Here is a 57671-nt window from a genome sequence, read left to right as displayed (position 1 = left end):
GCCACTCGTCCCACATTGGCGTAAGTGAGCCCATGACCGGCATGAAGCTCCAGCCCGCTCGCAGTGGCGGCCTGCGCACCTTCAAAAAGCCTCCGGAACTCTGCCTCGCCGTCGTCATGGGCATAAGCGCCGGTGTGCAATTCCACCACCTGTCCACCAATTGCGGCCGCAGCCTCGATCTGGACAGGGTCAGGGTCCACGAAGAGCGAAACACGGATACCGGCGTCTCTCAGCCGCGCCACCTTGCCGCGTAAGTCATTCATCTGACCTGCCACGTCGAGGCCGCCTTCGGTCGTCACTTCCTCGCGTCGCTCGGGCACAAGACAACAGGCATGAGGGCGCAAGGCGCAGGCCATACCAACCATTTCTTCCGTCGCGCCCATTTCGAAATTGAGCGGCACGGTCAGTTCACGACGCAGCCTCTGCATGTCTTCATCACGTATGTGGCGCCGGTCCTCGCGGAGATGCGCCGTAATGCCGTCAGCGCCATGCATGGCTGCCAGCAGGGCTGCCCCGACCGGATCAGGATGCGTGCCACCCCGGGCATTACGGACGGTCGCCACGTGATCGATATTCACGCCAAGTCGGATCATGGTCTTTTTTCCTTGCCTGAGGCACATCTCGCGCCAAGATCACGCGCAAGACGCAAGGCTGAAAGCAGGCTCGTCGGATCGGCCCTGTTTTTGCCTGCAATCGCAAAGGCTGTCCCGTGGTCGGGCGATGTCCTGACAATGGGCAGACCCAGTGTCACATTCACACCGCTGGCCATGTCGAGCGTCTTGAGCGGTATCAGCGCCTGATCGTGATACATGCACAGCGCCGCGTCATAGAGTGGCCGTGCAAGATCCATGAAAAGCGTATCGGGCGGATACGGACCGCTGGCATCAATGCCAGCTTCGCGCAGAATCCTGATGGCCGGCTCGATCATGACCTGTTCTTCCAGGCCCATCACCCCGCCCTCACCCGCATGAGGGTTCAGGCCAGCCACGGCAATACGTGGCGCCTCAAACCCGAAGTCACGGCGCAAAGCCTGAGCAAGTGCCTTGCCAACCTGCACGATTTTATCCGTCGTCAGACTGTCCAGCGCCTCGCGCAGGCTGACATGCACCGTGACCGGCACCACACGCAGCTGTGGCGAGGCCAGCATCATGATTTCCTTACCCGGCACGCCGCAAAGCGAGGCCAGGAATTCGGTATGACCCGGAAAGCCGAAACCGGCAGCTTTCAGCACCACCTTGCTGATCGGATTGGTCACGACGGCGCTAACGCGCCCCTCAAGCGCCAGCCGGGTAGCGCGCTCGATCGAGGCGATCACCTGACCTGCCATTGCGGAATCTGGCCGACCCGGAACGACAGGGCCGGGAAGATACACGGGCAGAACAGGCAGGGCATGGGGGAATACCGCCTCTGCCTGCTCAGGTTCGTCCACGATCTGCGTGGGAATCCCCTCGATCAGAGCCGGATCACCAATCCACAGGAACCCCTCGCCTTGTGTCCTAAGCTGCTCCCAGGCCTTGACGGTCAATTCAGGGCCGATCCCGGCAGGATCGCCCATCGTGAGTGCAGGCAGCATCATGCCCCCCTCAAGGGTCACTTGGTGGAAAAGGCATCCAGAATACGAACCCAGGAGCGAATTCCCTTATGGAAGGATTCGACACCATATTGCTCGTTGGGCGAGTGGATACGATCGTCATCCTGGGCAAACCCGACAAGGAGCGAGTCCATGTCGAGCGCTTCCTTGACCTCGGCAACAACAGGGATCGATCCACCGCAGCCGATCGATACGGCAGGAACACCCCATTCCTCGCCCAGCGCGGCCAGGGCAGTTTTCAGAAATGGCCCCTCTTCCGGCACGGCAAAGCCGCTCGATGCACCATGCTCGGCAAAGCTGACCTTGGCATCTACCGGCAGGACGGATCGGACATGGGCGCGGAACGCCTCACGGACGCGCTCCGGGTTCTGCCCCGGTACCAGACGGAACGAAACCTTCGCCATGGCACGAGCCGGGAGCACGGTCTTGAAACCATCACCCTCATACCCGCCCGAAATGCCGTTGATCTCATAGCTTGGCCGGGCCCAGATCTGCTCGATGGCCGTAAAGCCATCCTCACCGGCAGCGCTCGACAGCCCCACCGGGCCAAGTGTCGCCGCGTCATCCGGGAAAATGGCTCGCCACTGCGCGCGAACCGTGTCGGACGGCGCAACCACCCCATCATAGAACCCGGGAAGCGTCACACGGCCCTTGTCGTCACGCACACTGCCAAGTGCCTTGCAGAGCAGTTCGATGGGATTGCGCGCTGCATTGCCGAACATGCCTGAATGAAGGTCATGCGTGGCGCAGTCGATCACCACTTCCTCACCAACCAGCCCACGCAGCCCCGTCGTGATCGCCGGTGTGCGCCGATCGGGCATGCCGGTGTCGCAAATCAGCGCCACATCGGCCTTGAGCTCTGCGGCATTGGCCTTGAGGAACGGCATCAGATTGGCTCCGCCGCTTTCTTCCTCACCCTCGATCAGGATCGAGATCTTCAACGGCAGATCGCCCTTGATCGCTCTCCAGGCACGGCAGGCTTCGATGAAGGTGAGCAGCTGTCCCTTATCGTCGGATGCACCACGCGCCACGATGATCTTGCGGCCATCGGCCTCTGTCACAATGGCGGGGTCAAAGGGATCACTCTTCCACAGATTGAGCGGGTCCGTGGGCTGAACGTCATAATGGCCATAAAACAGCACATGCGGGCCGGATGACGCTGTCTGCTCATGACCCACAACCATCGGGTGCCCGGCTGTTTCACGCACGCTGGCATCGAACCCGAGGGCTGAGAGCTCCTCACGCAGCCATTCGGCGGCGGCCCTGCAATCGGCAGCATGTTTCGGCTGGGCCGAAACACTCGGTATGCGCAGGAAGGCAAAAAGACGATCCAGACTTTTTTCCAGATCCCGGTCGACCTGCTGCAATACCGCTGCCGTGCTGTCAGTCACGCATCTCTTCCTTTACCAAGCTCTGTCGCAACAAGGAGGCAAGCGTCTCGCGATAGACGGTCGTCATCACTCGTGCCTGCTGCCTCGCCTCATCAGACAGACGCTGCCATGTCTTCCGATCCTGATAAAGGGTGACAATCGCCTCTGCAAATGCATCAGGGTCGAGCGCGGCAATTTGCGCCCCGGCAAGCGGCTGATTTCCCCCGGTGACGGCGGGTAGCCCACAAGCCCCTGCGCTCATACGCTCGTATGCAACCTGCCCCTCGCAGATGTCGGGGGCAACTATGAGGCGACATTGAGCCGCAAGATCCTGAAAATCAGACTGGCCAGCCAGAAGCGGTGCAACATTCTGATGGTGCGTGATCATGGCAAGCTCGTAGGACTGCGTTGTTTCGCAGGCCAGAATGAGCCGGACCGGCTCCGACAAACGTCCGTTGAGACGCGTCATCACACTGCGCACGAACCATTTGAGAAAAGCCGCACTGTAGCCTGCAACCAGCGCGGGCTGCGCAGCAAAAAGAAGATCATGCCTGCGGTCGAAATCCGGGCTTTCCTGTGACGGCAGGTCATCACCCAGGATTGTCACACCGGTAACACCCACCTCACCCAGTATCCCGGCCTGGATCGCATCGGCCACGACGATATCCTGGCAGAACCAGGCATTGCCTGCTTCGATAGCAAACAGATCAATGCACCCATCGCTATCATTCGCCTCGGGCACAGCCTGCACCTTGCGGGCATCGCACCGGGCTTCAACCGCTTCAAGCCAACGAAGGTCGAGAATAAGCCCCTCTTCTGGCAGCAATGCCGCCTTCTCGTTGCAGAGATCGAATATCATGTTGAGCGTATGCCCCCCCATGATCCAGATCCTGTCAAAACCGCGAGGACGCTGCTCGAACAACTGTCCGAGTTCGTCCACCCCGCCACGCAGATATTCAACCTCGTCCGGCAGCATGGCTCTGCCCCTGTCAGTACGCAGGCTGTGCTCGTCCAGTGCGAAAACTGTCACCTGCTGGCGATACGCCACCAGGTTTCTGCACAGGGAATGCAGGCGTGCCCGCTGCGCGAACTGCTCCGCGGGAATTGCACGCTTGATGACAAGAATACGCTGCCCCCAGCGAGCTGGCTTGTGCAACACGCCGGGATCCGCGGGCCGATGGGGCAGATTTCCGCGCAGCACTTCGGCGAAGTGACGGCGCAGCACAAGGGTTTCCTGCGCGGCCAACGTGGTACCTGCCGGCTCACGCGGGGCAACACTGATCAGAAAATCCGGGTCGTATCTGATCTGGCCTGTACGCAGGGTCTGGCGCAGGGAAAGAGACAGTGCCGCCCATATGTGTGTCGCGATACGAAGCTTGACGAGGGCGTCATCAGGTACGGGAACAGCCCGCAGAGCGTCCGACCGGCACAGAAGAGCTCCGCCCCCTGCACCATCGCACGGACGAACGAAGTCAACGCCTGGCGAGAATGCCTCTGCCCCCTCGCCATATGCAATGCAGTGGCCATCCCTGGTGACTGAGAGCCCGGCCTCGACCACACGCAGATCAAGCCCCAGAACCTGGGGAGCAACCGCAATAACGTCTGTCTGTTCAAGCCGCATCATTGCAGCCTCAAGTGCACCCGCGAACAGCGTGGTTCCAGAATCAATCAGAAGCACCTTCGGGGCAGCTATCGCCAAGCCGGCCCTGAGCCAGCCACCCTGCAGGTTGAGCTTCCCCGACGCGATTACTTCGACACCGTAAGCATAGCGGTTGATATTGGCTGTTTCGTCACGCGCATGACCACTGAGCAGAATGACCTGCATCGAACCACAATTGGCCGAATGAAGTGACGCGAGCGTTTGCACCAGATCAAGAAACGTATCAGGCGCGTTGATAATGACGCTCAGGCGCGGCGGACCCACATAGCGAAAATCAAGCGGTGTACGGGAAACAAGCGGCATAAGCGTCTCACCGCGCATTGCCTGCAACGCAGCCAACGCACGCAACGAAGGCAGTTCGAATGGCTCACTCTCACCGGTCTCGCCTGCCTGCTTTACGATCTGCACGAAAGCATTGTCGCAAATATCCCGCCAGCCCGGCATGTCGCCGTCACGGCAAAGGGGAGGAAGGGAGATCGTCTCGCACGGGCTGCGTCCCTCAAAAACGCCATGATGCACGAAATGCTCGTAGCCGTTGCGCAAGGCGCGGGCCCGCACCTGCTCATTCACATCGTCATAACGCGTGAGATAAAAGGCCTCATCGAAATAGGGATTCGGGCAGAAAGCCGTAGGATCCTCGTTCGACAGATAGTGATGCAGCGCAGAAGCATATTCCTTCTGTGCAATCAGTGTGCTCACTGCGGGATATTGTTCCAGGTACCATACCGGATCGAAATACCAGGAGGTACGCAGGGCTGTGACATCAGGACCCAGCAAGACCCGGGAGAACTCTCCTTCCCCGAGGTCATGGGGCAGACGTCTCTGAAAAATCTCGGTGCGCAAAACGTCAGGCACGAAGAACGCCGAGCTGACGCGACGCTCCTGCTGCCCGATTGACAGGTAATGGTCGTACCCGTTGGCATAGCCCATCTGCCGCACGAGAGCGGGGGTCAGATCGGGGTTCAGTCCAAAATAGTTACTCTCGGAAAACAGCCAGTGGCAGGAGCGGCCACGATGACCAGTCTCGCAATAATGCTGAAATCCGGAATCGAACACACCCATCCTGATCCCGTTTTCCACATCGAGATGGGCCCTACGATACCATATCTCATCGAAATAACGGTTGGGTGAGTGCGCATAACGTGCCCCGTCACGCAGCCAGAACTCATAGAGTCCCCGATCATCCGGCAAACTGCCGGTCATGCCGATGACAGCCTCTCGATAGCGTTCACGATACCACCCCGGATCGAACACCGCCCAGAGCGGGACACTGGCACGAGGTTCGTCACCTGGTCCGATCGCAGCGAGAATATTGGTGATCTGTGTCATCGTTCCGGTCCGGTCTTTTCAGGGCGTATAAAGTTTAGGATTGGGCACGACGACTCAGCATAAGCGCATGAAAATCCACGGGCTGAATATTGACCACCGGGAAACCGGCCTCCCGAATCAGACTCAACAGAACATGTCGCGCAGCAGGAAAGAGCCGACGCGGCGCCTCGACCAGAAGCAGTTCTTCAAGCTGGTCAGGGCGCGCATTCTGGACAGTAAACAGACCGGAATAGGCCAGTTCGATCTTGTACAGCGTCTCGGGTTCAGGCGCGTCGGGGGTTGGTGCCGTACGATACCCCACCCCCTGGAGTACCAGGGTCACCTCGAAATTTGGTTGATCCTCGGCCAGCTGACGCGCGTTCACATCAATGCGCAATCCGATATGCGGCCTGGCCGGAAGGCTGAAAAAAACCTCTGGGGTACCAATCGAGGCAATCGTGGAGGATTTCAGATACTGTGTTCCGGAGACAAGCAATGTCTCCAGGACGGCCTGATCTGCACGTCCGGACGGCTCCCTGCTTTCGCTTTTTGACATGGTATCCCGTTCCTTTGATATCTTTCGATGTCTATGCTTGCCAACAACAAGCATAGTCCGCCAGTGCTTCTGTCATGACTTGGCGATCAAGACCAGATGAGGCACGTCAAACCAGGGTTCTGGTCATGTTTTAAAACAGACCATGCATCCAACGCTGCAAATCTCCTGTGCCGCCCCTTGCCAGACATGGCCTGCCCTTCTCAGAAAGACTGGCCACGCAGGAACCCCAGTGCCGGCAGGGGCGACCAGCTGCGAGGCAACTCGGCTCGGCCGATCGACCGCACATCGTAGCGTAAAGGAGCCTTTTGCTCCGAGGCCAGGAAATGCCGGTATTCATGGACCTGTCGGCTGCGCCACTCGCAATCAGCCTGAGCGGCTTCGCGTGTGGCATGCACGTTGGCGATACGGCTGCGTCGCCCCTGCCAGGCCATGACAGCCCATAGCCGGTCCGTATTGGGAAGAGGCGGGCGGAAGGTGATAAGCTGGGACATGATTGGGTAAAGCCTCGCTCAGGACCATGCACGGCCTGCCACGCCACCATGCCATCTGGCCCCGGGTCAAGAAAAAGCAACAAACCTTGCCGCTGGCAGGAACCCGGGCTAAGGCGATACGATGAATGCGCGGCACGATATTCTTGCGTCGCCACCCGGAAATAAGGGGTCTTTGTGATGGTTCGCCTGCTCGTTATCGTCGTTTTTCTTGTTGTTCTCATCACTTTTGCTTTGAGCAACCCCGATGCACAGCCTCTGTGGATTGTTTCCTATGGCTGGCAGTTCTCGGTCGGGATGCTGGTTCTGGGCGTAGGCGCTGCCAGCTTCCTCATTGGCGGTTTCGTGATGTTCATCGGCGAGATCAAGCAGCGCTCAAGAGCCCGCAAGGCCGAGCAGCAGGTGCGTGCCCTTGAAACGCAGGTGCTTGACCTTCACCAGCGTATTGACCGCCTGACAATCGCAACCGACCCGAGCCGCGCGCCCTACGAGACCCAGACCAGCACCGTTCCGCCTGCCCCCTGATTTGACCAGGCCTCCCCATCCGGACGGCCTGCCCCATTCCAAGCCCCTGTATCGAGACATTTTCATGAAACGTACCCGCCTGATCGCCGCCCTCGACACCCAGAGCCTCGACCAGGCACGTCACTGGGCGAGCGCGCTCGATGGTCATGTCGATGCGATCAAGCTTGGTATGGAATTCACCTATGCCCAGGGTTTTTCCGCCCTGCGTGAGGTCGCAGGTCGCAATCCGCTTTTCCTCGATCTCAAACTGCATGACATCCCAAATACAGTTGCCAAAGGCCTGAGCAGCCTCGCCCCGATCGGGGCGTCGCTTCTGACGATCCATGCCAGCGGTGGTGCTGCCATGATCACGGCGGCAAGACAGGCAATCGACGCGAGCTACCCGCCGTTGCATCGGCCAGTGTTGCTCGCCGTGACTGTTCTGACCAGCATCGATGAGGCAGCCCTGCGTGAGATCGGTGTGCCCGCCACGCCTCGCGAGCAGGTGGTGCGTCTTGGGCGTCTGGCCATGACGGCAGGGGCGGACGGCCTCGTCTGCTCGGCCGAGGAAATCGCCCCTCTGCGTGATGCGCTGGGTGACGCACCCGTTCTGGTCGTGCCCGGCATCCGCCCTGCAGGGGCAGACGCCAATGACCAGAAACGCATCATGACACCTCGTCAGGCGGCGCAGGCAGGCGCAGACTGGATTGTGGTAGGTCGCCCCATCACCCAGGCCGCCGACCCGGCCGCTGCTGCCGCTGCCATTCAGGCCGAGCTGGCTTCAGCATGAGAACTGCGGCCACGCAGGGAAACCTCCGAGCCGAAGCAGATCAGGTTGGCGTGAAGATTTGCGGGATCACTGATGCTTCTGCGCTCCAGGCAGCAAGTGCGGCAGGGGCCAACTGGATAGGCCTCGTTTTCTTCGATCGCTCACCCCGCCATGTCACACCTGATCAGGCAGCGGCCCTTCTTGAGCAGGATAGGGCCATTCGCCCCGCGGTCGTCGGTCTTTTCGTCAGAGCCACCGATGACGCTATCGCGGAAACCCTGGCCAGTTGCAACCTCGATATCCTGCAGGTTTATGACACGCCAGATCGTGCACGCAGCCTTAGGCAGAAATTTGGTCGACCCGTCTGGCTCTCATGCCCGGTCACCACGCGCAATGATCTCCCTACAAGCCGCGATCTGGACGGATTTGTAATCGAACCTCGCGCGCCTGCCTCTGCTGCCAACCCCGGTGGCAATGGTCTGCGGCTGGACTGGAGCGTCCTTCGTGACTGGCAAGCTCCCGCGCCCTGGATGCTGGCCGGGGGCCTTACCCCTGACAATGTCCGACAAGCCATTGATGAGAGTGGCGCAGCTTTCGTCGATGTGTCCTCTGGCGTTGAATCCGCGCCCGGCCGGAAATCAACCACTCTGATACGAAACTTCGTCGAAAATGCCCGTGCGCCGCATTGCGGCCCTTGCGCGCGCGATAGAAACTGATATGGTCCGCCCGCGCTGGAGAGATGGCCGAGCGGCTTAAGGCGCACGCTTGGAAAGCGTGTGTACGTTAATAGCGTACCGTGGGTTCGAATCCCACTCTCTCCGCCACCCCCCAAAACATGACCGCAAGGGTGACCTTGACACATCAGGTCTTCAGCCCGCCCCGACGCAAGGCGACTGACACTGATATGTCCCCAGGCCGCCATTAGAGTGCACGATCACATCCCGAGAGAGCCATTGCTCCCGAAGCGGGAGGCACGTCATGGCTTTGGAACCGTTGGACACCGCATCCGCACCCTGAGGATGCTCGATGGTTTCATGATACGGCTTTACGAACAACACCAGCGGGATACGCCAGCCAGCCTCGCCCGCAGGAAAGCGGCCGGCGAGGATACATCTACACCAGCCCCTTCAACAGGTGATCTCTTGGGCACGCTTCAGAAGCGCGGCACCCACAGGGAAGTTCGAGATAACACCCTCTTGTGGGTCCCCCTCGGAGAGGTTTTCCCGCTCACAACACTCCCCCGCAAGGGGGAAGATTTTAGCTGATGGTGAAATCGCTGGTCTTGAGATCAGTAACCCCGAGGAAGGTTACCTTGGCATTGCCGTCGATCATGACGGACGTATTTCCACCCGATACCGTAGCCGTATTCAAAATGCTCTGAGCGGCGGCATCGGCAGAAGAAGGCTTGTAATTGTAGAGGAAGAACTTGTTAGCAGCGGCCCGGAAGTCTGTAATGGTGAAGGTGCCAGCAGTGTGGTTGTTCAGCATACCAAAAAGATTTCCGGCGCCGGAGCCGCCCGTGACCGTGGCGGAAGTCGCAGTGTCTGAGGAGCCGGTGAAAGCCGTACCAAGATAGAACTGGTCGGAGGCCGTGCCGCCAATCACCGTCTGCTGTCCCGCACCAGTCCAGGCTGCAAGGCCACCTGCAACGTTACGCCCATCAATGTTCTGGGCGCCGGTCGTATAGGGCTGGTTTGCCGTGAAAAGCAGGCGTGACGCGGAACTCAGTGTTGCGGTCAGTCCGTCAGCCCCATAGATCGTCCCGCTCCCGGCTGAAATGGCAGTTTTTCCGGTACCGGAGATAAAGGAGAGTGCCCCTCCCACACTGATCGTCTGGTCACTCCCATGCACGACCTGCAGATTGCCCACGGCCGAGATTGTGTCGCCCTGGGTGCCAGTCACGGTTGCGGAGCCCGAGCTGACATTCACGACGGAAGAAGTACCCCCGTAAACCGAGCTGTTATCAGCCACCGTGATCCGGTTGTTGCTCGAGAAATCCATAACCGCGGCATTCGTCTTGAGGAGTGCCGTCGAATTCCCCCCCTGCAGCGAGACAGTATCGATCGCCCCGGCTGCGCCGTAGATCGTATCCTGACCCACCGAATTTACGAAGTTGTTCGATCCACCGAGATAGATCAGGTTGTTCCCGGTTCCCCCCGTAATGGTGTTCGTGCCTTGCGCGCCATATATCGTATCATTGCCTGCGCCAGTCGCAATATTCCACTTTCCCGTGGATCCAGAAGCGTTAAAGACGTTGTTACCCTGCGTGCCCGCAAAACTGCCCGAGCTGTTACCGACCTTTACGGTGGAACCATATTGGTTGCCGGAAACTATATTTATATAGTTTGCAGTATCCTGTGTCGTATCAAGTATCGTACTGCCATTCAGTGTGCTGCTGTCAGTCGATCCAACAACAATATGGGTGTAATTTCCCGATACGCCGTATGTCCCGGCACTGTCGATAATGGCCTGCGAAGCCTTCTGTGAAGAAACATAGCCATTCGAGCCAGTGGAGAGAATACTGTTATCAAGCGATCCTGCCGCGAGCATGGTCTGGATGCTCGATGCATAGGTTTTCGCCATCATGCCCGCCGTGTCGCTGGAGCTATAGGGCACATAGACAGTGTTGTTGACACCCTTGACGACAAGATTGGGCATGGAGACCTCGCTGGTTATCTGCGTTGACGCGTTATCTTCTGGTACGATCGAAACGACCTTTGCCGTGGTTGAACGATCTGCATAAGTGACGTTCTTGCTGGTATCGTAGGTGATGAGCGGATCTTCGACGTTGTAATTACCGGTCACATCCGTCGCCTGGCCGGTACCAATCGTCTCGACTCCGATATAACTACCGCTCAGGTACCAGTTACTCAGGTTCTCAAGATCGCTGGCCATATTGGGGTAGAGGCGAACGATCGACTTGATGGCAGCCATCAATCCCTGGTTTACGTCGATGGTCGTCTGGTACATGACGCCGTTATTTGAGGCGAAAGTAGGATTGATGTAATCAGCCTGCGAACCAGTGAAGTTATAAATAGAACCACCGATCGTCGATGTGATCGAAGCGTAGCTTTGTGGCTTCCCCTTGTAATCAATCGTTTCAAATTGAAGAAATATACCAAAACTCATGGATGGCCCATGATAATTGATCGTGAAGTTCATCCCGGCCTGATAGACACCAGTTGTGCCAGAATAATTGCTTATTCCCTGCTTGAGAGACGCTGTTATCTGATGGTTGAACGAGTACTGGCCATCAACTGCCTTGACTGCGGAGAGCTGAACATCAAGCAGATGACCGCCCTGAGCTGCCATCTGATAGATATAATGACCGTCATCCGGATCCTTGAAGACGTTGTAGCTCGTCTTGCCTGCTGTAGATGTCGCAGAGCCCTGCGTCCAATGCCCGACAGAATAGCCGAAATTACTGTCCCAAACGCGGGTGTCATCACCAGTGAGCGGATCAAAGGCCGTCGCCTGATTCCATTGGATGATAGCCCAGTCAGGGGATTGCTCGCCACTGAGCTCAGACATGGAACTGTTATAGATAATCTGCCCATTAACGACCTGCTGCGTATTCATCGGCAGATTGGGGCCGCTTACACTAGGGTTACTGTATACATAGGTTGTCGTATCAGTATCATTCGTACCCATCGTTAATTTGACCCTCTTGTTTCGTTAAATAAACTCTACGCCCCGTGCGCTTTACAGTCTGCACCCAGGAGATTTAAATTCCATTAATTCACAGACAAATTTCTCACCAGAATGTGATATTAAAATACATCGCGGCAAGGGAACGAAACTACGAATTATTCCGCGTTTACTGTCTGCGCTTTTATAATTATCTATAAAGACTTAGTGCGCCAATCTAGAAAAAATGAAGAATCCCATATTCCTCCACTATCTGACTGTTACAGATGTCAAACTTCGTTAAGAGCTGCATCTCGAGCCGTTATCAACTATCAATATACCCATGAAATGGGTTCCTCCCTTGCCGCAGGGGCAGGAAAAGATGCTGTCCTTTCCAATATTTTTACTGAGCATCCTCGCAGCCAGATACGAGACTCAGGCCAGATCGCACTCCCTGCGCATAGCGGAAAGAGAACTGGAGCGACACAACCGCGCTTCGGGTCGATGCACGGCGCCCACAAGGTATGGGCACAGAACATATGACAGAAGGATAGCGGGCGTTCAGGCCCGGAAGGGGGCATCCATGCGTCTTGTACCTTGCTCCTCAAAGGGGAGGCCGGAGCCAGGGAAGCGGGATAAAAAAAACCCCGGACAAGCCGGGGTCTTTTAAACATGTTCTCGATGAGAATCTGCTTAGCGTGGTGCGAGCACCATGATCATCTGACGGTTCTCAAGCTTGGGCATCTGCTCAACCTTGGCCTTGTCTTCCATCTCGGTGCGGATGCGCTCAAGCATCTTGATGCCGAGTTCCTGATGGGCCATTTCGCGCCCCTTGAAGCGCAGCGAAACCTTGACCTTGTCGCCTTCAGCCAGGAAGGAATTCATGGCGCGCAGCTTCACCTGGTAGTCATTTTCATTGGTGCTGGGGCGCACCTTGACTTCCTTGATCTCGATGACCTTCTGCTTTTTGCGCGCTTCGTTCTTCTTCTTCTGCTGTTCGTATTTGAACTTGCCGTAGTCGAGAATCTTGACGACCGGCGGCTCAGCCGTCGGGCTGATTTCCAGAAGGTCGAGTCCGACCGAATAGGCGCGTGCAAGAGCATCGCGCGTTGTCATGACGCCAGCCATTTCGCCGTCGGCGTCAATCAAGCGCACCTGAGGAACGCGGATTTCCTCGTTAACTCGGGGCCCTTCACGGGTGGGTGCGGCCTGCATCGGTGGTCTAGCTATGGTCGTCTCCTGTCGACGTTTTCAGATCTTGTGCTTGTCGGCACTTCAATACGCGCAACCCGGCCAAAAATTTCATCACCTTAGCGTGACGAAATTAACGGCTTGTTTGCGGGAAGGCCGGTGCCCCGACATAGTCACGAAGCACCGGGATTGCAAGGTTTTCGCGTCTGTCTGCTGCGTTTCAGCCCTGCAAGCGTTGCATATCGGGTGCCTTGGCTTCTTCGCCCAGAAGTGTGACCACTTCCTCAAGGCCCAGAATTTCCTGTGCTGCGCCGCCCAGACGACGCATGGCCACCTTGCCTTCTTCCGCCTCACGGCGCCCCACGACGAGGATGACAGGAACACGGGCAAGCGAATGCTCGCGGATCTTCGCGTTGATCTTCTCGTTGCGCCCGTCCACCTCAACCTGAAGCCCGGCGCGGCGCAGCTTTGCAGCCACGTCCTGCGCATAAGGCTCGGCATCCGTCACGATGCTTGCCACCACAACCTGCGTCGGGGCCAGCCAGAGCGGGAACTTGCCGGCAAACTGCTCGATCAGGATACCGATGAAGCGCTCGAAGCTACCGAGAATGGCACGATGCAGCATCACCGGGCGATGGCGCGCGCTGTCCTCACCGATATAGGAAGCATCCAGACGCTCGGGCAGGATGAAATCGACCTGCAACGTGCCGCACTGCCAGTCGCGACCGATCGCATCCGTCAGCACGAATTCGAGTTTCGGGCCATAGAAGGCGCCTTCGCCCGGATTGGTCTCGAATGTCACACCCGCTAATGCACAGGCTTCCTTGAGCGCCTTTTCCGACTTGTCCCAGGTTGCGTCGTCACCCGCACGCGCATCAGGACGGTCGGAGAACTTCACGCGGAAATTCTCGAAGCCCAGATCGCGATAGACCTCATCGAGCATGGCAACGAACGTCGCCGTCTCGGCTGCAATCTGTTCCTCGGTGCAGAAGATATGCGCATCGTCCTGCGTGAAGCCACGGACACGCATGATGCCATGCAGCGCTCCCGAGGGCTCGTAACGATGACACGCGCCGAACTCCGCCATACGCAGCGGCAGCTCGCGATAGGAGCGCAGCCCATGGCGGAAGATCTGCACATGGCAGGGGCAGTTCATGGGCTTGAGGGCGAGGGTCTTTTCCTCATCCTCAACCGTCGCGATGAACATGTGCTCGCGATATTTGTCCCAATGGCCCGAGGCTTCCCACAGGGCACGGTCCACCAGCTGCGGCGTACGCACTTCCTCATAGCCATAGCGCGTCTGGATACGACGCATATAGTCCTGAAGCACGGTGTACAGACGCCAGCCCTTGGCGTGCCAGAAAATCTGCCCCACCGCTTCTTCCTGGATATGGAACAGATCCATCTCGCGGCCGATACGGCGATGGTCACGCTTCTCGGCTTCCTCTAGCTGATGCAGATAGGCGTCGAGTTCCTTCTGGTCGCGCCAGGCCGTGCCGTAGATACGCGTCAGCATGGGGTTACGATGGTCGCCGCGCCAATACGCGCCTGCCACCTTCATGAGCTTGAACGCCGTGCCGATATCGCCAGTGCCACGCATATGCGGCCCACGGCACAGATCGAGCCATGCCCCTTGGCGATAGATCGAGATGGTCTCGCTCTCGGGCAGATCGCGGATCAGCTCCGCCTTGAAGCGCTCACCCTTCTCCTCGAAGAAGGCAATGGCGGCGTCACGATCCCATTCCTCACGCTCGAACGGCGCATTGGCCGCGATAATCTCGCGCATCTTGGCCTCGATCGCCTCGAAATCCTCGGGTGTGAAAGGCTGATTGCGGAAGAAATCGTAATAGAACCCGTCCTTGATGGAAGGGCCAATCGTCACCTGCGTGCCGGGCCAAAGCGCCTGCACGGCTTCGGCCAGCACATGGGCGGTATCATGGCGGATCATCTCCAGAACGATATCGTCCTTGCGCGTAATGAAGCGCAGCTCTGAATCCTCGGCAATGGCCGTCGAGAGATCGACCAGCTTGCCATTCAGGCTCATCGCAACGGCAGCACGCGCCAGACCGGGACCGATCGAAGCCGCGACTGCCGTGCCAGTCGTGGCACCGTCGAACGTGCGAACGGAACCATCGGGCAGGGTAATGGCAGGCATGGAGATGCGCTCCTGGCGTAAGAGATAAGTTGAGCTGTTCTAATGGCCCCAGTTAAGGCAGGCCGCAACCCTGGAAACGTCAAGCCTGCGCAGATCATCAACGGCCAGAATACGCACCTGACCTGGAGCACACCCAACCGGCGCCGTCAGACGCGGGTTACTTTCACCGGAAAACAGAACAAGAGACCGGCAACCCATCGCAGCCGCCAGATGCATCGGGCCTGTATCATTACCAACCGCCAGAGCGGCGCGCGCGAAGATCCCCCCTAGCGAAAGCAGATCCGTCTGTCCTGTCAGGTCGAGCATGGCGGGCACCTGAGCCTTGATCGTTTCGGCTAGACCGGATTCGCTGGCTGCGCCGATCATGACGACATGCAGGCCCGATGCGAGCAGTTCATGCGCCAGAGCCGCATAATGGCTGGCTGGCCAGCGTTTGGCGGGCCGGTGAGGGGCCGCCCCCGGCACGATGACCGCATAGGGGGCAGGCAGATCGGGGCCACCACGCCCCAGCCACTCCAGATCCGTGCCGGACAATTCAGACACACCCAGCCGTGCCAGCTGATCACGCTGTCGCGCTACGCTGTGCATGGCATCACGATAGGGGTTGTCGTGAAAAAATGCCCCGTCCGGCGCAATCCCGCACCAGCGTTTCTGCCCGGCCAGACGCTGATACCGGGTACTGCGCCCTGATGTCTGCAGATCAATCACCAGATCATACCCGCGCAGGGTGCGACGCAGGGCCATCATGCCACGCAGGTCCGACCAGCGCGGTCGCACATCGACGGTCACATGATCAAACCACGGGCTGGCCTTGGCCAGCGGTGCAAACAGCGTGGTGGTCAGCAGGGTGATCTCTGCCTCGGGCCAGTGCGCCCTGATGGCGGCAAAAGGGGCGAAGGCCTGCACGAAATCACCCAGCGCGCCGAGCTTGATCACGAGTATACGAAACATCCGGCCATCCTAGCCGAGGGCGCGCTGCGATGATACGCCATCTGTCTGCTCTCCCGGCGTCAGGCCATGCCCGGACCCGTGTCGCCCCGCAAGCAGGACCAGAATCCGGTGCAGGAACCCCCCATGTCCGACAATCCTTCCCACATCCTTTCCTTCGGCAGCGTCAATATCGACATCACCGCCCGCGCCGAGCGCATCCCCCATCCGGGCGAAACGGTCCATGCCGCAAGCTACGCCATTGGGCTTGGTGGCAAGGGGGCCAATCAGGCTGCTGCCGCAGCGCGTCTCGGACAGGGATGTGGGCTGAACGTTTTCATGGCAGGCCGCACCGGCACCGATAATTTCGGTGCCATGGCGCGCAAGCTTCTCACCCCTTTTGGCGTCGATCTCAAAGCCCTGCGAGAGGACCCCGCCCACCCGACAGGCGTTGCGCTGATCACGGTCGATGAAAAGGCCGAGAACATCATTACCGTCGCAGGCGGTGCCAATATGGCGCTCGACAGCAGTGATGTCGCCGCCCATCGATTCCTGATCGAACAGGCATCGGTGCTGCTTCTTCAGCTCGAAATTCCTCTCGCCCTCACAATCGAAATCGCCGAGACCGCCAAAAACGCAGGAACGCTCGTGATTGTCGACCCGGCCCCCGCCCCGGCCGGTGGCCTGCCTGAGGCCCTGTGGCGCGCTCTCGATATCGTCACCCCCAACGAAACCGAAACGCGCCTTCTGACTGGCATCTACCCTGAAACGCAGGAAGACGCTGCGCGGGCTGCGCGCAAATTGCAGGCCCTTGGTGCCACCCATGCACTGGTCAAGATGGGGGCAAGGGGGGTGTATTATCTCAGCGGTGATCGGGAAGGCTTTGTCCCCCCTTATCCGGTCAAGGCTATCGACACTGTCGCAGCAGGCGATTGCTTCAACGCCGGTCTCGCCGCAGCCCTCACGCTGGGCAAGCCGTTCGACGAGGCGGTGCATTTTGCCGCAGCCTGCGGTGCGCTCGCGACCACGCGGCTTGGCGCTGCCGAATCAGCACCCCACTGGCACGATGTCACAGCGATGGTCGAAAGCAGACCGGCGTCCTGACCGGGGCGAAACCGACCATCGAGGCTGACGCCAGGTCAGTCCTGATCGGGGTCGGCGTCGAGAACGGCCTCGTCCTGTCTTGCCAGATAGGCTTCGTGGCCGTCCGGGGCGAGGGTAATCACACGGTCCCAGTCCTGACGCGCCTGCCCGTATTGCCGCAGGCGCACATTCAGGATCCCACGCTCCAGCAGGGCCTCGACATCATCGGGCGACAGGGCCAGCGCCCTATTGGCATCTGCCATCGCTTTCGCGCTCTGCCCAAGATAACGATAGGCGGTAGCGCGTACCACGAAAGCACCGACCAGATAGGGGTCTGGCACAGCGTCAGGTTTTACTACCACCGGTGCCGTTGGTGGCACAGCCGGACCGTCACCCGGCAGGGCGCCGAGAGCGGTGATCGTTTCTCCAAATTGCCCCTGCATTGACAGGCTGCGGGCCAGAAGCACCCTGCGCCCAAGCGGCCCGGAATCATGCGACAATGCCTGCCGCGCTGCGCGTTCCGCTGCTTTTCCATCCCCCGCCAGCAACCAGGCTGCGGCCGCCTGCTCGGCAAAAACGGCACGCTCACCAGGGTCCCCATCATGTCCATCCTGCGCGGTAGCGGCATGGGAAGGCAAGGCAGGCCCTGCCGGCACCGACGTGCCATGCCCTTGCTGGCCTTTTCCACCCTGCATGGCACTCTGCGCCTCCGGCGCTGCCAGACCATCATACTCGATTGCGGCATCCCGATAGGCGCCAAGTGCCAGATCAGCCTGCGCCAGACACTCATGGGCGCCGCGCCCCCCGCCGTGATGCAGCCAGTCCTGCGCCGTTTCCAGCACCAGATCGGGGGTATCGGGTAACGGTGCCAGGCAATGCGCAAGGGTTTGCGGCGGGGAATAGGCCAGTGCCCCCCCTGCCCAAAGGCTACTCCCTATCGCCAAGGCACCAAAAGCATGTTTCATACCTTGTGAATTGGCGCGGCATCGCGCCAGCGGTCAAGCACGAATGGGAGCTTTCATGCCACCTCACCTCGTTATTCTGGGTCAGGGCTATTCTGCCAGTGCCGTTGTCGCGCCCGCCAAGGCACAGGGCTGGCACGTGACCGGTACGAAACGTGCGCCCGAGCCGGACTCGACTCTGCTCGCTTTCGATGCCGCCGGGGAGGCCCTGCATGGGGCCACCCATGTGCTGATCAGTGCGCCGCCTTCCGAGGCGGGTGACCCGGCATTGCTCCGCTATGGGGACGTGCTGCGCGAGGCACCCCATCTGCGCTGGATCGGCTATTACTCCACCACCGGGGTTTATGGCGACCGTCAGGGTGGCAGTGTTGATGAAACCACGCCCGTCGCTCCCAGTCAGTCACGCAGCCGTGCCCGCGTGCAGGCCGAGCAGGACTGGCAGGCGCTTGCACGCGACCGCCAGATCGCCTGCGATATCATGCGGCTTGGCGGCATATATGGCCCCGGGCGCTCGGCGTTCGACACGCTGCGCTCAGGCAAGGCCAGGCTGGTCGATGCACCCGGTCACCTGTTCAGCCGCATCCATCGCGACGATATCGCCGGTGCCACGCTTGCAGCGATAGCCACGGCCTCTCCTGCCTCATCCCGCATCATGAATTTTGTCGATGACTGTCCCAGCCCTCAGGCCGATGTGTTCGAGGAAGCCGCACGACTCAGCCATCATCCCCTCCCCCCCAGAGTAAGCCTTGAGGCCGCCTGGGCAGAGCTGAGCCCGATGGCCCGCAGCTTCTGGTCAGAGAGGCGCGTGGTGCAAAGCAGGCTGACACAGCGTCATCTTAGGCGGTCCTGGCTTTACCCCAGCTATCGGGAGGGACTGGCTGCCATTTACGCCTCTGAAACACCCTGAATGGCAAAAGGCTCTGCACATGGTATGTCCCTTACACCCTGTAACACACACCACCCCCGGAGATGAGATGCTGAAGGCGTCGATGAGACATCCGCTTTGAAAATTCTATTTCCGGCAAAAAAGTCATTCCGGACTGGCAACCCTGTTCACGGATACGCTAAGCCGGAAGCGCCCATGACCGTGCTCCGTTTTCTCCACCCGCTTCTGCCTGCGCTTCGCGCCATCATGCTGCCTTGCCTGCTGACGGGCTGCATCACCATCGGGCCGACACGCCTGTCACATGATCAGCTCGATTATTCGCGTGCTCTGGGTGAGGCCGAGAAGCATGCGATGCTGCTGAACATCATACGCATACGCTATGCCGACCCGCCGACCTTTCTCGATACCACGCAGGTCATCGCGGGCTATCAGTTCAATCGTTCGGTCAATGGCGGGTTCAACGCCTTCCCCTCTGGCGTGGGAAGCTATCTGTTCGGCAGCGGCACTGCCACGCTGCAGGAAAGCCCGACCTTTACCTACCAGCCCGAAACCGGGCAGCAATATGCAGAAAACGTCATCCGGCCCATCTCGCCTGTGGTCATCATGCCGCTCAGTCTTGGCGGCCTGCCCATCGACACGCTTCTGCGCCTGACAGCGCAGTCGATCGATGGATTGTCCAATGTCCGCGCCCTTGGCGCAGGGCCGACGGGCGGTGGTTCCGTGCGTTTCTACCTGCTGCTGCATGATCTGCGCCAGTTGCAGATCCAGGGTGCCATGACCATACGCATCTCGACCGATGCCCCCAAACCTTCAGGCGACCAGCCCCCCTCGGGCTCCGCCAACAAACCGGCGGGGACACAGCCCGAACACGCCTATCTGGTTCTGACCGCCACCTCAGACCCAGCCCTGACCACCATCCAGGCCGAGGTGCGCCGTCTGCTGCATCTCGACCCCCATGCTGAAGAGGCCGAAATCGTTTACGGCCCCTATCCCAAGGTGCCGGGACAGATCGCCATCCTCACGCGCTCCATGTTCGCCATGCTGTCGCAGATCGCCTATGAGATGGATGTGCCCGAGGAGGATGTGAGAGCGAGACGCACGCTGCCCACCATCAGCCCGGTCGGTATCGAGACACGCCCCGATGTGGTGATCCATTCCGGCAAATCCGCACCTGAGCATAATTACGACGAGGTGCACTACCGGGACCGCTGGTACTGGATCAGCGATGACGATTTCCGCAGCAAGCTAAGCTTCACCATGATGCAGATTCTTGCTGCCCTTGCCGCCACCAGCCACTCACCCGGCGCCGTCATTACAATTCCCGCAGGCTAGGCTGGGTGTACGGGGGGGCCTGAAGCACCGTCACGGCGCCCGGCTATGATCGGGCCCAGCCACCGCCCAAAGCCCGGTAGAGCCGCGCCATCGACGCCGAGACATCGGCCCGCGCATCCGAAAGGGCACTCCGGCTCTCAAGCAGCCCGTTCTGCGTCGTCAGAACGTTGAGAAAATCGCCTGCCCCCTGAGCATACTGCAACTGCGCCACCCGCACGGCGGTCTCACTCTCAGTGACCGCCTCAGCCAGTCGATCGTGGCGCTCCTGGGCTGTGCCCAGATCGGCCATGGCATCATCGACCTCCTCCCATGCGTGAAGAACCGTTCTTTGGAGCACGATGGCCGCTTCTTTCTGCTGAAGCCTACGCAAGGCAAGTTGCCCCGCAAGCTTCCCGCCCTCGAACAGCGGAATGGTCATGGTCGGACCAAAACCATACTGACGCGATGCCCATGACCCGAGGCCACTGAACTGAAGCGCCTGGACATCCAGACTGCCGGACAACGTGATACGAGGAAAGAAATCGGCCACAGCAACCCCGATCGTCGCCGTCGCTGCATGCAGACGCGCCTGGGCTGCCCGTATATCCGGGCGTCTCTCGGCAAGCTGCGAGGGCAATCCAACCGGAATGGTTTCAGGGAGCGGTGGAATATTGCCCTTGCCTCCAAGACGCTGTGACAGGGTCCCCGGTTCGCGTGCCATCAAAAAGGCGAGGGCATTGAGAAGATGGACTTCTTCACGATGCAGTTGCGGCAAACGGGCCTCGAAACCATGCAGCTGACCACGCGCATAGGCCAGGTCGAGTTTTGTCGCCGTACCCTGGGTCACACGCAGGACGGTCAGATCGACACTGTGGCGGGCGATATCCAGACTCTGTCGGGTAATCTCGGTCTGAGCCTGCACATTGCGCAGAGCGATATAGTTCTGGGCGGTCTCCGCCATGAGCGAAACCAGCGTATCGCGCTGCATCTCGCGCATTGCCTGCATGGAGGCTGTCGCGGCCTCGACCTGACGGCGCACATGCCCCCACAGATCGACCTCCCACGACGCACTGAGCCCGTACTGAGGCAGGTTGAAGGAAGGATTACCCTTTGGCCCGGCTGCAGCGGCGGGCCCAAACCCCTGTGTTCCATCCGCGATCTGTGCCGGGTCGCGGTTCCCTTCCGTGCCGAGCAGGCCCAGGATGCCATTCGTACTGGCACGTTCGCGCGCATAAGAGCCGGCGCCCTGCACCTGGGGCAGACGCGCCGCGGCTGCGATCCTGCGCTCGGCGCGACTCTGTTCGAAATGAAGCGCCGCTTCCCTGAGGTCGAGATTGGCATCGAGCACATCCTGCTCAAGCGCCGTCAGCACCGGGTCCTTGTAGAGCTTCCACCATTGTGCCTCGACCGGCGCGGTTTCATCCGGATGGCTTCTCCGGGGTGTCACGCTTTCGTGCCAGTGGGGCGCCGCCCCCGGGTCGCGTTTGTGGAAATCGGGGCCGACCGAACACCCCCCGAGGATCAGGAATAGGCTCAGCACTGTCGTGCGGGACAAATGTCTCATCTCCCTCACTCCCACACGAAACGCGCATCGGTGCCATGAGCGCCGTCTCGCGGCGAGGCCGTATCGATCATGGCCTCGACGGACATACCGACACGAACACGCCGTGCCAGAGGCTGCCCGTCATCAAAAACCAGCTTTACCGGGACGCGCTGCACCACCTTTGTGAAGTTCCCGGTCGCGTTGTCCGGCTGGATCACGGCGAAGGCGACATTCGTCGCCGGTGCCACGCTATCGACATGGGCATGGAGCACCGCATCGGGAAAGCTGTCGACCCGTATCTCGGCTTTCTGCCCCGTCTGCATACGGGCCATCTGCGTTTCCTGAAAATTGGCAATCACATAGGCCTGACGCACCGGTACGACGGCCAGAAGCCCGGTACCGGGATGGACATACATACCGACACGCACGTCACGCGCCCCGACTACCCCATCGACCGGGGCCGTGATGGTGCAATAGGACAGATCGAGTTCAGCCTGCCGCACAAGGCTTTGGGTCTGAATCAGGACACCCTGCGCACGCTCGCTTTCTGCAGCGAGTACGGCGAGCCCGGCGCGATCGGCATTCACAGCCGCCTTGTCACGGGCCAGCCGCGCAACAGCCTCGCGCTGACGGTCCTCGGCCCCCTGCTGCTGCTCGATCGTGCTCGCTCCCCCTGCTGAAAGCGCGCGGTAGCGGGCCGCATTCTGCCGCGCGAAAAGCAGGGCGGCCTCATCGGCCTCGATCGTGGAAAGCGCCGCGTCGATCAGGGCCGACTGACGCTGCTGCGCTGCTGCGAGATTGGCGATATCGGCCTGCGCGGCACGGTGCTTGCCCCGAGCCGTATCGAGGGCCGTACGATAGTCATCGTCTTCGATGTGCGCCAGAACGTCTCCCGCCCGCACCTTCTGATTGTCCGCAACAGGCACGCTGTCTATCCGCCCGGCGACCTTGGGCGCCACCCGCGTAAAATCGGCGGTGATATACGCATCATTGGTCGATTGATGACGCCCGTCGCCGACGAAAAAGCGATCTGCGCTCCAGGCGAGACCGGTCAGGACAAGCGCAGTGCATCCCGCAAACAGGAGCGGTTTCTTGTAAGCCATGAGGAGATTTCCGTTACTGTATTGCGAGAGGGGCGTTTTCGGGCTGCTGTGCAGATGCGGCAGGCTGCGCGGGCTTGGGACTGGAGGGTGCTTTCCCGGGGGGATAGACGCGACCGGGAAGCACGGCTGTCAGCACCACGAAAACGGCGCAGATCACGACCACCACGAGCAGGATATCGACCAGGGAGAGCACCAGCGCCTGCGCTGACAGCATTTCATGCAAGCTGTGCAGCGCATCGACCCCGTCGAAGCCCTGCGTCATGTGGGGATGATCCAGCAGCATGGTCGAATGATAGTGCTCGCGGCGGCGCAGCAGGATCGAGAACAGGGCGAATGCGAGAGCATTGGCCATGCCCTTGAGCATGTTGACCATGCCCGAAATAAACGGGCCGTCGCTCGGGCCAAGCGCGAGAGTGGCCAGCATCAGAACCGGAATGACCACCATGGGCTGACCAAAAATCTGAAGCGCCTGAATGAGATAGAAATTGTCGCGCACCCATTCGGATGTCAGGTCTAGTCCAAGCCAGGCAGAAAGCCCGAGGAGCGCCATGCCGATCCCGAGCACCCACCGGCAATCCACCCGACGCATGTTGCACAGCGCCGCAACCAGCGGCAGCACGACAAGCTGGGGCAGGGCCACGGTCAGGGAAACTGGAGCGGCCTGAATGGGGCGATATCCCTTGATCTCCTCAAGAAATGTCGTCGTGACTTCATTCATCAAAGCACACACGATCAGTACCGCCACGAGTGACAGCAGGGACATCGTGATGTTGCGGCTCTTCCAGTATTGCAGACGAAAGAATGGACTATGGTGATGCCATTCATGGATCAGAAACCCGATGAAGAACGCCCCACCCCAGAATGTCAGGTGGGTGATGAGAGGTGAGCGGAACCAGTCGAGCCGGTCGCCCTGATAGAGCACAGTCACGACGCACAGGATGGAGGGCGCGCCGATCAGGAATCCGCGCCAGTTGAAGCTGCGAAAACGCGAAAGCTGGACGGGGTCCTGCGGCAATCCCCAGGCGATCATGCCAAGCGCCACAGCACCGAGCGGTAACACCTCCCAGTAGAGCCAGTGCCAGCCGAACCGTTCGAAGAGCAGGGCTTCGAAAGGCATACCCAGATTAGGGCCAAAGGTCGCACTCATGGCGTAACCGCCAATGCCAAAAACCTTGAGCGGCGGCGGAAGATATTTGAGCATGACGGTCATGAGGATGGGCGGAAGACACCCGGCGCTCAGACCCTGCATGGCACGAAGAATACCGATCGGGACCATATCGGTCATGAACGGCAAAGGCAGAGACAACAGGGCCAGCGCTGCCGTCATGAACAGCGCAAAGCGGTAGATCGAGAATGTGATGTAGAACCACGGCGTAAAGGCCATCGCCGTAATGTTGAAGGCCTCGTAGATCGAGATGAACCACGTCCCCTCGTCGTGACCAAGATGCATGGCGCCGCGAAGATCGGACAGGCCAAGCTCTGTCACATGTTCATTGAACCCCGCGACATGCACGGTCAGCAACATGCCCAGACACCCGATGATTGTTCTGAACCCGAAGGGGGGCGTGACCGCCATAGGTGGCAGGATCCTTGAATCCTGCGTCTTGGGTGCAATCATGGGGCGACATCCTCTCCGCCCGGTCTCTAGCCTCGCCCCCCAGCCTCAATAACCCTTAATCCGTGAAAAGAATCCTTCCAGTTAGCGTAAGGGTCAGGCAGATCCTTTTCATTCCATGCAATCCCTGGAGGGTCGGCCCCATGACCAGAAACCTGCCAGCCAAACGCGGTTATTCGCTCGATCATCTCCGCTGGCTTCAGGTTCTGCTTGAAGAGGAAAGCGTTACGCGCGCCGCCAGAAGGCTCAGGGTGAGTGAAGCCGCCGCAAGCCGCCATCTCGCCTCACTGCGCACCCTGTTCGGAGACCCCCTGCTGGTACTCTCTGGCAGACAACTGGTTCCGACACCCTTCGCCGCCGATCTTCTGGGCAGAGTGCAGACAGTTCTGGCCGAGGCAGAGGCGCTTGTCAGCGCGCGCGCCCAATTGGATCTGTCGCAGATCGCGCCGCATTTCACGATCCGTGCACGTGACCTTTTCATTGGGGCTTTCGGTAGCGCCATCGCCGAGAAGCTCAGGGAGTCCTGCCCCCGCTGCCAACTCGTTTTCTCACCCGAGACCGAGGACTCCATCGGAGACGCGCTCAGGCGTGGCACGATCGACCTCTATATCGGCGCCACCGAAGACCTGCTGCCCGAGATCAAGAAGCAGACCCTGTTCCAGACCCGGTTCGAGGCCGTAGTCCGTACGGGACATCCGATCCTCGATCAGGAAATCACACCACAGACGCTGGTCGCCTACGATCACATCAGCACCTCCCGCAAGGGACGTGCTCATGGGCCGATCGATGCGGTCCTTGCGGAGAAATTCGGTCTGGAAAGACGCATCGCTCTGGTGGTTCCCAGCGATTACGCCATGATCGAGACCATGCGTGAAACAGACATGATCCTGCCTTTGCCGGAAATCATCATCCGGCGCCTGCCGCTTGAAGCTATCGGGGCCCGTGCCTTCGCCTTTCCGTTTCCGCTTCCCGATCTTGTCAGTTTTCAGGCATGGCATCCGCGGCTGGACAACGACCCGGTTCACCGATGGCTCCGCGAGACCATTCTCGCAACAGTTCAATCCGTGGTCAAAGCCCTGCGAGACAGGACGGGGTCCCCACAGGAGAGTCCGGGCAGGTCATGCTGACCGGTGCGCTTCAGACACACTGAGTCGAGATCCGTTCAGAGATGCTCCCGGGCCGGAAAACTCGCCATCTCATCGAACGTATCATGATTTTCACCGATATGTGTTGCCCTGTTCTGTTTGCCTTCAGGATAGTCTCCGCAGCTCGTCTCAAGGAGGTTTCATGACGTCTCGTACCAGACCCAGACGCATCAGCGACTGGGGGACATTGGCGCTCGCCATACTCATTGTCCTGTTCGGACTGATCTTTGTCGGCGGTGGCGGCTATCTGCTCAGCCTCGGTGGCTCAGCCTATTATCTGATCTGCGGCATCGTGCTGCTGGCCTCAGGCCTTTTCATGGCCATGGGCCGCCTTCTGGGTGGCTATCTCTTCCTTCTCGCCTGGGCCGGCACACTGGTCTGGACCATTGCCGAATGTGGCTTTGACTGGTGGGGCTGGCTGCCGCGCCTGTTCGGCCCGACGCTGATTGCCATTCTCGTCGTGCTCAGCCTGCCTGTCCTGCGTCGTCAGGATACGGTTCGTCCAGTTTCCCGCGGAGCCGTCTGATGCGTAAACCAGCCCTCATGACCGCCACCATCCTTGGTGGCCTCATTTCCGCAACCGTGGCTTTCGCGCAGATCCCGCCGTCGAACTCGACACCTGGTGAAGATCACACAGCGCCTGAAGAAGCCCACAAGCAGGGTCCCGGCCGCTTTGGTGGTCCCGCTCCCTCCGCGCCGCAGGCTCCTGGCGTAAACGCCGCCAATCTGCCCGATATTTCCGAGATCGGCATTGCCGATGTTCCGGCTGCCGTACCGCAGATCGACAATACCCCCGCCCGTGAGGACTGGCCCGCCTATGGCCGTGACTCCAACCAGTCGCGCTTTTCGCCGCTGGATCAGCTGACGCCGGAAAATGTCGGCAAGCTCAAGCGCGCCTTCGTCTATCACACCGGCAGCAAGCCCGGTCCGGGGCAGGCCAATAAATGGGCCGCTGAAACCACCCCCATCAAGGTCGGCAACTCGCTCTACATGTGTTCAGCCATGAACGACATGATGCGTATTGATGCCGCCACCGGCAAGGAAATCTGGCGTCACGATGCCGGGGTGAAGTACCAGTCCATTCCCTACACCGCTGCGTGCAAGGGCGTGACCTATTACACCTCATCGACCATCCCTGAGGGCCAGCCCTGCCATAACCGCATCATGGAAGCCACGCTCGACATGCGCCTGATCCAGGTCGATGCCGAGACGGGCAAGCTGTGCGAGGGCTTCGGCTTTGGCGGTCAGGTCAACCTGATGCAGGGCATGGGTGAATCGGTGCCCGGTTTTGTGTCCATGACCACCCCGCCCCCGGTCATCAACGGGATCGCTGTCGTGAACCACGAGGTTCTCGATGGTCAGCGCCGCTGGGCGCCTTCGGGCGTGATCCGTGGCTACGACGCTGAAAGCGGCAAGTTCGTCTGGGCCTGGGATGTCAACAACCCCGACAACCATCACCAGCCCGAGCCCGGCAAGTTCTACAGCCGCGGCACGCCCAATTCATGGGCTGCCATGACGGGCGATAACGAGCTTGGCCTGGTCTATGTCCCGACCGGCAACTCGGCCGCCGATTATTACAGCGCCATGCGTACCGATAAGGAGAACGCTGTCTCGTCCTCCATCGTAGCACTTGACGTCAAGACAGGCGAACCGCGCTGGGTTTTCCAGACGGCGCACAAGGATGTCTGGGACTACGACATCGGCTCACAGGCGACCAAGTTCGACTATCATCATGCCGATGGCTCGGTCACGCCAGCCCTGCTGGTACCCACCAAGCGTGGCCAGACCTTCGTGCTCGACCGTGCAACAGGCAAGCCGCTGCCGGAATTCCCGGTGGTTGAAAAGCCTGCGCCCGCCAGCACGATGTCGGATGATCCGCGCAGCCCGACACAGCCCTGGTCGACCGCCTTCCCGCGCCTTGCTTTCCCTGACCTGAAGGAAAGCGACATGTGGGGCATGTCGCCCATCGATCAGCTTTATTGCCGCATCATGTTCCGCAAGGCACGTTATGTCGGTGAGTTCACCCCGCCTGCACTCGACAAGCCGAATATCGAATATCCCGGCTATAACGGTGGCAGCGACTGGGGCAGCATGGCCTATGACCCGCAATCGGGCATTGTCATTGCCAACTGGAACTCCACCCCGATGTACGATCAGCTCATCACCCGCAAGAAGGCTGATGCGCTGGGCCTGAAGCCGATCGACAACCCCACCTACAACCCCGCTGGCGGTGGTGCCGAAGGTAATGGCGCCCAGGCCGACACGCCTTACGGTATTGTCGTGACCCCGTTCTGGAACCACTACACGGGCATGATGTGCAACAAGCCGCCTTACGGCATGATCGAGGCCATCGACATCAAGACCAAGAAGGTCCTGTGGTCGCGCCCCCTCGGTACGGCTCGCGCCAATGGCCCGTGGAACATGCCGACCGGCCTGCCGCTGAATATCGGCACGCCGAATAACGGTGGCTCGGTCATCACCAAGGGCGGTCTCGTCTTTGTGGCGGCAGCAACCGACAACCAGATCCGCGCCATTGACATCAAGACCGGCAAGGATGTGTGGTCCGACGTGCTCCCCGGCGGCGGCCAGGCCAACCCGATGACCTATGAAGTCAACGGCAAGCAGTATGTCGCCATCATGGCCGGTGGTCATCACTTCATGATGACACCTGTCACTGACCAGCTCGTTGTCTATGCCCTGCCGGATGAGGCCGAGGCGAAGCACTGAGTTCTGCTCTTCAAACAGGGCTCAGGCGCGTCATCGCCTGCGCCCTGACAGACTGAGGAAAAGGCCGGAGGGAAACCTCCGGTCTTTTCCTTTTCGCCACGCTTTGCGCAGCGCAGAACAACCCGCTGCATCTGATTGCCTGATCTGTGGCACAACGCCCGCATCATGTGGGTTTTTTGGCTGCGGCCCTGTCTTTCCCCTCCCGGCGACGCACGCTTCATGCTACCGGCAACCCATGTCACGTCTTCGTCCCCACATCCTTCAGGTTCTCCCGGCCCTCGGCACGGGGGGGATCGAACAGGGGACAGTGGAAATGGCAGAGGCCATTATTGCCGCTGGTGGTCGCGCCGTAGTAGCGAGTGCGCGCGGAGCCCTCGTGCCACGCCTTCTCTCGATCGGCGCCCGCCATATCGAGCTGCCGCTTGGTCAGAAATCTCCTCTCGCCATCTTGCGCAATGCCCGCACCCTGTCGCAGCTGATCCGTGACGAGGGGATTGATCTGGTCCATGCGCGTTCCAGAGCACCCGCCTGGGCGGCGTGGCGCGCCACGCGTCGCACCCGTACGCCCTTCGTCACGACGTGGCATGGTGTGCACAAGGCCAGTTTCCCGGGCAAGAAACGCTATAATGCGGTGCTGGCGCGTGGAGCGCGCGTCATTGCCATCAGCACCTATATCGCCACCCGCCTGCGTGATGATTATCAGGTAGGCGAGGACCGGCTGCGCCTGATCCCACGCGGGGCCGACATGGCCCGCTTTGATCCCGACCTCGTCAACGGCGCCCGTATCCAGGCCCTTGCCGAAAGATGGCAGGTCCCTCCCGGTACGCCCGTCATCATGTTGCCGGGCCGTCTCACACGCTGGAAGGGACAGTTGTTTCTCCTGCGCGCGATGGCACGACTGCAACATCTGCTACCCGGTCCCTGGCTTGCCGTGCTTGTCGGCCCGGCCGATCCGAAAGACAGTTATGTCAGGGAGATCGAGGCAACCGCCGCGCAGCTCGGTCTGCGCGAGCGCCTGCGTTTCGCGGGGCTCTGTCAGGACATGCCCGCAGCCTATGCGCTGGCCGATGTCGTGACCGTTCCCTCTCTTCGCCCCGAGCCTTTTGGCCGCGTGGTTATCGAGGCACAGGCTATGGGACGACCCGTGGTTGTGACCGCGCAGGGTGGTGCCATGGAAACTGTTCTGCCTTATCAGACCGGGCTGCTCATCCCGCCCGACGATGCCCAGGCGCTGGCCGACGCGCTGTTTCAGATCCTCACCCTGTCCCAGGGCGCCCGCTCTCTGCTATCGGAAACGGCACGTCATCACATTGCGGAAAACTACACGACGCGGCAGATGCAATCGGCCACGCTCGCCGTCTATGATGAGCTGCTCGGTAGCTGCCTGTCGGACAATTTTCGGGAATACTGCCCATGACCACACCACCCCGCCCGAGCCTGTCCGAAAAAGCGCAGGCTGATCTCGACAAGCGTCTGGCGCGTGAGGCCGCAGCCCTGCGCGCCAACCTGCTGCGTCGCAAGGCCCAGGTGCGCAACCGCGCGGTCAAGGCGCCTGAGGACCAGGACATGCCGGCACCTTCTACCGAGACTTCTTCTTCCTGAAAGGAACCATTCATGTCCAAGGCTCTCTACGCCACCATGCGCGCCCTGCCCGGCAAGCGCGAGGAAGTCGCCCGTCTGCTCACGGCCCTGGCCGATGACGTGCGCGGCGAACCCGGCAATGAACGCTTCGTGGTCTATACCCTCGAAGCCGACCCCGATTTCTTCCATGTCGAAGAGACCTATCGTGACGACGATGCCTTCAAGGCCCATATGGGCATGGAACATGGCAAGGTGTTCAACAACGCCATCAAGACCCTCGTCGAGGGTGGTGCGTCGCAGGTCGTATTCCTGACCCATATCGCCTGATTTCGAGCGTTCGGGTTCCTAGCCCGTCCTCCCCGGTTTGCAGGACCACCGCTGCGCGGCTAGACCTGCAAACCCGTTCATTCCCCACAGATCGAGAGACTCGCGATGCCCATCATGCCAGATAGCTGGATCCGCCAGATGGCCCAGGAAAAGGGCATGATCGAGCCCTTCGTCGAAGCCCAGAAGCGCGAGGGCGTCATTTCGTATGGCCTTTCCTCCTACGGGTATGACGCGCGCGTTGGCGAGGATTTCAAAATCTTCACCGATGTCGACAACGCTGTGGTGGACCCTAAGAAGTTCGCGGCAAACAGTTTCGTCACGCGCACGGGCGATATCACCATTCCGCCGAACAGCTTCGCCCTCGCCCACACGGTCGAATATTTCCGCATCCCGCGCGATGTGCTTGTGGTCTGCCTTGGCAAATCCACCTATGCCCGCTGCGGCATCATCGTGAACGTGACCCCGCTCGAACCCGAATGGGAAGGTCAGGTCACTATCGAGATCAGCAACACGACCAAGCTGCCCGCACGTATCTATGCCAATGAGGGTATCTGCCAGTTCCTGTTCTTCCAGGGCGCCTCGCCCTGCGAAACGAGCTATGCCGATCGCGCTGGGAAGTACATGAAGCAACTTGGCGTCACGACCCCACGCCTCTGATAGCCTGACCCTCATAAGGGGCCCTGCCGCTTCCCTTGCCCGCACCGGACCGTTCCTGCGTGTCCTGTCCGGCCAAGGCATGAAGAGAAAACGCATCCCTCCTGGGGGGCGCCAGACATCGCCCCTCGATACGCCTGCCGATCAACCGTGATTCTGCTCAACTGCGACTCGGGCTAGAGCCATAAAATCCTTTTTGCGAAGCGTTCTCAATAACTTGGCACAGCCATTGCTTGGCAACTTTCCACACTGCGGGCATGTTAGAGGCGTCATCACGGTTTTGGGAACGCACCATGAGCCAGACATCTCTCCCCCCCGCTATCGACCCGGATTATCTGGCTCTGCTTGATTCCGATCGTATCTCGGGTCGTACGCGCCAGATCATGGAGGAGCGGGCCCAGACCAGCGATGCGGATTACGTACCGCGTCACCTGTCGTCCGGCGCCTATGAGACGCTTATCGCGCTCACGGCCCGCGTGCTGCCCCAGAAATCGGTTCTCAGCGATGCCAGCATCAATCTGGCCGCCCGGATCGACGCACGCCTTGGAACACCGGGCGATGGCTGGCGGTTTGCGACCTTGCCGCCCGATCAGGAGGCCTATGAACAGGCCCTGGACGGGCTGGACGTCCATGCACGCTCCAGCAAGGGCAAGGCCTTTGCTGCCCTCGGTGCAGCCGAACAGGATCAGATCATTCATGGCATGGCCGAGGGCGCGTTTGACACCGCGCATCTGGATGCCACGCAGATGCGCGCCTGGTTTGCAGATCTGCGCGCGGATTGCGTGCAGATCTTCATCTCTCATCCGGCCGTACAGGCTCAGCTTGGCATCGACGCGATCTTCAACGGCGGCGACGGTTTCTTCCAGGGTTTCTCGGAAATGGGAGAAGGTGTGGAAGAAGCGTGGGAGCCAGCTCAGAAAGGCGCAGGATCATGAAGTCACGCCGTTTCGCAGATAACGATATCGTCGATGTGGTCGTCGTCGGCACGGGGGCCGGTGGCGCCCCGCTGCTGGCCGAACTGGCGCGTACAGGCATGAAGGTGGTGGCGCTCGAAGCCGGACCGCGCTTCGACCCCAAGCAACATACGCCAGACGAAGCGACGGCTTCGGAAATCTACTGGCTTGAAGAGCGTCTTTCGGGTGGGGCTAACCCGATGGCGTTTGGCGGTAACAACAGCGGCACGGGCGTGGGCGGCTCCATGCTGCATTTCGGCGCTTTCATGCCGCGCATCGATCCGCGCGACATGAAACTGCACAGCGAAACCGGCAAGGGCGTCGACTGGCCTTTCGATTTCGGGACCATGCTGCCCTATATCGAGCGGGTCGAACGCGAGATCGGCGTCTCGGGGCCAGAGAATTACCCTTGGGAGCCGAGTCGACGTTATGCCTACCCGCCGCCGCAGCGCAATGGGGCGGCACAGGCGATGGCGCGTGGATGCGATGCTCTCGGCATACGCAATGCCGATGGCCCTACGGCGCTGATCACGCGCGATTGGGGTGACAGAAAAGCCTGTACCGGATGTGGCGCCTGCCATCAGGGATGCCGTAACGGCGCCAAATCAGGCACCGATGTCACATACCTTCCTCTTGCCGTTTCGGCAGGCGCAGAAATCAGGCCGAACTGCTTCGTGCACGGCATCGAACGCGATACGGCGGGACGCGTCACTGGCGTTGTCTATCGCGAGGAGGGTAAGGACCGGGTGCAGAAATGCGCCAATCTCGTCCTCGCAGCAGGAGCCGTGGAGACCGCCAGATTGCTGCTTCACACCGGGCTTGCCAATCGTAGTGGTCAGGTCGGGCGCAACTACATGGCTCACATCTCCACTCAGGTCTGGGGCACGTTCGACGAGATCATACGCCCCAACAAGGGCTATCCGTCTCTCACCATCACTGAAGACATGATGCGCCCCAAGGACGCCGAGTTCGCCGGGGGGTACCTGATCCAGTCACTCGGCATGATGCCCCTTACCTGGGCAACAGGCGTGGCCCGTGGGCGCGGCCTGTGGGGTGATGACCTCACGCGTTATCTACGCGGCTATAATCACATGGCCGGGCTGGGCGCGCATGGCGACTGCCTGCCCAGCGACGATAACCGTGTGACCTTGTCCGATGAGACCGGTCGAGCCGGTGTGCCCAAGCCGAAGATTATCTTCAGCTATGGCCCGAACGAGCAGGCTATGCATGAACACATGGCCCGCACCATGACGTCGATCTGGGAAGCCGCGGGGGCCAGAGATATCTGGTCGATGGACCGCGCGGCGCACATGATTGGCACATGTCGTATGGGGACTGATCCAGATGACTCCGTCGTGGATCCGTTCGGTCGCAGCCATGACATCGACAATCTTTGGATCAGCGATCACTCGATTTTCCCGAGCGCCACGGCCGCCAATCCGGCTCTTGCCATCATGGCCCTGAGCCTGCGCACTGCGGCAGCGATCAAGGAAGGGCGCTGAGAAGCGCTTTGCAGGAGAGAATACCCCCGCCAGAAGGGTAACCCATCTGGCGGGACACGGGGCAGCGCCCCCTGTCGCACGTTCGCCCCCCCTGAAAGGTAGGGGGCGTAGCTTCAATTATTCACGGATACGCTCAATATCGGCCCCGACCGCGGAAAGCTTGCGATCGACGGCTTCGTACCCGCGATCCAGATGATAGATGCGGCTGAGTGAGGTCTCACCACGTGCGCCCAGACCCGCAAGAATCAGGGAGAACGAAGCACGCAGATCGGTCGCCATGACGGGCGCGCCCGAGAGATGGTCCACTCCTCGGATAATCGCAGAAGAGCCATGAACGTTGATACGCGCGCCCATGCGGTTGAGCTCGGGTACGTGCATGAAACGGTTCTCGAAGATCGTTTCCGTCACCATTGACGCGCCTTCGGCAACCGCCAGCATAGCCATGAACTGGGCCTGCATGTCGGTCGGGAAACCCGGATAGGGCTCGGTCATGATGTCGACGCCCTTGAGTGCCCCTGTACGACGCACACGGATGGCGTTTTCCTCTTCCAGCACCTCAACGCCCGCCTCTTCCAGCGTACGCACGACCGCTCCGAGATCGCGAACGCGACCACCGATCAGACGCAGATCACCCCCGGTAATGCCAGCCGCGCAGGCATAGGTGCCACATTCGATACGATCGGCCATGATCGCGTGCTCTGCCCCGGTCAGCGCCTCGACACCATCGATGACGAGGGTACCGGTGCCGGCCCCGCTGATCCGCGCGCCCATGCGGTTGAGGCACTCGACCAGATCGCTGATTTCCGGCTCACGCGCCGCATTGACGATCTCGGTGCGGCCCTTGGCGAGGGTCGCGGCCATCAGCAGGTTTTCGGTTGCACCAACAGATGCGAAAGGCAGCAGGATACGATCGCCCACCAGACCACCGGGCGCACTGGCATTGATATAGCCGTTTTCGAGACGGATGGTCGCCCCAAGTGTCTCAAGGCCCTTGAGATGCAGATCGACAGGGCGCGTGCCAATGGCGCAGCCACCCGGCAGCGAGACACGGGCCTCATGAGCGCGGGCAAGCAGAGGCCCCAGAACCAGGATGGAGGCCCGCATTTTGGAAACAATATCGTACGGCGCCTCGACGGACGTGATCGGGCCACCAATCGACAGCGTACGCCCTTCCGCATCGACCGGCTCGACCGCAATGCCATGCTGACGCAGCAGCACCTGCATGGTCTCGATATCGGCGATCTTCGGCACGTTGGAGAGAATGAGTCGCTCAGACGTCAGAAGCCCCGCGACCATGAGCTTGAGACCGGCATTCTTGGCGCCGCCAATCACGATCTCGCCTTCAAGACGTCTGCCGCCACGTATGATGAAACGGTCCATGATCTGTCGCTCCTGAAGGATGAGGCTCACGCGGGAAAGGGTTCTCTCTCCCCCGTCATCATGGCTTCGTCAAGGCATCAATTGGGCAATCCTGCCCCCTGCCCGCAATGAGGTGCCTATCCCCCTCTGGCGAGGTGTTCCAGCGCAGGAAGATTGAGCAGAGTGATCTGTGTGACCTGGGTGATGGTGATCATCATTTCACGTTGCAGGGCATTCAGGGTGCGGCTGACTGTCTCGATGGTAAGGCCAAGATAATCGGCAATCCCTGTGCGGCTCATGGGCAGGTGAATGACGATCTCTTTTGTGGGGGACCGATGATGCTGCTCCAGCAGGAAGCTGGCCAGACGCTCACGCGCCGTCTTGCGGCCCAGCAGCAGCATACGGCGTTGCGCCTGGACCAACTCGCGCGAGGCCTCTTCCATCAGGCGCAGCTCAAGCGCCGGAAATTCCCGACGCAACAGGCCAAGCCCGGTGCGGGAGAAACGGCAGAGCGACAACGGACCGAGGGCTTCGGCGCTGAAGGCATAGGTGGCACCGCTCGCAAGCCCGAGAAAATCACCTGATTGCCCAAAGCCCGTGATCTGACGCCTTCCATCAGGCATGAGGGTAAAGATCTTAACGTGCCCCGCCGTCACGATGTAGAAATCGGTGGCCGCCTCACCCTCCTGGATGAACGTCTTGCCGGGCGCGACGGACAGGCGGTGGGAATACTGTGCAAGTCGCGCCATGTTATCCGGATCGATAACGGAACAAATACTCCGCGTACGCGCCTCGCAGTGAAGGCATTGCCCGCAACTGCCGCAAGGTCCAAGCGCACTGATACTGTCCCTCGTCTGCGCATCCATGGCGTCAACGACCCTCATCTTTTTTATTTTTGTTCTTGTTCGGTTAACAATACGTCATATACTGTTGCCAATTCCCCACGGTCATCAGCAACGTTGCTATTGTCTTGATCTGGATCAAGGCACGACATCATAGCGCATGGTGAGAGAACGTCACTGTTTAATCACGGATGACGTTGATGAAGACCTCTTTCAAGATTTCCACCGCTCTTCTGACCGGTTTTGTTGCCGCTGTTGCAGCACCCGTCGCACAGGCCCAGACGACCCCCGTCGTCAACACGCCAGTTTCAACGAACATGGTGCTCGCACCCCAGGCTCAGGCCGTTGCTGCGCCCCGCTCATCCTCCAGCGATGAATGCGGCCTGTTCAAGACCTGCTCCAGCACCAAGATCGGCCTTGGCAAGGGTGACTTCATCATCCGCCTGTCTGCCCTCGGCGTCATTCCGCAGGATCGTGACAGCAAGCTCTGGCTCAATGGCGCCGCCATTCCAGGCCGCGTCAAGACCACCAATCAGGTCATGCCGGAACTGACGTTCGAATACTTCTTCACGGATAATATCTCGATCGACCTGATTGCCGCCAGCACCCGTCATGAAGTGGCTGCCAAGGACACCCCGCTGGGTGGTATTGATGTCGGTAGCGCCTGGGCTCTTCCGCCCACAATCACGCTGGCCTGGCATTTCCGTCCCCACAAGCGCTTCAACCCCTATGTGGGCGTCGGTGCAACACTGGCATGGTTCCACAATGTGTCGCCCGCCGGTGGCCTGGTGCAGAAGCTCAATGTTGGCGTGACGGGCGGCCCGTCGGTCAATGTCGGCTTTGACTATCAGCTGGTTGGCAACTGGTTCTTCAACATGGATGCCAAGCAGATGTTCATGCGCATGCATGCCTGGGCCAATGACCGTGGGTCGGGCGCCTTCATCAAGGCCCATGACTCGCTCGACCCCACCACGGTCGCAGCTGGTATCGAATACCGCTTCTGATATTCCCCTCCCCGGGAACATCGGAATGAAAGAGGCCACCCTGCATAGGGTGGCCTTTTTTCGTTCCGGGCCTGGCCCTTACCGTGTCACAGCCCTGTCATATCCAAATCACCGAAGCTTCACACACCGTAACGAACTCTCCGAATAGGGTGCGCCGCGTTCGAGCCCGTCTTAAAGGAAAGTTTACTGATGAAGCTTCGCAAGCAGCGCCATGCCCTTACGCTGTCTCTCTTCTGCTCTCCCCTCGCCCTGCTGAGCGCCACCGCTCACGCCGCAGATGCGAAGCTTCCCGTTCATCAGAATACAGCACCCGTCTCGCAGCTGCATGCCCAGAACGCTTCGCGTAAGGCAAAGGCCCTGACCTCCACCGCGCCGGCGGAAGAAGTCATTGCAACCGCGCGTCGCACGCGTTCAGAGCAGAGTGTGGGCCATACGCAGCTGCAACGCATCCTGCCCGGTCTGAGCCCGCTCAAGGCGTTGCAGATTCTGCCGGGCGTGGTGTTCAACAACGCCGATCCCTGGGGCAATAACGAACAGAACTCATCGCTTTTCATCCATGGCTTCAACCAGAACCAGCTCGGCTATACGCTCGATGGTATCCCGCTGGGTGATCAGGCCTATGGCAACTATAACGGTCTGTCGCCACAGCGCGCCGTAATCAGTGAAAACGTGGGCAACGCCACGGTCGCAACCGGCTCTGGCGCGCTTGGCACCGCCTCGACCTCCAATCTGGGCGGAACTCTGCTGTTTTCCTCGCTCGACCCGAAGCAGAAAATGGGTGGTCAGCTCGATCAGACCTTCGGCAGCTTCTCGACCTTCCGCACCTTTGCCCGGTTCGATACCGGCAATTTCGGCAATGGCAACTCGGCCTATATCTCATGGGCGCGGCAGGATGCCCGTGCCTGGGATTTTGCCGGTCATCAGGGCGGCAATCAGGTCAATGCGAAATTCGTGCACAAGGGAAGCAAGGACAAGATTACCTATTTCTTTGACTGGTCTGACAAGGTCGAACCCAATGAAGACGGCATCGTGCTGCCCAATGGGTATGGGACCTATGTGCGCCCCTTCACCTATCCGGATTTCAACTACGCCAAATCATATCTGAATTCGGCTGCCTACAAGAATGCCGGGCTGAACTATCGCAATTACTATTCCGCCGCCCAGCGCGAGGATTTTCTGACCTATCTGGGTTGGCAGCACGACTTCAATGCCAACCTGCATTGGGACAACAAGCTCTATTACCATCACAATCTGGGTGAGGGCGTTGTGGCGGGGCCGATCACGGCCGCAGGTCTGCCCACGCTGTTCAGCGCCTATTTCCCGAACCAGAGCGCCAGCCAGCTCAGCAACGTGTTCGGCGGCTCGGGCTATGCCACACGCACGACCGAATACTGGGATAATCGCGGCGGCCTGATCACCACGCTGCGCTACAAGCTGGGCCATCACGACCTTGAGGTCGGGGGCTGGTACGAGCGCAACAACAACACGCAGGCCCGTCGCTGGTATCCGCTGGACGCAAACAGCCCGACCACACCTTATGACCGCCAGCAGGATGCCCTGATCAAGCAGTACACCAACTATTTCTATACCAACACCTTCACTACCCATCTGCAGGACAGCTGGAAGGTGACGAAGAACTTTACCCTCTCGGCAGGCTTCAAATCCGAGCTGGTCTACACAAACGGCACCCTGCCCGTAGCTGGCAAGCCAGGATCGCTCTCACCGGCAACAGCCGTGACCGTGCCGGGCGGCACGATTGCCGCGGTCAAGCCGTTCCTGCCGTCTTTCGGTGCGCTGTGGAACATCACGCCCAACGAGCAGTGGTTCGCCAATATCCAGGAAAACATGCGTTCCTATCAGAGCGCCGGTTACGGCAATGCCACCCCCTGGGGTGCCACAAGCCAGGCCGCCTTCGAGGATTTCAAGAAGAACGGCAAGGTCGAGACCTCATGGACCTATGAGACCGGCCTGCGTACCCATCACCATGTCAATCTCGGCCCGCTGACCGATATCTCGGCACAGGCTGAATATTATCATGTGCATTTCTCAAACCGTCTGGTCGCCATTGCCACCACGCAATCCCTGTCCTCCATCATCGGTTCGGCCACGACGCTCGCCAATGTGGGTTCGGTCACAACGGATGGCATGGATTTCTCCTTCACCGCACAGTTCGGCCCGCATTTCTCGATCTATAACGGGCTGAGCTATAACAAGTCGGTCTATAACGACAATTACAACTCCGGCACGTCCACCATACGCATTGCAGGCCGCAATGTGGCGGGTCAGCCGGACTGGACCGAGAAATTCGTCGCCACCACGAACTGGGGCAATTTCTACGGCCAGTTCATCGGCGATGTCATGGGCAAGCGCTACACCACCTACACCAACGATCTCTGGGCCTCGCCGACCGCACAGTTCAGCATGAATGCGGGCTACACCATTCACGGTATCCCCCATATTCCTGCCTTGCGCGTTCAGGGAAACATCACCAACCTGACCAATACGCGTGGCTGGTCCACGGTCAGCACAACGCAGACTTCAGGTCAGTTCACGGCCTACCCCATTGCACCGCGCATGTATTTCCTGACGCTGAGCGCCAACTGGTAACATAGCCCGACACAGGAACGGCGCCGCCCGATCAACCGGGCCGCGTCGTCCTTCTTTCAAAATGCCTCCTCCCGCGCCTGTCTCTTGCGGGAGCGGGCCTGAGGAGGTTCGATTTGCTGTCACGTCGTCACGCTCTCACTCTTGGCGCCGCCGGATTCTGTGCGCCGGCCCTCGCCTCGCGCTCCTTCGCGGCCCCGTCTCTGGCGCCCAAGCCACTCGTCTTCTCCCATCGTGGCGCTTCTGCCTTGCGGCCCGAGCACACGCTGGCCTCTTACGCCAAGGCAATGGAAGACGGTGCCGACTATATCGAACCCGATCTGGTCATGACGAAAGACGGCGTGCTGATCGTGCGCCATGAGAGCAATATTGCCGATACCACCGATGTCGGCTCGCGCCCGGAATTTGCCGCCCGCAAGCGCAGCCTGACCATTGACGGACAGAAAGAGACCGGTTGGTTCACCACCGATTTCACCCTCGCCGAGCTCAAGACCCTGCGGGCGAAAGAGCGCCTGCCGCAGCTTCGCCCGCATAACACACGCTATGACGGGCATTTCGATGTGCCGACTTTTGAAGAAGTGATCGATTTCGTAGCCGGTGAATCCGCCGCGCGTGGCAAGGTGTACGGGCTCATTCCCGAAATCAAGAACTCCACCCATTTCCACAGCCTCGGTCTGGATCCGGAAACCACGTTCCTGCGCACCATCGCAGCGCATGAATATACCCGCCAGGCCCCTCTGGAACTCCAGTCTTTCGAAACCGCCAATCTGCGAGCGATCGGTGAAAAGACGCGCGCCATCAACCCGCAGGCGCGGGTCATGTTCCTGATGGGTGGCCCTGACCAGACACCGCCCGATCTTCTGGGCAAAAACGATGCAAAAAGCTTTGGCGATTTCATGAAGCCCGAAGGCCTGCGCGAGATACGCCGCTTTGCCGATGTGATCGGCCCGTCCAACACCGATCTGATCCCGCGCAAACCGGACGGCTCGTGGGGTACGCCCACCTCGTTGATCACCGACGCTCATGAAGCCGGGCTGCTGGTTCATTCCTACACGGCGCGCCCTGAGAACTATTTCCTGCCGAAGGAACTGCGCGATGGGGGCGCGCTGAACGCCCGCAACCCGCAAGGCATGATTGCCGAGGTGAAGCGCTATCTCGATATGGGGCTGGACGGGTTCTTCACGGATGACCCGGCCCTTGGCCGACTGGCAGTCGATACGGCGGGGTGAGCCGATAAGTTGATCCGGCGCAAACTTGCCTGCGTTGGACAGGTCATGCAGGGTTTGCGCCCTGTATATCCTGCCCTCATGATGGAGAACTCCCTTGGCCGCGCACGATCTGTTTCCCGGTAAAGCCTTCGACGCCTTCCTGTTCGACATGGATGGCACAATCCTGACCTCCATCATCGCGGCAGAGCGCGTATGGACCCTCTGGGCCCAGAAGCACGGTCTGGATGTTGAGAAATTCCTTCCCACCATTCATGGCGTTCAGACCGTCGAAACCATACGCCGCCAGAAACTGCCGGGCGTTGATCCGGTCGCTGAAGCCCACTGGATTACCAGTCGCGAGCTGGAAGATACGCATGGCATCGACCCCATTCCGGGTGCCACGGCGTTTCTGAACAGCCTGCCTGCCGATCGCTGGGCCATCGTCACCTCAGCCTCGCGTGAGCTTGCGCTCAAACGCATCGAGATTGCCGGACTGCCTTTGCCGAAAATCCTGATCACGGCTGAAGACGCCCCCAATGGCAAACCGGCCCCTGACTGCTTCCTGCTCGGCGCGCAACGTCTGGGCTTCGAGGCCAAGGACTGCGCTGTATTCGAGGATGCCCCTGCCGGGATCAAGGCAGGCGAGGCCGCAGGTGCCAGCGTGGTGGTGATCACAGCCACTCATACCCATGAGGTGGATGTACCCCATCCCACTGTGCCGGGTTACGAGGCCCTCAAGGCCCATCGTCTGCCCGATGGCCGCCTGTCCATCCTGGGCGACAACGCCGGCTGAGACAGTCGGGAAACAACCATGTCTGTCATCACCATCGCCGCCGCCCTGTTGCATGACGGGGCGGGCCGTCTTTTGCTGGTACGCAAACGGGGTACGCAGGCCTTCATGCAGCCAGGCGGCAAGATCGAGCCAGGCGAGACCCCGTTGGCCGCGCTTTTACGCGAAATCGACGAGGAGTTGGGTATCCAGCCAGAGGCAAGTTCGTGCCACTTCATCAGGCAGATCGAAGCCCTGGCTGCCAACGAGCCGGGCCATGTCGTACGCGCCGATCTGTTCGCCCTGCCCTGGTCCGGCCCTGTCATCATCGCCGCCGAGATCGAGGAGGCGCGCTGGGTCACCCCCGAGGACGCACGAGGCCTGATTCTGGCGCCCCTCACGCGTGAATACGTCCTGCCTCTCCATGCGAGCCTCTCTTGAAAAAAGACGGCAGCATTTCTACTTCTCCCTGCAAATCAGTGCCCTTGCGGCACCATCACAGTCTTGAGGGATCTCCATGACCGAAAACACCGAAAAAGATCAGGTCCAGGGCGCCGAAAAGCATGAATTCAGCGCAGAAGTCGGGCGTCTGCTCGATCTCGTGGTTCATGCTCTTTACTCCGAGCGCGAGATCTTTTTGCGTGAGCTGGTGGCCAACGCCGCCGATGCTTCCGACAAGCGTCGTTTCGAGGCGCTGACTGATGCCGCCAAGGCCCTTCCGGCCGACGCTGCCATTCGCATCCATCCCGACAAGGATGCCCGCCTGCTGACCATCAGCGATAATGGCGCAGGCATGAGCCGTGAGGATCTGGCGAGCAATCTCGGCACGATCGCACGCTCCGGCACACGCGCTTTTGGCGAGAAGCTGAACAGCGCAAAGCCGGAAGACCGCCCCAGCCTGATCGGCCAGTTCGGCGTCGGCTTCTATGCCGCCTTCATGGTGGCCGATAAGGTGGACGTGATTTCGCGCCAGCCAGGCTCCGATCAGGCGTGGCAGTGGTCGTCTGATGGCAAGGGTGCCTACACCATTGCGCCAGCCATGCGTGAACAGCCCGGCACAGACATCATCCTGCACGTCAAAACCGATGCTGATGAATTCCTCGACGCCTGGCGCCTGCGCTCGATCATCCGCAAATGGGCCGACCATATTTCATGGCCGATCACGCTGCGCGAGGGTGAGGAAGACAAATCGGCCAATGAAGGCACGGCCCTGTGGCGCAAGTCGAAATCCGACATCACGCCCGAGCAGTACACCGAGTTCTACCGCCACGTTGCCCACCAGTTTGACGAGCCTTATGCGACCCTGCACTGGAGCGCAGAAGGCACGACTGAATTTACGGCATTGCTGTTCATTCCCGGTGCTCGCCCGTTCGACTTCATGGAGCAGTCGCGTGAGAGCAAGGTGCATCTCCATGTGCGCCGCATGTTCATCACCGACGAGGCCGAGCTTCTGCCGGCCTGGCTGCGCTTCGTGAAGGGCGTTGTCGATACCGAAGACCTGCCGCTGAACGTCTCTCGTGAAATGCTGCAATCGACTCCCGTCTTGCAGCGCATCCGCAAGGCCGTGACCAAGCGCGTGATGACCGAAATCAAGAACCGCGCCAAGGACACGGAAAATGCCGAATCCTTCGGCACGTTCTGGGAAAATTTCGGCCCGATCATCAAGGAAGGTATCTGGGAGGATTCCGAGCACCGTCAGGAGCTCGCTGCCCTGTCGCGCTTCCGTTCCACGGCGTCTGACGATCCGACCACGCTCGATGCCTATCTGACGCGCATGAAGCCAGGTCAGGAATCAATCTACTACCTGACGGGTGAAAACGCCGAGGCGCTAGCTGCCTCGCCGCAGCTCGAAGGGTTCCGTGCCCGTGGCATCGAAGTGCTGCTGCTCTCCGATCAGGTAGATGGTTTCTGGCCCGATCGTCTGTCTTCCTATGAAGACAAGACCCTGAAATCCATCAATCAGGCTCACGGCGATCTTGAGAAGTTCGAAGCCCCGACGCCGGAAGGCGAGGCTGCGGATCTTGAGAAACTGATCCCTGCGCTCAAGGAAGCCCTTGGCGAGGAAGTGAAGGATGTGCGCGGCACGGTGCGTCTGGTTGGCAGCGCCGTGGTGATCACGAGCGAAGGTGGTCCCGATCTGATGATGCAGCGCCTGATGCGTCGCTCGGGTCAGGGCATGCCCCCCGCAGCGCCCATCATGGAGATCAACCCGCATCACCCGCTCATCCGTGATCTTGCAGCACGAGTGGAAAAAGGCGAGAGCGTGGCCGATTTCGCCCGCGTTCTGCTGGATGTCGCCCGTATTCAGGATGGCGAAACCCTGCCAGACGCCGCCGGTTTCGCGCAGCGCCTGACCGCCATGCTGACGAGCGCTGCTACAGCCTGAATCGTCACCGCCGATCACGAGGCGCCGACCCCCTGAAACTGGCGGTCGGCGCAAATTGTCTGTGCAGGCATGACATCACGTTGAAAAAGGCCCGGACCCACAATCCGGGCCTTTTTTCGTGGTCGCTTGCACAAAAAAACTTTTCAAAACGGCAAAAGCGCCGAGGCTGAGCCCTGCAAGCCCTGCATCGAGCTGGACCACGCAAAGGCGCAACTTCCTCCCCGCCGGACGAGTTCTCTCTTGCAAGCAGGCAGGCGTTTCGCCCGTCCGGCAGGAGGGATCTTGATCATGACGCAGAGCAGTTTTCACCCCACCAAGGAAATGGCCTCGGCGGCGCGCCACGGTCTCAAATTACGCGAGAAATTCAATCGCGGCGGGACAGAAGCCGGTGTCAAACGCGCCGAGCAACTGGCCGAACAGAAGGATCTGGATGAGAGCGACCTCAAATCCATGCACAGCTTCTTCGCCCGCCATAAATCGGACCAGAAAACCAAGACCCATGAATGGGGATCGGATAGCGACCCCTCTGCCGGCTATATCGCGTGGCTTCTCTGGGGCGGGGACCCTGCGCGCGACTGGGTCGAACGCAAGATCGCCTCACTCGACAAATAAGTCTTGCGATGAAACAACCCGGCCTTGGGGAACACCGTACCTGTCAGGCAGGGCGCACTGCACTCCCCTGACGGGCCAGCCGCATCAACACGATTGTCAGGCCGAGCGCCACAAGAGCAACGCCCCAGTTGACGGCGTCGGTCTGTCCGCCTCTGAGCAGAACGATGACTGCCAGCGCCGCATGGACGAGCGTTGCCAGCCAGAGCATAAGGGCCTCACCCCATGCGAAGGGCAGCGCACCCAGCATCATCACCCAGAACACACCGTGATAAAGCCGGAATGCTCCGCCCTCACTCAAGGGGTGGGGAAGCACCAGCGAGACACAAAGCAGAAGGGCAATGGCTGTCATGCAGCCCGTGCAGCAACCGGTCGTCAGGCGGGACAGAAAGCGGGTTCCGCGCGTATCTGTCAGGCACCCCGTCGCCTTCTCCTTGCGTCGGCGCACCGCAATCCAGAGTTTGCTGCCCGTATAGAAAAGAAACGCCCCGGCAAAACCGAGAACGAGATAGGTCCAGCGTATCGGCGCCCCCCCGTAGCTGCCAAAATGCAGGGCAAAGAAACTGGTCAGCGCTGCAAACCCTGCCGACTGGTACCCCGGCAGATAAGCGCTCCACAGAATTTGGCCCGTATAAGGGTCGAGTGTTGCAAATCCGCTGGTGGGGCCACGCATGACATGGGCGGGATCATGCCCCGAAACGCGCAAGACCGGGCCTGAACCGGGCGGCCCACCAGGGCGCGTGGAATAATCGAGCGTGTCAGGCACAAAACCCGGCGCCGTCTGGGCCAGACGCGCCAGTATCTCCGCCGGAGCCAGCAGCACTGCCCCCTCTCCCGCATGTGGCGGTGCAACCATGCCCCCCATGCCCCGACCACCACCATGCCCCGCACCATGACGACCATGCGCGCTCGAACTCTGGGCATGGGAGAGAAACTCACCCTGCACCGTAAAAATCACGTCGTGAAGGGCAAACACAACGGATGTCAGAGCCATGACGATGTGGAACGGCAAGGAGCAGAACCCGAGCAGATTATGCAGATCCAGCCATTTGCGTCTGACGCTCCCCACCAGCCGTACAGCAAAAAGCGCCCGTGCCAGGGCCGGGATGTAAACGATGGTCCCTGACACCAGAGCCAGTGCATAGGCCAGCGCAATAAATCCCATCACGATCATGGCGGGCTCATGAGGCAAGGGTAGCCCCATGCGCTGATGAACCGTGTCAATCAGCTGGGCTACGGGCGAGGGTCTATGCGTTGTGGTTACAAGACCGCCCTGCGCATCGAGCGCCGCCAGCATCATGGCCGATGACCCGTGGCCATGATGCCCTTGGCCCAGTGGCCATACCAGACGCGCCGGATGGGCGGCATCGGGGCTGACGACAATGCTGTATTGGCGCCGTGCCTCAGGATAGACAGCAAAGGCCTTGTCGAGCAGATCCGGCACATGCTCGATGGAAACAGCAACAGGCAGGTCGGGCCGCGGTGTCAGCCAGGATTCGAGCGCTGGCTCGAACATGCTGATGGCGCCCGCGTAAAAGGCGATGAACAGGAACAGCCCTGCCAACACACCGACCCAGCTATGAACTTCACGATAGACCTCCACGATATCAGCGCGCAATTTCATGACTGCCCACCCCCGAAAAACCCGGCAAGCAGCGTGTTGGCCAACCATAGCAGACAGGCAATCCAGCCAAGGCCAAACCATGCCCCCAGACCTGAGCGAAACAGGAAACACAGGCTGAGACAGATCACCCAGAGCAGTGCCGCCCCCCACATGAGAAACTGCGATGAGAGCATCATCGGATTGCCTGTGGCACCACAAAGATGCCCGGCCAGAACCATCGCCCCCAGTGCCAGTGCAGCACCGGGAATCAAACCGGCCAGCGTCTTGGCGAACCAGCGGCGGTTATCGAGTTTCGCCCCTTTCATAGGCGCACGCCCCTTCGCGCATGAAGCGCAACCCCAAGGGGGAGCAGGCTGAGCACAAGCATCAGCATCGCCACTGTCATGAAAACCCCGACAAGCCAGTCAGTCGCTGCCACAAACCCGACCAGCGAGAGCACCGAGAACAATGCGCCCGCCCCAAGGCAGGGGCGCGATGGGGGGCGCACCCGACACCATTGCTGTTGCCCACTGGCGAGGTAGAAAGCAGCGCCAGCGGCCACGGCCAGACAAAACCCGGCCAGGACCAGGCAGGGCGGGTAAAATCCTGCAAGGCCCGACAGGCTTGCCCCGCTCACCAGCGATATTCCAGACGCATGGTCAGGCTTCTGCCCTGACCATAATAGCATGCAGAGACCGCCGTGCAGGTCGCTACGAAGCGCTTATTGGCGATATTGCGCATGTTGAGTGAGAAGGAGAGGCCATTATAGCGGGGCCGCGCCACGCCGAAATCATAGCGCAGGAACATGTCATAGAGCGTGTACCCGGGTATGCTGAGCGTATTGGCCGTATCGCCATAGGAATGGCCCGTATAGCGCACGCCACCGCCAAAACCGGCACCGCGCATCGGTCCATGCAACAGGCGCTGATCGACAAAAAGCGAGGCCATCCATTTCGGGGCCTGAGGCATATAATTGCCAATCTGCGAAGCCGTGTTCGATTCCGTAATCTTGGCGGCACTGCGCGTACCGGTGAAAATAACCGCCATATCCCAGGGCAGGGTCGCACGGCCTTCGAGCTCCAGACCGCGCACACGCATCTCACCCGTCTGCACAAGGCATGTCGCCGTGCCGCAAAGCTGGCCGTTCGGCGCAGGGGTCGTCACATTCTGCTGCGTGATCTGATACCCGCCGAAAGTAACGTAAATGCTCTTTCCATACTGGTAACGCAGCCCGGCCTCATACTGGTCGCCTGTCGTCGGCTTGAAAGGCTTGTTATCGAGTGCGGTGGAGGGGTCGGACACCTGCGGCTGGAAGGACGTGGCATAGCTGAAATAGGGCGCCAGACCGATTTTGGTGCGGTAAACAGCCCCTGCACGCCATGTAAAGCGGTCATTATCGTTCAGATAGCGCTTTTTGGTGAGAATATTGAGGGTATTGTCACGCGCCCAGTCCTGACGACCGCCGACCGTGATGTAGAGATTTTCGATCTTCATCTGGTCCTGGAAATACAGACCGTTCTGCTGCGATTCCGTGGCGCCATAGACCTGCGGCGCCAGACCGGCCGAATAACCGGTCGTGCCACGCGCCACCGGGTCGAAGATATTCAGCAGGGGCAGCACAAGCGCCGAGTTGACCAGATCGCGCGAGCTTTCCCAGTTTGTGTAGAAATAATCCGTGCCGAACAGCAGCGTATGACGCACCATGCCTGTTCTGGCCCTGACCTCAAGCTGGGTATCTGTCGCCACGCCCTGCGAGCGCCCGCGTCCTTCGACAGCCCGTCGATTGACGGTCTGATAGGGCACGCATCCCTTGATGCTGGCGGTACATTTCGTCAGCGTATCGCCCGACAGTACCGTCGAGCGATAAAGGTTATCCAGATAGGTGTAGCGCGTGTTGTTGCGCAGCGTGACGATATTGTTGAAGCGATGCTCAAGGAATGACCCCGTCAGCACCTGTGTGCGATCGAAGGTGTTCCAGTCGGGCTCGCCTATGTTTTCGTCATTGCGGATATAGCGCCCCTTGGATGGCACAAGCGTGCCGGTCATGGGCAGGAACTGGAAGGTCGAGCCGCCGGTGTCACGCTGATACTGCGCCAACAGCGTCCAGCTCGACCCCGGCGCATAAGCCCAGGTCAGGCTGGGCGAGACATAATACCGCCCGCTATTCACATCATTGACCTGTGTGCCGCCATAACGGGCCACTGCAACGATCCGTCCTCGCACCGTACCGGATTTGTTGAGTTTGCCGGAGACGTCACCCGAGGCCTGACCCTGCCAGTTGCCGAGCTTGGTGTAACCGATGGTCTGAAGGAAAAACTCGCCATGCGATTTTTCGGTCGGACGCTTGGTGGTGAGATTGACGATACCACCGGGCGCGGTCTGGCCATAAAGCGCCCCAGACGGCCCTTTCAGCACCTCGATCTGCTGAAGGGCGAACGGATCGAATGATGTACGTGTCCATTGCCCGCCGGAAGGCAGACGCAGCCCATCGACAAAATTGTTGTTGGACGAAAAGCCGCCTGCCCCGAAGCCGCGCACTGAAACCTCATCCACGCGATTATCCACGCCCGAGGGCTCAGCCTGCACACCCGCCATATAGGACAGCGCATCGGCAATGGTGGGGGAAGCGCGCAGTTCGATTTCCTCACGCGTGACGATCGAGATGGTCTGCGGTGACTCGATAATGGGGGTGCGTGTCTTGGTGGTTGCCCCTGCCTGAGACAGGCCCGTGGCCGAGACGACAATGATCTCGTCAGGTTTTTTCTTTTGAGCGGGCATCGGTTTTTTCCGCAGGATCGATTGCGGCTGTGTGTCTGCTGCCTGTGCGGTTGTGAGAGAGGTCGCGCCTGCCAGAGCCAGGGCGACAAGACCGGTGATCCTGCGCATCGTTTCAAATTCAACATCATAATGGTGGGCCAATAACTGGCGCTGAATTTGTGCAATTGCGAATCATTGTCAATTCATTAATGTCTTGTGAGTCTGGTTTCGCGGGTCAGGTGACACCGACAAGCCACACTGCTCTATGTCAGCCAAACGACACGCGTGGCGCAGGCTCGCCAGGTGACACTGGAAAGCGTTGGAGGATCCACCTCATGGGCTCAGGATGGCTCATGCGATACTGACGCCATCCGGCGTAGCCCTTGCCGATATTGGCCTCCCGGATAATGGCCTGTACGACTAGGATCATCCACAAGGCCGCGCGGACCGGGAAACCGGGAGGGGCGCAGCCAAGGTTCGGGTTATTTCGTTTCAGGCAGACATCATGGACCACGCAATCGAGGCCGTCCGGCGTTTCAACCGCTTTTTTGTCCAGCATGTCGGTGCGCTGGATGCGCATTTTTCAGGGTCGGACATCACCCTCGCCGAAGCCCGTCTGATCTTCGAGATTGCCCGTCAGGGACACATACAGGGCAATCCCGTAACCGCCGCGGCATTGCAGAACTCCCTGCAGATCGACCGGGGGCAACTCAGCCGCATGATCGGCCGCCTGACCCGCCGTAACCTGATCCATCGCGATTGCCCTGAACATGACAGGCGTCTACGCCCGATCACACTTACCCCAGGCGGGCGTGAGATGCTCTCGGGCCTTGAGAAGCGCGTTCAGGAAGCCATTCGGACCACGCTGGCGGCCCTAGACCCCCTTTCGCGCTACGACCTCGTGACATCGCTCACCCATGCACGTTTTCTGCTGGCACCATCAGCCGACGCGCTTTTGACCCTGCGTGCCCCCCGGCCCGGAGAAGTCAGCCTTATCGCTTCTCGTCAATCAGCGCTATATGCACAAAGCCATGGCTGGGGACACAAGCTTGAATGTCTGATTGCCGAGACGGCATCACGCTTTCTGAGCGGGTTCGACCCGGCACGTGAAGCCTGCTGGGTTGCCGATCTCGATCAGGTCATGGCCGGTGCCGTTTTCCTGACCGATGAAGGCGATGGTGTTGCCCGGTTGCGATTGCTGCATGTCGAGCCGTTTGCCCGCAGGCGAGGCATTGGCGATGCGCTTGTGCAGCAATGTCTCGCTTTCGCCCGTGAAAAGAACTACCGGCGCGTTATTCTGTGGACCCATACTGTGCTTGAAAATGCCCGTCGTCTTTACGCCAGAAACGGTTTTTCCTGCGTTGCGACCGCACCGCATGATCTGTTTGGCGTCCCCCTGCAGGGCGAGGACTGGATTTGCGAACTGCTCACGCCAGACGCGCAGACAAACCAGAACCCCTGACGGTCTTGCAGGACAAGACGTCGGGCCTCCCGCCCCCAGCCCTTGCGAGCAATATGACGCCCGCTATTCCGCTTCAGGCATACGCAGAACGAGAAAGCCCGGCTTGCCCTTCAGATAGGTTTGCAGCGGCGTATCCACGACTTTCATATTGGCCTTGAGCGATGAGGCATTACGGAACCAGAGCGTCCCGTCTTTCCAGATAGCAAGGCCGGTATGGGTCACGTCCAGACCAGGCAGGGCCGTATAGATACCGATCACGTCGCCTGTATGGATTTTTCTGGCAATTTGCGGGGTGAGGGACTCAGGCGGCAGCCATGCGATGTCGCGCGGGTGAATGGCAAGCCCCTTGATATAGACCCCGCCATCAGCACGCTGATTCAGGTTTTTACGCGTGACCTGCGCCTGCGATGACAAATCGCGCGTCATGTCACGGGCATTATGCGGTGCAAGCGCCACCCAGTCTGTCAGGAAATGCCGCCGGTTCAGATAGGCAAGCTTGCCATCGCGATAACGGGTCTTTTCAAGTGCCGCGACAAACCCGGCCTCGTTGCTGGAAAGCGAGAGCGCGCGCACAAGGTCGATGAACGTGTAGCAATCCACCCCGTCAAAACGAATGACCAGGCGCTCCGGTGTGTCGGCACCACCGATCAGTGTATTGGCGATATAGGGTGTCCCGAGAAACAGTGCCGAAACCGTCGAGAGACGATGCGTGAAACCTGCCGGGTCGACAGGCCGCTCCGGGGCCTCAGCCCTTATCTGCGCCTCAATCTGGCTCAGTCGGGCCTGATCTGTGGGCGCGAAAGCTGTGTCGGCCGCCTGTGCGATCAAGGGCAGAAAGGCCGCCATGCTTAGTCCCGCACATATCCTGACAACCCGTCCTGTTTGCGCCGAAAAACCCATCACAGCCCCCAACTCTTTGCACGATAATCCAGTACGACAGGCTACCAGACAAATCCGGCCCCTATGAAATCGGACCGGTTTTCAAGCCCTGCCGCTTGCCGTCGTTGATCCCTGCGGGCCCGAAGTAACGATAGCCTTGTCGATCCTGCGGATCCTGCCCGGGCTGAAACTGCCCGCCCGCAGATTGCCCTCGATATCCTCCAGCGACAAACCGGCCGTTTCCGGCACAAAGCGATAGACGAAGACAAAGGACAGGAAATTGATTCCGGCATAAATCCACATCGTTGCGCCAATACCAACGGATTGCACCAGAGTGAGTGCCGTTCCGGTCACGAGCAGATTACTGCCCCAGAGCATCGCCGCATGCAGCGCCGTCGCCGGGCCGCGCATACCAAGCGGAAACAACTCTGCCCCCAGCAGCCAGCCACAGATCTGGATACCGCCCGAATTGAACATCATGAAAAGCAGGAGGAAAGCCACAGTGGCAAGCGCGCCAAACCCCTGATGACTGCCCGACATGAACGAAATGCCAAGCCCGATCAGACTGATGACCGAGCCCGGAATCATGATCAGCATCAGACGACGACGCCCGACGCGATCGACCAGAAAACACCCAGCCAGGGTGACAATGGCATAAACGAAAGCCACCCCGACGCTGGCCAGAAGGGCCGCATTTTTTCCAAACCCGGCATCGGACAGGAAAGTGGGAGAATAATAGATCATCATCTCCAGCCCGCCACATTGCGTGAAGAAGGCCACCCCCAGAGCAGCGATCAGCGCGGGGCGTGCCCATGGCTGCGCCAACCCGGCCCAGCCGGAATTTTCGGGGTTGATTGACTGACGGATACGCTCGATCTGGGTAAGCTCCTGATGAATATCGAGCTTCGTATGTCGCACCCGTTCAAGAATACGCGCGGCCGCCGTCAGGCCCCGCTTTTCGGCAATCCAGCGCGGGCTGGCCGGCATGAACAGCATGACCATAAAGACCAGACCCGCCGGGATGGAAGCGACCGACACCATGCGACGCCATGACCAGACATCGTGGTAATAATATCCAACGATATTCGCCAGAACGATCCCGACCCCGATCGCCACATTGAAGGTGGTGACCAGCGTGCCGCGATAACGGCTTGGCGATAATTCGGAAATATACATGGGCACAACCTGTGTGGAGCCGCCTACCGCGATACCCAGCAGGAAACGTGCGGCAAGAAGGCTGCCGATACTCGGGGCCATCGAGCACAAAATCGCCCCCAGGGCGAACAAGAATAACACGACAAGGACGGTTTTCTTGCGGCCCAGATGCTCCGATGACCAGCTCGTGACCAGCGCCCCCACGACTGCGCCAGCAAGTATGGAGGCCGTCACGATTTCCTGCTGCGTGTGCGACAGCCCGAATTCACGCGTCATGAGCAAAAGCGCCCCGGAAATCACACCGGTATCATAGCCGTAAAGCCCACCGCATACTGCGGCGGCAAAAGAGGCTACCGCGAGAATGAGCCATGCGGACCGCCCCGGTGAGGTCTGCTCGACAATCGCCTCGATGCCAGCACGATCGGTATCACCCATGCCGGGTTGCCTCTGCGTTTTCATTCTTTTTCCCCTTCTTCAGGGCGCGCACCATCCTTCATGCCCAAGCCTGGCAACGATGGGGGTCGTTACCGGCTCGACAGCATGGGCGCAGCCCGCCGCATGGCGCAGGCCCTATCGGCCCGCACACACGAAGCATGTCGTTTCAGTGTTCCGGAAAAATCAGATCGGACTGAACGCTGACAGGGAGGCACACAAGCCCCCCCATGCGCTCAGGAAGGCGCGATGAACGATCGCGCCTCAGCTCATCCAGTTGCCGCCGTCGATATTATAGGTTTGCGAGACGATATAATCGGCATCCTTCGAGGCCAGAAACACCGCAAGCCCCCCGATCTCGTCAGGACGCGCCATACGCCCGAACGGTACCGATGCGCCAACGATCCGCTTCTTTTCACCAAGAGGCAGGTTCTCGTACTGGGCGAAGCGGCGGTCCACATCATCCCAGTGCTCGTTATCGACCACACCCGGTGCAATGGCATTGACGTTGATACCGTATTTGATGAGATCGAGCCCGGTGCTCTGGGTGAGAGAAATCACGGCTGCCTTCGAGGCGCAGTAGATCGCGACCAATGGCTCACCGCGACGCCCGGCCTGCGAGGCGAAATTGATGATCTTGCCGCCATGACCCTGCGCGATCATCTGGCGTGCGACCGCCTGAAGCGTGAAAAGCAGCCCTTCGACATTGACGGCGAACACGCGCTGATAGCTTTCACGCGTGATTTCGACCGTCGGAGCGAGATCGAACAGACCGGCATTATTGACCAGAATATCGATACGGCCATAACGCGCGATAATGGCCGCCAGCGCGGCATCGATGGAGTCCTGTCGGGTTACATCGAGTGCAACGCCAAGATGATCGGCACCGAGTTCGGCAGCGGCGCTGACCGCACCTGCCTCGTTCAGGTCACCGATAACAACGTGCGCACCTTCGCGTGCATAGCGCTCGGCAAGAGCGCGGCCGATACCGCGTGCGGCACCCGTAATGAGCGCAACACGATCCTGCAATGGCTTGCCCTGAGGGGCGGTGGTGGCATTCATGTCGTGATTCCTATGGTCATCGGATGATGACGGATGGGTCAGTTGAGTCAGGTAAAGTCAGACAGGTCGGACTGGCCTAGCGTGGGGGCCTTGTTTCTCTGGGTCCCCGCACCAGGCACACGATTCAAAGCGTCTCGTAACGTTCGAGCACGTCGCGAACCGACTGGATCAGAAGAGCCCGAGGCTCGGCGGCAAGCGCACCCGATTTCACGCGCTCGAAAAGCCGGGGCAGATACTGGCTGATCATGGTTTCAGGAATGGACACCTGTTCCAGCGACTGGATCAGCGCTGTCACGGCCTGTTCGGCGGCCGGTTCGGGCCAGTAATAGCGAATACGGTCGCTATAGCTGAAATGGCGCAGGATACGCTGCTCCATCGCATCGCCATGATAATGGCTCTGCCAGTTGGCAGGCGCATCGAGCATGGTCTTTTCCATCGTCCCGACCAGCGACACTGCCTGTGGGTCGATGAAGCTACGTATGGCGTCGAGCCCGTAAAGCGTTTCACGCAGGGCAAAGCTCAGCTCCGGCCCAACCTTCAGAATACAGAACCCGTCCTGTTTCAGTCGTGCCAGCGCCGTGCCCGGCTGATAGTCGGTTGAATGTGCCTCGAAAACCAGACCCGGCAGACGAGCTAATGTGGCAACAAGCGCGCTGGCCTGCTCGGGCTGATAAATGACCACATCTTCATGGCCAAACTCCACACCGGGCTGCACCACGATGCCAATCACGCGCGACCAGGCCGCCGGCACCGCCTCGCGGAAGGCGTTTTCATGTACCTGATAGGTCGCACGAACTGCGTCCGGTGTGGTGGGCGTAACGTGGTCGAGGGCTTCGGTCGCCCCGCCCGGGGTGGGAATTTCCGTACCGATCACATAGACGGACCGCCCCGGTGCGACGGATTCGGCTCGCTTGGCCAGCATCACGGCCCGCTCTGCCACAATGGCATCAGGCAGATGCTCGGCCTCACCCTTGCAACCCATGCTGGCGTCGAGATGCAGCTTGGTAAATCCTGCCTCGGCAAAAGCCGCAATCATGTCCGAGGCTTTTTGCAGGGCCTGTGCTGCCGGAAGCGACTTCCACGGATTGGGACCGAGATGATCCCCGCCCAGAATGATCTGCTCACGTGCAAAGCCCAGCCGATCGGCGATACCGTATACGTAATCGCGAAAATCGACGGGCTTCATGCCGGTATAACCGCCATCCTGATTGACCTGATTGCAGGTCGCCTCAATCAGCACAGCCTTGCCGTGCGATGCCGCATGAAGAAGGGCGGCCTCAATGACAAGGGGATGGGCCGAGCATACCGAGGTGACAGCTGTCTTGTCGCCCTGGTCAAAACGCGCCCGCAATGTCGAGATGAGCGAACCGGTCATGCTTTTTCTCCCGTGTTCTGGCCTGCAATGAGCTGATCGAGCGCCGCGAAATCGGACGTACCTTCCATCGGGCCAAAAAACGAAACAGCCCTCGCCCCGGAGGCACAGGCATAGCGCAGCGAGTCTTCGCGCGTCTTGCCGAGCAGGCGGCATGTGACATAGGTCGCGCCAAAGCAGTCGCCCGCGCCTGTGGGGTCAATTTCCTGCGCCGGGAACGGCGCACCATGGACGGTCTTGTCGGCACAAAAGCAGGTCGCGCCCTCACTGCCCTGTTTGAGCACGATTTCAGAAACGCCCATGTCGAGAATCTCGGCAATGGCGGCCTCCTGCGTCGTGCTACTGCTGAACAGGAGCAGTTCGGGACCGCTTGGCAGGAAGATGTCGCATTCCTGAAGCATCAATTGCAGGGCTGCCCGCATATCGGGGATGTCGAGCATCTCCTTGCGGATATTCGGGTCGAATGAAACGGTTCCACCCTGCGCCTTGACCTGATGCACAGCGGTCGTCACGGCATCGATGATCGGAAAGGAAAACAGTGAGGACCCCATCACATGGACATGGGTCGCGCGCTTGAGCAGTCCACGCGCTGCCTCGTGAAGGCCCGTTTGCGAGCAGGCAGACTGGCGGATGTTATAGACGAAATCGCGACTGCCATCGGGCCGGTAGCGCACAAACGCACTGCCTGTTGCAAAACTGTCCACGCTGAGTATGGCAGAAACATCCACACCATCACGCCTCAGGCGCTCGATATTGAGCGTGCCGAAATCATCACGCCCGACCGCCGAGACGATACCGCACTCCACGCCCAGACGAGCGACCTGATCAATGAAGATCGCCGGTGCGCCCGAAGGGTAAGGCCCCTTGAGAGCCATCGGTTCGAGAAAACCAGTACCCTGGGTCTCGGCCATGATCTCGACCACAATCTCACCGATTGTGATGATGCAACGCGGCGCGTCCGGGGACTGGTCCATCAGAAAACTGGATGCCATGATCGGTTATCCATCGCAGGGGAAAACAGAAGGTAAGAAAAAGGGCCCAGTGGGGTGCTCAGCCGGAGGGTGCGGTGTCATCTGCAAAAACAGACCAGTCCTCGCATAGCACCGCGCCATCGGGCGGTGTGCCCCCATGCAGAACCGACATGGTTTTGCGCCAGTCCAGAACATGACCATCCTCATCGGCCCGATCGAGACGGTCAGTCAGCAAAAAGACCTGCCGCGCCCGGATGATGGCACTCTCCAGACAGCTGCCTGTCTGATCGAGACAGGTGAAACCCCGCTTGCTGATCTGAGCTGCCGAAATGACCGCGAGATCCAGATCATAGAAAGACAAGGCATGATCAGCAGCGGGGCTGATCAGCGGGTATCCCAGCCGGTCATACTCGCCACCCAGCAACGAGACCGCCGCATCGCTGGTCCGGCTCGCCATATGGTAGGTTTCGAAGCTGTTGACGACGAAACGCAGGTTTTCGGCTGTCGCATAGACCGGCACGAAAGAAGCGGCCTGCGTGTTGTCCAGAAAAACGCACTGCCCTGGCTTGAGCCTGAAGGCGACAGCACGTGCCAGAGCTCGGGCCTCATACAGGGTGGGCCCCTCATCCAGAGGCGCATCGACAGCATAATCGTGAGCCGGCTGGGCACCGCCATTTGTTCTGATGACGAGATTCTGACTTTGCAGATAGGCAAGGTCTGACCTTATCGTCACCATGGAGACGTCGAACTGACTCGCCAGCGCCTCGGTCCGTATGAATCCGGCGCGCCTTACGGTATCGACAATTCCCAGACGGCGTTTGAGAGTTGCGCTGTTAACGCCCATCGACATGGTCAAGAATCTTTCAAAACGAAAACCTATCTTTCGTTTTGTAAGTTATCATCTTTTGCTTGTCAGCAGCTAAGACAGGCCATCACAGGGTTGTGTCAGGATATGCACATTGGTCCGTTATCATCGGGTCAGCCGCCGAGCCGGAAACCACCCTATCGCCCTGCGCCTCGAACCCTCAGAAGACCCTTGATTGCCGCATGCTGTAAAAGCAGGATCGTCTTGGCATCCAGAATACGTCCGTCATCGATCATGCGCAGGGCTTCAGGGAACGCGACTTCCATCACGTCGATTTCCTCGCCCTCTCCCTCCAGGCCGCCGCCCGGCCCGATCCGCATCCCGGGCCTGTAAACCCCGGTGAAGAAATGGATGCGCTCGGTCACCGATCCGGGGCTCATATAATAGCACCCTATGGGGGTTATCGCACCAATCTCGACCCCCATTTCCTCACCAACCTCACGGCGCATGGCGGTGGCCGGGTCATCCTGATCGAGCAGGCCGCCGCAAACCTCAATCAGATCCTCACGATGCCCTGTGACATACGCTGGAAATCGGAACTGTCGGGTCAGCAGGACCACCTGCCTCTCGTCATCGTAAAGCAGAATCGCGGCCCCATCGCCACGATCATACGTCTCTCGTGTAAAGACCTGAGTCGTGCCGTTCCTGCGTCGATAGCTCAGCGTGTGACGTGTCAAAACGCCCCAGTCATTGGCCAGAAGCCGGGTCGAGAGGATCGTGATACGGTCATCTGGACATTTGCCGGGCGCAGCCTCGTCACCAAAGCGAACAGACTTGTCAGAAGGCGTTCCTGT

Annotated in this window: 51 protein-coding genes and 1 tRNA gene (2 of these 52 cut by a window edge); 24 read left to right on the top strand and 28 right to left on the bottom strand. The window is 60.0% G+C overall.

Annotation, left to right across the window (positions count from 1 at the left end; all coding sequences use genetic code 11):
• From ED655_RS14785 to ED655_RS14760, 6 genes are all read right to left on the bottom strand, one after another.
• Nucleotides 1–593 carry the 5' portion of a pyridoxine 5'-phosphate synthase gene (locus tag ED655_RS14785; protein WP_122050843.1) on the bottom strand. 139 nt of this gene lie to the left of the window's left edge, so the window shows 593 of its 732 coding nt (coding positions 1–593); it begins with the start codon at nucleotides 591–593; the stop codon falls past the left edge of the window.
• Nucleotides 590–1570, bottom strand: a complete 981-nt coding sequence (gene pdxA, locus ED655_RS14780) for a 4-hydroxythreonine-4-phosphate dehydrogenase PdxA (protein ID WP_408735690.1) — start codon at nucleotides 1568–1570, stop codon at nucleotides 590–592. The genes ED655_RS14785 and pdxA overlap by 4 nt, the downstream gene beginning before the upstream one ends.
• A 20-nt stretch (nucleotides 1571–1590) precedes the next feature.
• Complete coding sequence (locus tag ED655_RS14775) at nucleotides 1591–2982, bottom strand: M20/M25/M40 family metallo-hydrolase (protein WP_122050842.1); 1392 nt, start codon at nucleotides 2980–2982, stop codon at nucleotides 1591–1593.
• Nucleotides 2975–5950 carry a glycosyltransferase gene (locus ED655_RS14770; RefSeq protein WP_122050840.1) on the bottom strand — a complete coding sequence of 992 codons (2976 nt, stop codon included), beginning with the start codon at nucleotides 5948–5950 and terminating at the stop codon, nucleotides 2975–2977. The genes ED655_RS14775 and ED655_RS14770 overlap by 8 nt, the downstream gene beginning before the upstream one ends.
• A gap of 34 nt (nucleotides 5951–5984) precedes the next feature.
• Entirely contained in the window at nucleotides 5985–6485 is a 501-nt protein-coding gene (locus ED655_RS14765; protein WP_162993555.1) for a protein-export chaperone SecB, read from the bottom strand.
• Nucleotides 6486–6685: 200 nt separating this feature from the next.
• Complete coding sequence (locus ED655_RS14760) at nucleotides 6686–6976, bottom strand: hypothetical protein (RefSeq protein ID WP_122050837.1); 291 nt, start codon at nucleotides 6974–6976, stop codon at nucleotides 6686–6688.
• Between the two features lie 177 nt (nucleotides 6977–7153).
• Here ED655_RS14760 and ED655_RS14755 point away from each other — a divergent pair, with 177 nt between their 5' ends.
• The 4 genes from ED655_RS14755 to ED655_RS14740 all read left to right on the top strand — a co-directional run bounded on the left by ED655_RS14755 (nucleotide 7154) and on the right by ED655_RS14740 (nucleotide 9070).
• Nucleotides 7154–7498, top strand: coding sequence for a LapA family protein (locus tag ED655_RS14755; RefSeq protein WP_122050836.1), 345 nt, complete (start codon nucleotides 7154–7156; stop codon nucleotides 7496–7498).
• A 64-nt stretch (nucleotides 7499–7562) separates the two neighbouring features.
• Nucleotides 7563–8267, top strand: a complete 705-nt coding sequence (pyrF, locus tag ED655_RS14750; RefSeq protein ID WP_205836057.1) for an orotidine-5'-phosphate decarboxylase — start codon at nucleotides 7563–7565, stop codon at nucleotides 8265–8267.
• A complete protein-coding gene (locus tag ED655_RS14745) occupies nucleotides 8264–8962 on the top strand; it encodes a phosphoribosylanthranilate isomerase (protein ID WP_122050834.1) in 699 nt (232 codons plus the stop codon). The genes pyrF and ED655_RS14745 overlap by 4 nt, the downstream gene beginning before the upstream one ends.
• A gap of 17 nt (nucleotides 8963–8979) precedes the next feature.
• Nucleotides 8980–9070: transfer RNA gene (locus ED655_RS14740), tRNA-Ser, on the top strand.
• Between the two features lie 433 nt (nucleotides 9071–9503).
• Here the strand turns inward: ED655_RS14740 and ED655_RS14730 are convergent.
• The 4 genes from ED655_RS14730 to ED655_RS14715 form a co-directional block, all read right to left on the bottom strand.
• Nucleotides 9504–11897: a beta strand repeat-containing protein gene (locus ED655_RS14730; RefSeq protein WP_122050831.1), complete on the bottom strand. Its 2394-nt coding sequence runs from the start codon at nucleotides 11895–11897 to the stop codon at nucleotides 9504–9506.
• A gap of 669 nt (nucleotides 11898–12566) precedes the next feature.
• Complete coding sequence (gene infC, locus ED655_RS14725) at nucleotides 12567–13088, bottom strand: translation initiation factor IF-3 (RefSeq protein ID WP_023979861.1); 522 nt, start codon at nucleotides 13086–13088, stop codon at nucleotides 12567–12569.
• Nucleotides 13089–13284: 196 nt separating this feature from the next.
• The gene (gene thrS, locus ED655_RS14720; protein WP_122050830.1) at nucleotides 13285–15219 is read right to left on the bottom strand and encodes a threonine--tRNA ligase; all 1935 of its coding nucleotides are present in this window, start codon (nucleotides 15217–15219) and stop codon (nucleotides 13285–13287) included.
• A gap of 39 nt (nucleotides 15220–15258) precedes the next feature.
• Complete coding sequence (locus ED655_RS14715; RefSeq protein WP_122050828.1) at nucleotides 15259–16170, bottom strand: glycosyltransferase family 9 protein; 912 nt, start codon at nucleotides 16168–16170, stop codon at nucleotides 15259–15261.
• A gap of 123 nt (nucleotides 16171–16293) precedes the next feature.
• Between ED655_RS14715 and rbsK the strand changes: the two genes are divergently transcribed.
• Nucleotides 16294–17250, top strand: a complete 957-nt coding sequence (rbsK, locus tag ED655_RS14710) for a ribokinase (protein WP_122050826.1) — start codon at nucleotides 16294–16296, stop codon at nucleotides 17248–17250.
• Between the two features lie 35 nt (nucleotides 17251–17285).
• Here the strand turns inward: rbsK and ED655_RS14705 are convergent, their stop codons facing one another.
• On the bottom strand, nucleotides 17286–18194 hold the full coding sequence (locus tag ED655_RS14705; RefSeq protein ID WP_122050825.1) for a tetratricopeptide repeat protein: 909 nt from the start codon (nucleotides 18192–18194) through the stop codon (nucleotides 17286–17288).
• A gap of 55 nt (nucleotides 18195–18249) precedes the next feature.
• On the opposite strand from ED655_RS14705, the gene ED655_RS14700 reads away from it, so the two are divergent.
• Nucleotides 18250–19098, top strand: coding sequence for an SDR family oxidoreductase (locus ED655_RS14700; RefSeq protein ID WP_122050824.1), 849 nt, complete (start codon nucleotides 18250–18252; stop codon nucleotides 19096–19098).
• A gap of 174 nt (nucleotides 19099–19272) precedes the next feature.
• Nucleotides 19273–20409, top strand: coding sequence for a hypothetical protein (locus ED655_RS14695; RefSeq protein ID WP_240993700.1), 1137 nt, complete (start codon nucleotides 19273–19275; stop codon nucleotides 20407–20409).
• 43 nt (nucleotides 20410–20452) lie between these two features.
• Here the strand turns inward: ED655_RS14695 and ED655_RS14690 are convergent, their stop codons facing one another.
• The 3 genes from ED655_RS14690 to ED655_RS14680 are packed head-to-tail and all read right to left on the bottom strand — an operon-like array spanning nucleotide 20453 to nucleotide 24652.
• Entirely contained in the window at nucleotides 20453–21952 is a 1500-nt protein-coding gene (locus ED655_RS14690) for an efflux transporter outer membrane subunit (protein WP_122050822.1), read from the bottom strand.
• A gap of 5 nt (nucleotides 21953–21957) precedes the next feature.
• Nucleotides 21958–23034 carry an HlyD family secretion protein gene (locus ED655_RS14685; RefSeq protein WP_122050821.1) on the bottom strand — a complete coding sequence of 359 codons (1077 nt, stop codon included), beginning with the start codon at nucleotides 23032–23034 and terminating at the stop codon, nucleotides 21958–21960.
• 13 nt (nucleotides 23035–23047) lie between these two features.
• The gene (locus ED655_RS14680; protein WP_205836056.1) at nucleotides 23048–24652 is read right to left on the bottom strand and encodes an MFS transporter; all 1605 of its coding nucleotides are present in this window, start codon (nucleotides 24650–24652) and stop codon (nucleotides 23048–23050) included.
• A 140-nt stretch (nucleotides 24653–24792) separates the two neighbouring features.
• Between ED655_RS14680 and ED655_RS14675 the strand changes: the two genes are divergently transcribed.
• From ED655_RS14675 to ED655_RS14635, 9 genes are all read left to right on the top strand, one after another.
• A complete protein-coding gene (locus ED655_RS14675) occupies nucleotides 24793–25776 on the top strand; it encodes a LysR family transcriptional regulator (protein WP_122050819.1) in 984 nt (327 codons plus the stop codon).
• Between the two features lie 160 nt (nucleotides 25777–25936).
• Complete coding sequence (locus tag ED655_RS14670) at nucleotides 25937–26320, top strand: hypothetical protein (protein ID WP_062165458.1); 384 nt, start codon at nucleotides 25937–25939, stop codon at nucleotides 26318–26320.
• Nucleotides 26320–28521: a pyrroloquinoline quinone-dependent dehydrogenase gene (locus ED655_RS14665; RefSeq protein WP_122050818.1), complete on the top strand. Its 2202-nt coding sequence runs from the start codon at nucleotides 26320–26322 to the stop codon at nucleotides 28519–28521. Before ED655_RS14670 ends, ED655_RS14665 begins: the two co-directional genes overlap by 1 nt.
• 235 nt (nucleotides 28522–28756) lie before the next feature.
• Nucleotides 28757–29938: a glycosyltransferase family 4 protein gene (locus ED655_RS14660; RefSeq protein ID WP_122050816.1), complete on the top strand. Its 1182-nt coding sequence runs from the start codon at nucleotides 28757–28759 to the stop codon at nucleotides 29936–29938.
• Nucleotides 29935–30123 (top strand): hypothetical protein, encoded by a 189-nt coding sequence (locus ED655_RS14655; protein ID WP_122050815.1) that lies wholly within the window; start codon nucleotides 29935–29937, stop codon nucleotides 30121–30123. The genes ED655_RS14660 and ED655_RS14655 overlap by 4 nt, the downstream gene beginning before the upstream one ends.
• Before the next feature lie 12 nt (nucleotides 30124–30135).
• Complete coding sequence (locus ED655_RS14650) at nucleotides 30136–30429, top strand: putative quinol monooxygenase (RefSeq protein WP_162993554.1); 294 nt, start codon at nucleotides 30136–30138, stop codon at nucleotides 30427–30429.
• Between the two features lie 105 nt (nucleotides 30430–30534).
• A complete protein-coding gene (dcd, locus tag ED655_RS14645) occupies nucleotides 30535–31086 on the top strand; it encodes a dCTP deaminase (RefSeq protein ID WP_023979878.1) in 552 nt (183 codons plus the stop codon).
• 290 nt (nucleotides 31087–31376) lie between these two features.
• A complete protein-coding gene (locus tag ED655_RS14640; protein WP_162993553.1) occupies nucleotides 31377–32018 on the top strand; it encodes a gluconate 2-dehydrogenase subunit 3 family protein in 642 nt (213 codons plus the stop codon).
• Nucleotides 32015–33538 (top strand): GMC family oxidoreductase, encoded by a 1524-nt coding sequence (locus ED655_RS14635; protein WP_122050811.1) that lies wholly within the window; start codon nucleotides 32015–32017, stop codon nucleotides 33536–33538. The genes ED655_RS14640 and ED655_RS14635 overlap by 4 nt, the downstream gene beginning before the upstream one ends.
• A 117-nt stretch (nucleotides 33539–33655) precedes the next feature.
• Here the strand turns inward: ED655_RS14635 and murA are convergent, their stop codons facing one another.
• Together murA and ED655_RS14625 are read right to left on the bottom strand one after the other, a co-directional pair.
• Nucleotides 33656–34918, bottom strand: a complete 1263-nt coding sequence (murA, locus tag ED655_RS14630) for a UDP-N-acetylglucosamine 1-carboxyvinyltransferase (RefSeq protein ID WP_122040520.1) — start codon at nucleotides 34916–34918, stop codon at nucleotides 33656–33658.
• A 116-nt stretch (nucleotides 34919–35034) separates the two neighbouring features.
• Nucleotides 35035–35646 (bottom strand): Crp/Fnr family transcriptional regulator, encoded by a 612-nt coding sequence (locus ED655_RS14625; protein ID WP_240993699.1) that lies wholly within the window; start codon nucleotides 35644–35646, stop codon nucleotides 35035–35037.
• 293 nt (nucleotides 35647–35939) lie between these two features.
• Between ED655_RS14625 and ED655_RS14620 the strand changes: the two genes are divergently transcribed.
• From ED655_RS14620 to ED655_RS14590, 7 genes are all read left to right on the top strand, one after another.
• A complete protein-coding gene (locus ED655_RS14620) occupies nucleotides 35940–36743 on the top strand; it encodes an OmpW/AlkL family protein (protein ID WP_122050888.1) in 804 nt (267 codons plus the stop codon).
• Between the two features lie 189 nt (nucleotides 36744–36932).
• Nucleotides 36933–39350 (top strand): TonB-dependent receptor, encoded by a 2418-nt coding sequence (locus tag ED655_RS14615; protein WP_122050808.1) that lies wholly within the window; start codon nucleotides 36933–36935, stop codon nucleotides 39348–39350.
• Between the two features lie 113 nt (nucleotides 39351–39463).
• Nucleotides 39464–40576: a glycerophosphodiester phosphodiesterase family protein gene (locus tag ED655_RS14610; RefSeq protein WP_122050807.1), complete on the top strand. Its 1113-nt coding sequence runs from the start codon at nucleotides 39464–39466 to the stop codon at nucleotides 40574–40576.
• Nucleotides 40577–40670: 94 nt separating this feature from the next.
• Complete coding sequence (locus ED655_RS14605) at nucleotides 40671–41348, top strand: HAD family hydrolase (protein ID WP_205836055.1); 678 nt, start codon at nucleotides 40671–40673, stop codon at nucleotides 41346–41348.
• Nucleotides 41349–41366: 18 nt separating this feature from the next.
• Nucleotides 41367–41765 carry an NUDIX hydrolase gene (locus tag ED655_RS14600; protein ID WP_122050805.1) on the top strand — a complete coding sequence of 133 codons (399 nt, stop codon included), beginning with the start codon at nucleotides 41367–41369 and terminating at the stop codon, nucleotides 41763–41765.
• Nucleotides 41766–41841: 76 nt separating this feature from the next.
• Nucleotides 41842–43710: a molecular chaperone HtpG gene (gene htpG / locus ED655_RS14595; protein ID WP_122050804.1), complete on the top strand. Its 1869-nt coding sequence runs from the start codon at nucleotides 41842–41844 to the stop codon at nucleotides 43708–43710.
• A 288-nt stretch (nucleotides 43711–43998) separates the two neighbouring features.
• On the top strand, nucleotides 43999–44322 hold the full coding sequence (locus ED655_RS14590) for a hypothetical protein (protein ID WP_023979893.1): 324 nt from the start codon (nucleotides 43999–44001) through the stop codon (nucleotides 44320–44322).
• Nucleotides 44323–44365: 43 nt separating this feature from the next.
• On the opposite strand, the gene ED655_RS14585 is transcribed toward ED655_RS14590, so the two are convergent.
• The 5 genes from ED655_RS14585 to ED655_RS15640 form a co-directional block, all read right to left on the bottom strand.
• Entirely contained in the window at nucleotides 44366–45943 is a 1578-nt protein-coding gene (locus tag ED655_RS14585; protein WP_162993552.1) for a PepSY-associated TM helix domain-containing protein, read from the bottom strand.
• The gene (locus ED655_RS14580) at nucleotides 45940–46248 is read right to left on the bottom strand and encodes a hypothetical protein (RefSeq protein ID WP_122050801.1); all 309 of its coding nucleotides are present in this window, start codon (nucleotides 46246–46248) and stop codon (nucleotides 45940–45942) included. The genes ED655_RS14585 and ED655_RS14580 overlap by 4 nt, the downstream gene beginning before the upstream one ends.
• Entirely contained in the window at nucleotides 46245–46559 is a 315-nt protein-coding gene (locus tag ED655_RS14575) for a hypothetical protein (protein WP_122050799.1), read from the bottom strand. The genes ED655_RS14580 and ED655_RS14575 overlap by 4 nt, the downstream gene beginning before the upstream one ends.
• Nucleotides 46556–48808, bottom strand: coding sequence for a TonB-dependent siderophore receptor (locus ED655_RS14570; protein ID WP_122050884.1), 2253 nt, complete (start codon nucleotides 48806–48808; stop codon nucleotides 46556–46558). The genes ED655_RS14575 and ED655_RS14570 overlap by 4 nt, the downstream gene beginning before the upstream one ends.
• A gap of 139 nt (nucleotides 48809–48947) precedes the next feature.
• Nucleotides 48948–49109: a hypothetical protein gene (locus ED655_RS15640; protein ID WP_162993551.1), complete on the bottom strand. Its 162-nt coding sequence runs from the start codon at nucleotides 49107–49109 to the stop codon at nucleotides 48948–48950.
• A 75-nt stretch (nucleotides 49110–49184) separates the two neighbouring features.
• On the opposite strand from ED655_RS15640, the gene ED655_RS14565 reads away from it, so the two are divergent.
• Nucleotides 49185–50141 carry a bifunctional helix-turn-helix transcriptional regulator/GNAT family N-acetyltransferase gene (locus ED655_RS14565; protein WP_122050798.1) on the top strand — a complete coding sequence of 319 codons (957 nt, stop codon included), beginning with the start codon at nucleotides 49185–49187 and terminating at the stop codon, nucleotides 50139–50141.
• Nucleotides 50142–50204: 63 nt separating this feature from the next.
• Here ED655_RS14565 and ED655_RS14560 read toward each other — a convergent pair whose 3' ends face one another.
• The 7 genes from ED655_RS14560 to ED655_RS14530 form a co-directional block, all read right to left on the bottom strand.
• Complete coding sequence (locus ED655_RS14560) at nucleotides 50205–50987, bottom strand: DUF1460 domain-containing protein (RefSeq protein WP_162993550.1); 783 nt, start codon at nucleotides 50985–50987, stop codon at nucleotides 50205–50207.
• A gap of 135 nt (nucleotides 50988–51122) precedes the next feature.
• Nucleotides 51123–52634, bottom strand: coding sequence for a sugar porter family MFS transporter (locus ED655_RS14555; protein ID WP_240993698.1), 1512 nt, complete (start codon nucleotides 52632–52634; stop codon nucleotides 51123–51125).
• A gap of 237 nt (nucleotides 52635–52871) precedes the next feature.
• Complete coding sequence (locus ED655_RS14550; RefSeq protein ID WP_122050794.1) at nucleotides 52872–53669, bottom strand: L-iditol 2-dehydrogenase; 798 nt, start codon at nucleotides 53667–53669, stop codon at nucleotides 52872–52874.
• 124 nt (nucleotides 53670–53793) lie between these two features.
• Entirely contained in the window at nucleotides 53794–55044 is a 1251-nt protein-coding gene (locus ED655_RS14545) for a D-tagatose-bisphosphate aldolase, class II, non-catalytic subunit (RefSeq protein WP_122050792.1), read from the bottom strand.
• Nucleotides 55041–56033, bottom strand: a complete 993-nt coding sequence (locus ED655_RS14540; protein WP_240993697.1) for a tagatose kinase — start codon at nucleotides 56031–56033, stop codon at nucleotides 55041–55043. The genes ED655_RS14545 and ED655_RS14540 overlap by 4 nt, the downstream gene beginning before the upstream one ends.
• 58 nt (nucleotides 56034–56091) lie before the next feature.
• On the bottom strand, nucleotides 56092–56862 hold the full coding sequence (locus ED655_RS14535; RefSeq protein WP_122050789.1) for a DeoR/GlpR family DNA-binding transcription regulator: 771 nt from the start codon (nucleotides 56860–56862) through the stop codon (nucleotides 56092–56094).
• A gap of 152 nt (nucleotides 56863–57014) precedes the next feature.
• Nucleotides 57015–57671, bottom strand: partial view of an NUDIX domain-containing protein gene (locus ED655_RS14530; protein ID WP_122050788.1) — the 3' portion only. Its footprint extends 3 nt past the window's final position; 657 of the gene's 660 nt are visible here — the last part of the coding sequence; its start codon lies off the right edge, out of view; it ends in the stop codon at nucleotides 57015–57017.

It is taken from the genome of Asaia bogorensis, assembly GCF_900465345.1.
GTDB classification, from domain to species: Bacteria; Pseudomonadota; Alphaproteobacteria; order Acetobacterales; family Acetobacteraceae; genus Asaia; species Asaia bogorensis_A.
The sequence above is the reverse complement of the archived record's forward strand: the minus strand, read 5'-3'. Positions and strand labels throughout refer to the sequence as shown.

Coding starts and splice junctions, on each gene's coding strand:
- ED655_RS14545 (WP_122050792.1), bottom strand. CDS start 55,044: ATGACCGGTTCGCTCATCTCGACATTGCGGGCGCGTTTTGACCAGGGC.
- ED655_RS14615 (WP_122050808.1), top strand. CDS start 36,933: ATGAAGCTTCGCAAGCAGCGCCATGCCCTTACGCTGTCTCTCTTCTGC.
- ED655_RS14670 (WP_062165458.1), top strand. CDS start 25,937: ATGACGTCTCGTACCAGACCCAGACGCATCAGCGACTGGGGGACATTG.
- ED655_RS14700 (WP_122050824.1), top strand. CDS start 18,250: ATGCCACCTCACCTCGTTATTCTGGGTCAGGGCTATTCTGCCAGTGCC.
- murA (WP_122040520.1), bottom strand. CDS start 34,918: ATGGACCGTTTCATCATACGTGGCGGCAGACGTCTTGAAGGCGAGATC.
- ED655_RS14760 (WP_122050837.1), bottom strand. CDS start 6,976: ATGTCCCAGCTTATCACCTTCCGCCCGCCTCTTCCCAATACGGACCGG.
- ED655_RS14560 (WP_162993550.1), bottom strand. CDS start 50,987: ATGGCGGCCTTTCTGCCCTTGATCGCACAGGCGGCCGACACAGCTTTC.
- pyrF (WP_205836057.1), top strand. CDS start 7,563: ATGAAACGTACCCGCCTGATCGCCGCCCTCGACACCCAGAGCCTCGAC.
- ED655_RS14665 (WP_122050818.1), top strand. CDS start 26,320: ATGCGTAAACCAGCCCTCATGACCGCCACCATCCTTGGTGGCCTCATT.
- ED655_RS14705 (WP_122050825.1), bottom strand. CDS start 18,194: ATGAAACATGCTTTTGGTGCCTTGGCGATAGGGAGTAGCCTTTGGGCA.
- ED655_RS14580 (WP_122050801.1), bottom strand. CDS start 46,248: ATGAAAGGGGCGAAACTCGATAACCGCCGCTGGTTCGCCAAGACGCTG.
- ED655_RS14770 (WP_122050840.1), bottom strand. CDS start 5,950: ATGACACAGATCACCAATATTCTCGCTGCGATCGGACCAGGTGACGAA.
- ED655_RS14685 (WP_122050821.1), bottom strand. CDS start 23,034: ATGGCTTACAAGAAACCGCTCCTGTTTGCGGGATGCACTGCGCTTGTC.
- ED655_RS14640 (WP_162993553.1), top strand. CDS start 31,377: ATGAGCCAGACATCTCTCCCCCCCGCTATCGACCCGGATTATCTGGCT.
- ED655_RS14730 (WP_122050831.1), bottom strand. CDS start 11,897: ATGGGTACGAATGATACTGATACGACAACCTATGTATACAGTAACCCT.
- ED655_RS14600 (WP_122050805.1), top strand. CDS start 41,367: ATGTCTGTCATCACCATCGCCGCCGCCCTGTTGCATGACGGGGCGGGC.
- ED655_RS14565 (WP_122050798.1), top strand. CDS start 49,185: ATGGACCACGCAATCGAGGCCGTCCGGCGTTTCAACCGCTTTTTTGTC.
- ED655_RS14680 (WP_205836056.1), bottom strand. CDS start 24,652: ATGATTGCACCCAAGACGCAGGATTCAAGGATCCTGCCACCTATGGCG.
- ED655_RS14650 (WP_162993554.1), top strand. CDS start 30,136: ATGTCCAAGGCTCTCTACGCCACCATGCGCGCCCTGCCCGGCAAGCGC.
- ED655_RS14690 (WP_122050822.1), bottom strand. CDS start 21,952: ATGAGACATTTGTCCCGCACGACAGTGCTGAGCCTATTCCTGATCCTC.
- infC (WP_023979861.1), bottom strand. CDS start 13,088: ATGCAGGCCGCACCCACCCGTGAAGGGCCCCGAGTTAACGAGGAAATC.
- ED655_RS14635 (WP_122050811.1), top strand. CDS start 32,015: ATGAAGTCACGCCGTTTCGCAGATAACGATATCGTCGATGTGGTCGTC.
- htpG (WP_122050804.1), top strand. CDS start 41,842: ATGACCGAAAACACCGAAAAAGATCAGGTCCAGGGCGCCGAAAAGCAT.
- ED655_RS14590 (WP_023979893.1), top strand. CDS start 43,999: ATGACGCAGAGCAGTTTTCACCCCACCAAGGAAATGGCCTCGGCGGCG.
- ED655_RS14745 (WP_122050834.1), top strand. CDS start 8,264: ATGAGAACTGCGGCCACGCAGGGAAACCTCCGAGCCGAAGCAGATCAG.
- ED655_RS14660 (WP_122050816.1), top strand. CDS start 28,757: ATGTCACGTCTTCGTCCCCACATCCTTCAGGTTCTCCCGGCCCTCGGC.
- ED655_RS14620 (WP_122050888.1), top strand. CDS start 35,940: ATGAAGACCTCTTTCAAGATTTCCACCGCTCTTCTGACCGGTTTTGTT.
- ED655_RS14655 (WP_122050815.1), top strand. CDS start 29,935: ATGACCACACCACCCCGCCCGAGCCTGTCCGAAAAAGCGCAGGCTGAT.
- ED655_RS15640 (WP_162993551.1), bottom strand. CDS start 49,109: ATGATCCTAGTCGTACAGGCCATTATCCGGGAGGCCAATATCGGCAAG.
- ED655_RS14675 (WP_122050819.1), top strand. CDS start 24,793: ATGACCAGAAACCTGCCAGCCAAACGCGGTTATTCGCTCGATCATCTC.
- ED655_RS14755 (WP_122050836.1), top strand. CDS start 7,154: ATGGTTCGCCTGCTCGTTATCGTCGTTTTTCTTGTTGTTCTCATCACT.
- ED655_RS14535 (WP_122050789.1), bottom strand. CDS start 56,862: ATGTCGATGGGCGTTAACAGCGCAACTCTCAAACGCCGTCTGGGAATT.
- ED655_RS14555 (WP_240993698.1), bottom strand. CDS start 52,634: ATGAAAACGCAGAGGCAACCCGGCATGGGTGATACCGATCGTGCTGGC.
- ED655_RS14550 (WP_122050794.1), bottom strand. CDS start 53,669: ATGAATGCCACCACCGCCCCTCAGGGCAAGCCATTGCAGGATCGTGTT.
- ED655_RS14715 (WP_122050828.1), bottom strand. CDS start 16,170: ATGTTTCGTATACTCGTGATCAAGCTCGGCGCGCTGGGTGATTTCGTG.
- ED655_RS14540 (WP_240993697.1), bottom strand. CDS start 56,033: ATGGCATCCAGTTTTCTGATGGACCAGTCCCCGGACGCGCCGCGTTGC.
- dcd (WP_023979878.1), top strand. CDS start 30,535: ATGCCCATCATGCCAGATAGCTGGATCCGCCAGATGGCCCAGGAAAAG.
- thrS (WP_122050830.1), bottom strand. CDS start 15,219: ATGCCTGCCATTACCCTGCCCGATGGTTCCGTTCGCACGTTCGACGGT.
- rbsK (WP_122050826.1), top strand. CDS start 16,294: ATGTCCGACAATCCTTCCCACATCCTTTCCTTCGGCAGCGTCAATATC.
- ED655_RS14625 (WP_240993699.1), bottom strand. CDS start 35,646: ATGGCGCGACTTGCACAGTATTCCCACCGCCTGTCCGTCGCGCCCGGC.
- ED655_RS14695 (WP_240993700.1), top strand. CDS start 19,273: ATGACCGTGCTCCGTTTTCTCCACCCGCTTCTGCCTGCGCTTCGCGCC.
- ED655_RS14570 (WP_122050884.1), bottom strand. CDS start 48,808: ATGCGCAGGATCACCGGTCTTGTCGCCCTGGCTCTGGCAGGCGCGACC.
- ED655_RS14765 (WP_162993555.1), bottom strand. CDS start 6,485: ATGTCAAAAAGCGAAAGCAGGGAGCCGTCCGGACGTGCAGATCAGGCC.
- ED655_RS14585 (WP_162993552.1), bottom strand. CDS start 45,943: ATGAAATTGCGCGCTGATATCGTGGAGGTCTATCGTGAAGTTCATAGC.